This window comes from Paenibacillus sp. GCM10027628 (genome assembly GCF_042676385.1).
In the GTDB taxonomy this organism is placed as follows: domain Bacteria; phylum Bacillota; class Bacilli; order Paenibacillales; family NBRC-103111; genus Paenibacillus_E.
On sequence record NZ_JBHTHA010000002.1, the window covers coordinates 1,211,101 to 1,268,771 of the forward strand.

A 57,671-nucleotide genomic window follows, 5' to 3' on the forward strand; every position below is an offset into this window, starting at 1 on the left:
TACGAAATGGCTTTCTCATGTGGATGATCCTCCCTTATCTTCTTGAGTAAATGATTGTATGAGACCAGGTCGCCCTGCTCTTACCGCGTGCCTTGTTCGGCCTAGCTCTTTACTGCCCCCAGCGTAATGCCCTTCACGAAAAACTTCTGAAGGAACGGATACACGACCAGAATCGGAGCGGTCACCACGATCGTGATCGCCATCTTGATCGATTCCGGGGATACAGTCGCAATGCTTTTGACGGAGTTAATGTTATGTGCGTTGCTGCCGTCTTGCGTAGTTTGCAAAATTTTCTGCAGCTCGAATTGCAGCGTCGTCAGTTCTGGCTTGCCGCTGTTGAACAAATACGTGTCGAACCAGGAGTTCCAGTGGCCGACAGCGATGAACAGCGCGATGGTGGCCAGTACCGGCTTGCAGAGCGGAAGTATAATTCTCGTAAAAATGACAAAGTCGTTGGCTCCGTCCAGCTTGGCCGACTCCTGCAGCGAATAAGGCAGGCCGTCGATATAAGAGCGAATGACATAGACATTCCAGACGCTTAAGATAGCCGGGATGATGTAGATCCAGAATGTCCCGATCAGATGCAGATTCCGCATGAGCATATACCCCGGTATCAACCCTCCGGAGAAATACATCGTCAGCGCGAGATACAGCGAGAACAGGCGTCTTGCCTGAAAATCCGCCCGGCTGAGCACATAAGCGACCATCGCTGCGCTAAACACGCCGATTACCGTGCCGAGCACCGTTCGGAGCACGGAATTGCGAAAGCCCGTGAGCAGCGACTGATAATGGAAAATCGTCGCATAATTCGCCCACGTAAATTCGCGGGGCCAAACGTAGATGCCGCCTCGGACCGTATCGGTCGAATCGTTCAGCGAAATCGCCAGCACATTCAGAAACGGATAAAGCGTGACGATGGCGACGGCGGTCAGAAGCATATACAAAAACAATTGGAAGCCAAACTCGGAGCGGTCACCCACTGCACCGGTCATCTTCCCCCCTCCTTCCTCAAATGACGGTTTCCTTCGTAGCTTTGCGATAGAGTGCGTTCGCTGTGAGCACCAGGACGATGCTGACAACTGAATTGAACATGCCGACGGCCGTACCGAAGGAATAGCGGCTGAGCCCAATCCCGTAATTAAGCGCATACAAATCGAGCACTTGCGAATAGTCCGTTACCAGCTGATTACCAAGCAGGAACTGCTTCTCGAAGCCGATGCTGATCAAATTCCCGATCGACAAGATCAGCAGCACCATGAACGTCGAGCGTATGCCGGGCAGTGTGATGTGCCAAATGCGGCGGAATCTTCCGGCTCCATCAACGGTCGCCGCTTCGTAAAGCTCCTGGTCGATACCCGCAATGGCTGCTAAATAGATGATGGAGTTCCAGCCGGTTTCTTTCCACAGGTCGGAAGCGGTTACGATCCCCCAGAACAAATTGCCCTTGGCCATAAATTGTACAGGCTCCGAGATCAGATGCAGCTTCAGCAGCAGCACGTTCACGATCCCGCCGTCGGTCGACAGCATCTTCGACACCATACCGGCAACGACAACCCACGAAACGAAGTGCGGCAAATAGGAAATCGTCTGCACGGACCGTTTGAACACCCGGTTCTTCACTTCATTGATCAGAATCGCGAACAGAATCGGAACCGTAAAGCCTGCGATTAATCCCATGAAGCTCATCGCCAGTGTGTTGCGCAGCACGACGTAGAACTTGTCGTCCGCAAACAATTGCTGGAAATTTTGCAGGCCTACCCATTTCTGCTCCAAAATCGACTTGCTCGGCTTGTAATTCTGAAACGCCATGAGCCAGCCCCAAAGCGGCATGTAGCTGAACACGAACACCCAGATGACGAACGGGATAGACATCATGTACAGATAACGCTGCTGGAGGAATGTTTTCCAGAAGCCCCTCTTCCTGATCCGGCGGTCCGTCAGGAGGATTTCCCGGGATGTGAGCGATTCCATATCGTCCCTCCTTTTATTTGATACCTTCATGATACCGTTTTCTTTCGGAGGCCGATACCCGGTAAACTGGTTGCGAAATCATATGCAAACTTGCCATTTCTGCAGCGAAATCGATTTGGAACGTGCCGCTCGGTTTATGTCAAAATCAGATATTTAAATCCAAACACAAAAAAGATCGGCGTTGCATTTGTATCATAAAAATACCCTCAATCTCGCCAAACGGCAAGATCGAGGGCATATTTTCGCCTTTTATGAAACTTATTTTGCTACAAACATAGTTGCATTCGATGGTGTTCCGGCTGTTTACTTTTTCAACCCCGTAGCAACCGTTTTTTCGTATTGGTCGGCTTCCCACTTGACAACATCGTCGTAGCCTAAGCCTTTGGCTTTCGAGATCATTTGTTGCTTCAGGCTGTTAAACTCATTGTCGTCCTTCGTGAACATCATCTTCCAGGAGTACTCCTTGATGACTTTGCCCACTTCGCCGTGCTTCTGCTTGATATCGGACGGTTCCGACGCCGGCGGCTGTCCGTTAAAGTACGCCGGTTGCACGAGCGCTTGGTTGTGCTTGACGACGTAGTCTTTCATCGTCAACGAGCCCATTGTATCCCGCCAACTCTTCACGACCGGATCCGGATCGTGGTTCAGGAACGAAGACCACAAGGTGTAATCATACGGTTCTCCGGTTTCCGGATTGATCATGGACAAGGCGATCGTCGTGTTGTTGATAGTGTTCATTCCGTCCTTGTACAGCCCGCCGCCGTATTCATTAGGCATATTGACGGAGTTGGTGATCGCTTTGTATCCGAAATCGGTCAGGGTCGGTTTGCCGTCTTTGATATCCCAAATCAAGCCTTTCGGACCGTAGTTGGATTCTTCGATGCCTTCCGGCGTGTACAGCCAGTTAAGGAATTGCATCACGCGATCCGGATACTTCGTCTTCGCGCCGATTGACCAAATGCGCTGGCCGCCGTAAGGCGAAAATCCGGAGGAGAACATTTGCTCATCGGCGAAAGGTACGAACTGGAAGCCTTTGCCCGCGGACGTATGCTCCGGCGAGTTATAGATATTGCTTACAAAAGGGAATTGCGCGAAGAGAACTTGTCCGTCCTTGTACTTATTGTTCGCGTCGGAGTACTTCTGCGTCAAGGAGTCCGGATCAAGCAGCCCCATCTTGTTAGCTTCAAAAAAGAATTTCAGGCCTTGCATGTAGTAACTGTTGTCGTCGAGCATGCCCTGCCATTTCGCTTCGTTGGCTTTCGTCAGGATCAGGTCGCTGTTGTTGAAGGAGTCTCCTTCTGTATAGCCGAACATTTGAGCCGTGACCTTCGCGTTCATCGAATAGTTGCTGTCCCAATCCGACCACAGCGAGAACCCGTACGTCGGCTTGCCGGAATCGCTCTTCGGACTGAGCTGCTGCATTTGCTTGACGACTTTCAGATAATCGTCAAGCGTCTTGATTTCCGGTTTGCCCAGTTTTTGGTACAAATCCCAACGGAGCATTGGACCGAACGTCATGTCGGCGCCTTCGCTCGGACCGTCGCCGTTGCCTACGTTAAACCCGATACCGTAAATCGCCGTGCCGCTGCCGAATTGCTTGCTATTGGCATCGAGCGCCTTACTTACATATTTCGCGATGTCTTTGCCGTATTTGTCAAGCAAGCCGTCTTTCTTCCAGTCCAGCAACATGCCGGCTTTGATGGCATCTGTGTAGTCTTTTCCGCCAAGTCCTACGACGATATCGCCCAAATCGCCGGACGCCATCATCGTGGCGATTTTTTGCTGACCGCCGGCCAGGTTAGAAGCAATGATGTTCAATTTGATATTGAACTTGTCCTTGATCAGCTTAGCAAACCATCCTGGCTGATCTCCGGCATAGTTAGCCAGCGTCGAGAATACCGTCAGCGTGACTTCCGGCTGCTTCGAAGGATCGGTACTTCCTTTGTCGCCGCTCGTGCTCGTTTGCGACTGCGAACTGTTGTCTGTCGTTGTTTTGCTGCTGTCGCCGCTGCTGCATGCCGACAAGAATACCAGCATCGCACTCAGCGTAGCAGCAATCACTATCCATTTTTTACCCCTAATCATACGTTGGTTAACCTCCTTGTAATGTGCGTGCAAAAAGCTTCTTTTTGTGATGCGGCCAAGAAAAATGCCGTCCTTCTGCAAAAACGCTTACAAAACACGCCTCACCTCCTTCACGTTTCACGGAGTTTTGAAAACGAAAAAGGGATCACCCCTTCACGGCTCCGATCATAATGCCTTTGACGAAAAAACGTTGGAAGAAAGGATATACGAGCAAAATCGGGATGACGACGATCATCGATACAGTCGTCCGGATCGAAGTAGCCGTCTGCATGTTAGCCAATTTAATATTGAGAGCCCCTTGGGTGGATTTCATCAAAGTTGCCAGCGATGTCGCTTCATTCATATACCGATAAAGGATGAATTGCAGCGTGAACAGCTTCTGATTCGTGACTAGGAACAAAGTGTCCTGAAACGAGTTCCATTGTCCGACGGCCGAGAAGATGGCGATGGTCGCCAGAATCGGCGTAATCAAAGGCATGATGATTTTATAGAAGATTGTGAAATATCCGGCTCCGTCGATCTGCGCCGATTCCTGCAAGGCGATAGGCGTCGACTCGACGAAGGTTTTTACAAGAATAATGAAGAACGGCGAGACGATCCCGGGCACGATATAGGCCAGGAAATTGTTGGTCAGGCCGAGATTGCGCATGATCAAGAACCATGGAATCAAGCCGGCGTTAAAATACATCGTGACGATCAGGAACCGATACCAGAATCTACGTCCCCACATTCCGTTCTTCGTGAACAAGTAGCCTAGAAAAGCCGATGCAGCCACGGTCAATACGGTACCGATCACGGTACGGCCTACTGATACGAGCGTGGCAGTAGCCAATCCGGGAATCTTGAATACTTCCGTGTAGTTGCTCAAATGAAACCCTCTCGGGTAGAACATGACAAGTCCTCTGCTGCTCAAGTCATTGTTGCTGATCGTATTGATGAACAAATAATAGAACGGAAAGAAACAAGCCAAAGTGAAAATGGCAAACCACGTATAGTTTAGGACGTCAAAAATCGTAATCTTCTTCATCTTTTCCATTGCGACTCTCCTCTCTTTTCCCGATGACTTAGATGACGCCTTCGCCGCGAACCAGCTTCGACAAAATGTTGGCAAAGAACAACAGGAACAAGCTTACAATCGATTTCAGAATGCTGACCGCCGTCGCGAAACCGAAGTTGGAGTTCGCCATCCCGATGTTGTAAACGTACAGATCGAGAACCTCGATATGGCTCATGTTCATCGCGTTCGAGAACACAAAGTACTGCTCAAGTCCATTGTTGATGAAGTTTGCGATACCCAAAATGAGCAACACGAAGTACGTCGGAAGAATTCCCGGCACCGTTACGTGCCACATCAGACGGAAACGGCCTGCTCCGTCCACTCTCGCCGCTTCATATAATTCCGGATCGATCCCGGTAATCGCGGCAATGTACATGATCGCGCCCCAACCAAGCCCTTTCCATATACCCCACAAGGTCATGACTAACCAAGTATGGCTGTCCGAGGCAAGCAGATTTAGCGGGTGGGCAATCAGATGCAAGCTCATCAGCAAATTATTCAGGAAGCCGTTATCGACGGATAACAACATGAATGCGAACGCGTATACCAGAACCCAGCTGATAAAGTTCGGCAGGGTCGTAAACGTCTGCACCATTTTCTTGAACGTCACGTTCTTGATTTCCGTCAGGAATATGGCGAAGATGACCGGCAGAACCGAAGTCAAAATACCCAGCGAACTGATCGCGAACGTGTTTTGCAGTACTCGGACGATTTCCTGCCGCTGAATCGGATTTGACACCATTGCGGTAAACCAATGGAAGCCCATGAACTCGGTCTTGGACAGCGGAATGCCGGGCCGGTAATCGTAAAAGGCATAGACCCAGCCGTACAGAGGCAAATACGAGAATAAAAATACGAGTACAAGAAAAGGAAAAGCCATGAGGAATAATTTGTACTTATCTTTAAAATGAAAGCGCTTTCCCATTACTGGGGTATAGGCGTGTTCGGACAGGTTCGCGTTCATCTTTCTCCCCCACTATAAAATAATATTTTCTTTCATTTGCTCACTTTTACTTAGATTTTCAACATCGATTGTCTTAAGAGGCCTAGATATTCACCTGATATGACATTTCCACGCCAACTCCCTCCCTTTGTGTTTCGATTATAACGAAAACGCTTTCATGTGGATACCCAATAAATTCCACTTAAAATCCTGTCAAAATTAGTGTTTTCCACGTTGACATTAAACCGTTTGGCCGTCTTCAAAGCTTTGGTACAAAACTACCTTTCCGCTGGTTCCTGGAGCTGGTGGGACGGGTGTCACCGGTGTGGAAGGAAGCGCGACCAATTTTACCTTGAAAGTATCCAGGTAGTAAGACACTGTGGCATCATTGGTGGATTGTACGTACACTTAATATCCGGACGCTCTCGGATCGACTGTCAATTGCCCTTGGATCAGGACCCAGTCCGCTGCTGTTACGAATTTAGAATCAATTTTGGCATATGTTGCTGCATCCGGTCCACGCAAAAACACTGCCTTTGCTTCCTCCCACGCCTTATTTCTATAAAAAGTACTGGTTCCTTCTTTAATTCGTGTAGTGTCAACCGCTTTCTTTTGCATTATTATCGAAATGAAAGTTCCGGAAAGGAGATACGTTTGATGAAATGTAAACGCTTAACTTTTATCACTACACTCAATTAGGGGGAATGCATGGAAAGAAGCGAATGCTTAAGCGAATCTTCGCGAGCGGTCAAGGCATTGCGAAGCAATCCGGCGGCGCGACGTTAAGAACATGTCCAAAAGGATTTTGGCGCTGCTTTGCAGCCTATTGCTGGTCGTTGCGTCGATGCCCTTTGCCGCGTTGACAGCGGCGGCGGCTGACCGTTCCGTCAGTACGGTTGTTTGGTAGTTGGACACGAGCAAGTTGGGCGTTCCGGGCACGACGAGCGACGGTCAGCACCTTATAATCAACTTCCTCAAGGGTCTTAGACAACTTACAGGATGTGTGCAAAATGTGCTCTTCCTCTTGAACGGGACGCTAGCGGATATCCATAAAGCAAAAATTCACAATCTTTAGCGTATGTTATCAAATCCCTTTGTCGTAACAAGTTTGGTGGTACAAGAAAATCCTTGTGCCGCAAGCCTCGGCGAATGCCGAGAGGCTATCTAATATTTTGGGAGGGGAAGTAACACGATGAACAAACGGTTTAAGCAGATTTTGATGTTATTGCTTGCGGTTGCATTGTTTTTGCCGCAATTTGGAATCGCGCAAAAGGCAAGTGCGGCCAGTGCGAATGGAAATTATGCTTTAAAAGTTCAAACCACTGGTGGGCACCAGTGGGATGGTGCGCAAATAGACACAGGGACAAGCGGCTTAAACCTCGTTGCCGGCACAACCTATACCTTCTCATATGACTTATACACCCCTGACCAAGATGTGACAGGCATTGTTCTACAAACTAACGGAAACTACAACTGGATTAAAAATACAGGAGCTTTAAGTGCGGAAAGCCCCGCTTGGACTTCATACACGGCGAATTATACTTATACAGCCGCAAGCGGTTCACAGCTTCAATTTGTTAAAGTCGGCGATAGCGGAGCTACAGACACTAAGAACATAACGTACTACATCGACAACTTTGTTGTTAAAGACTCGAATGGTATTGTTGTTTATAAAGCCGACTTTGAGGACCAAACGGTTGGTGCCTTTAAACAAAGTGGGACGGCTACATTGTCTACGGCAGCACCGCCGGGAGCAGCAAACGATTATTTCTTAAAGATTCAAACTACAGGTGGGCAACAATGGGATGGCGCGCACATAGACACAGGGGCAAGCGGCTTAAACCTCGTTGCCGGCACAACCTACACCTTCTCATATGACTTATACACCCCTGACCAAAATGTGGCGGGCATTGTTCTACAAACCAACGGAACCTACGACTGGATTAAAAATACGGGAGCTTTAAGTGCGGCAAACCCCAATTGGACTTCATACACGGCGAATTATACTTATACAGCCGTAAGCGGTTCACAGATTCAGTTTGTTAAAGTCGGCGATAGCGGAACTACGGATGCAAAGAATATAACTTACTACATCGACAACTTTGTTGTTAAAGACGCAACAAGCGGCAATGTTGTTTACACAGCCAACTTTAACGACCAAGCTACTGATGGTTTTGTATCAAATGGGAGTGCTACACTGTCTACTGTTAATAGTACTAGTGCTGCAACAACACCACCCCTTAACCCGAATGTACTGACCTTGCCAAGCATTAAGAATACGTACCCGAATTATTTGATGGGCAGCATCATCGGCCCATATTACATGCAAAACCCAATCATGTCCGTCCTGAAAGCCCAGTTCGGCGTTGTGACGCCTGAAAACGCGACGAAGCCAGCTTCGTTGATCGGCACCAGCGCCTCTACGCATAATGTCGCAGATCTGAGCTTTAACGAAGCGGACACGGAGCTTCAGAGCGCGGTCGACAATGGTCTGAAAATACATGGGCACACGCTTGTCTGGCAAGGTCAGTCGATTCCGTGGCTGAACAACGATGTGACGTCCAGCACCGACTCAACTCCGTCCAACCCGGGTCTGACCGCGGCTGGGGCGTATGCGAACATGAACGACTATATTAACGCAGTTCTCAAGCATTTTGACGGCAAGTTCAACGCGAGCACGCAGAACATCATCTCGTGGGATGTCGTCAACGAAGCGATGGCAGGTTCCGTCCGTGACAGCTCTCTTAGTCCGACAGACTGGCACAGCTACCTGAAGGCCACCCCGTGGCTGAAAGCGACGGACGCTAACTACGTCGAACAGGCGTTCATCGACGCCCGTGCGGCAGAGCCGAATTACAACGTCCTGTTGTACTACAACGACTATAGCATGGACGACCAGAATAAGGCAGCGGCAGTTCGCGACATGGTGAAAGACATCAATAGCCGTTGGGCTGTGAATCACCCTGGCAAGCAGCTCATTCAGGGCGTCGGCATGCAAGAGCATGACGGCCTCGGCACCAACCCTAACAACGAGAGAAAGTCGATCCAGATGTTCAAGGATATTGGCGTCAAAGTCTCAATCAGCGAGCTGGACATCTCCGCTGGCACGGGCGGAACGCTGACTGCCGATCAGAAAACAGCCCAAGCCGCACAGTACGCGCGGTTGATGCAAGTTTATACCGATCCCACCTTCAAGGACACGGTGCAGCGCATCACATTCTGGGGGCTGACAGACACCAACAGCTGGTTGGCTTCCGGTAGCCCGTTGCTGTTCGACGGCAAGCTGTACCCGAAAGACGCGTTTTACGCCGTGATTGACCCGGCCGGATACCTTGCCAATTACAAAGCACCGGCGAAGCCTGCGGGCAAAGTCGCAACAGCTGCAAAGGGAACGCCGACGATTGACGGCAAGATGGACGACATTTGGAATACGGCAACGCCTATCGATATCAGTGTAACGCAGGCAGGCAACACGAAGACGGGTGCACACATGCCTGCCGCTACCGCTCGCATGTTGTGGGACAACGCGAACCTGTACGTACTCGCGCAGGTGACCAAAGATCCGTCCGAACCGTTGGACAAGGGGAACGCAAACCCTTGGGAGCAGGATTCAGTCGAAGTATTTGTTGACCTGACGAACGGCTCCAGCGCCATGTACTCGAACGCTGCCGGGCATTACCGCGTTCGGTATGACGGCTTTGCGACGGTAGACGCAGGCATGACGGACAATCAGGGCGTTGCAACGACGATGACCTCTGCGACATCGGTCAACGAGGCTAAGTACTCCTACACCGTCGAGATGAAGATTCCGTTTGTCCAGATTACGCCTGCGGTTGGCACTAATATTGGCTTTGACGCTCAGGTGAACGAAGCGATGAACGGTGCGCGGATTGGCGCGTACGCTTGGAACGACGCTATCGGAACGGCTTATCAGGATCTATTCAAGATTGGCACGTTGCAACTTGTCGCAGCGGCCGACACAGTACCTCCTGTAACTACGGATAACGCCCCAACCGGGTGGCAGAACCATCCCGTGAACGTGGTCCTCCAAGCGACCGATGAAGGCAGCGGAGTTGCTTCCACGTCTTACAGCCTGGACGGAGGTTCCTATACCACCGGCAATTCTGTATCGATTACTTCGGAGGGGATTCACACTCTTCGTTATTACAGCGTGGACCGGGCAGGCAACAAAGAAGCGGTCAAGGAGAAAATCATTCAGATCGATCTGACAGCCCCCACGATCACGATGCCGGACATCACAAAGGTTCTGATTAGTGATGCCCTGAACTATCCGATAGTGGTATCCGATGCAACTAGCGGCGTGGATTCGGTGTCCGTCACTTTGGACGGAAAGCCTGTTTCCAACTTGATCCAAACAGCTCCATTGAGTCTATCGCTCGGAGTACATTCCATCGTCGTGACAGCTAGCGATAAAGCAGGGAATTCCGTTACAGTCACACGTCAAATTACCGTTTATATGGATATCGCGCATCTGGACTCGTTGTTCCAATCCGGCAGTGTTAACGGCTTCATTACGAAACCAGGGGTGTTAAACAGCCTGTTGGCGAAGGTGAAGCAGGTACAGGCGGCCGGCAGCGACGCCAAGCAGGTAGGCAATGCCCTGAACGCCCTCAGCAATGAAGTGAGCGCCCAGACAGGGAAAGCACTGGAGGCCGGATACGCGGTATTGGTGCAGAGCATCCTTCAATCCCTAGGTAACAAGTAAGCTAGAGTAGCACAGAAGTGCCCGCATGCGGTTATCGCGTGCGGGCAGTTTTTTGTGCGCCACGCATGGCGATTAACTAGGTGGTGAAAGTCCACTGTGGGGGTTTGTAGTTCGAAGAAAATAAGTCCGTTAGGATTGAATGACGGATCTTCATCCAAGTCCAAAACATTTTCATAAGTATCATCTATAAATTCATACGTTGAGATTTCAAGAAAATTGTTTAAGGAAATCATCCATCTTGATGGTATTCTTTCAAAGGAAATTCACGCCTTTCGTATCCACTTAATCATTAAGCATTATACCTTCTTGTGATGACTCCTTTCCATGCAAACCTGCACGTCCCTCGGAGTGAAGGACTACCACGCGGCAACCCTTTCACTAATCAAAGAACTACCTAGAAATAAAAAAGTGAATGTTCACAAAAGTAAACATTCACTAACGAACTCTATTTTCCACTAACGATCTTTATTTTCCTTGATCATCAAATATCATTCTATAACTTAGGTAATCGGGTTCACATTACTGCTCCGTCTTACTTATTTCCAGAAGCCGGCTAACGGTCACGAGCTCATAGCCTTGCTCCAACAGCTCAGGCACAAGCGTACGAACCGCTTCCATGGTTTGGGACCGATCCCCGATGCCGTCGTGAAAGATCAAGATGCATCCGGGCCTAATCTGCTCCCGGGTCTTGTTCAGAATATGCCCCACCCCGGGCAGGCCCCAGTCCTCGGCCTCTCCGTTCACTGCGCCGATGGCCGTATAGCCGAATTCCTTGACGGTCCGGAACACCTCTTCGTTCATGTCAAAAAATGGGGGACGGAATGTCGCGGGACTCCCGCCCGTAATCTCCGCGATGATCCGGTCAGCTGCCTCCAACTCGGACCGCCTCTGCTGCGGCTCCAGTTGGGTCAGAAAAGGGTGCGTGTATGTATGGTTCCCCAGCTCGTGCCCGTCTTCCGCCAAGGAAAGGGCAATGTCGCGGAATTGGGCCACATTCCGGCCGATGACGTAGAACGTCGCTTTGCCTCCGAATTCTTGAAAAATCTGCTGAATCTGCGGCGTATACTCCGGATTCGGACCATCGTCGAACGTAATGGCCAGTGCTTTATGCCAGGTCTCCACCGCATGGATGACCGAATAGTGCATTGTAACTCCCCCACTCCTTCATTCTCTGCTCGAAGCTTACCCAAACCGAGACTCCGGCATCAGTGGCTCCCTGTCTCCTCCAGCCACAGGATGCTGTAACGCCGTGGGGATAATACTTCGCGGTTAATGACCCCGCCCGATAACGCCCCAAAACGCTGGCTTCGGCATCAGCTTCTCATCAAACAGAAAAGGCCAGTTCTTCCGGCCTCGAACCGGAAAGTCGTCCAACCAGGTATAATTATCCGCCGTTCCCCAAAACGTTACCGCTGTAATTGCATCCTTATACTCCTTAAACAGTCCGAAGATCTCCTCATACCGCTGATGCTGCAGCTCCGCCATCTCTTCGGTAGGAGCCTTCAAGTCGATCCTCCTGTCATCGTGGCGGAACACGGACAGATCCAACTCGGTGACGTGCAGCTGCACGTCCAGAGAAGCGTAAAGCTCGATCGCCTTTCGGATTTCATCCAGAGAGGGACCATGGATGTTCCAATGCCCCTGCATGCCGATTCCGTGGATCGGCACCCCTTCCTCCTTCAAAGAACGGACGAGGTTGTAAATTTTGTCCCGTTTGACCGGTTCCGTTTCGTTGTAATCGTTATAGAACAGAAGCGCTTCCGGATCGACTTCATGCGCCGCCTCGAAGGCGTGGCGGATGTAATCCTCTCCCAGAATCTCCAGCCATTTCGTCCTTCGCATCACAAGGTCAGTCTTGTCTTCGATCGCCTCGTTGACCACGTCCCACGCATACACCTGCCCCTTGTAACGCCCGGCGACCGTGTAGATATGCTGCTTCATCCGCGAGAGAAGCAGCTCTCTTCCGGGAGGACCTCCGGAAGGGCTTTCAAAAACCCAGTCGGAGGTTTGATTATGCCAGACCAGCGTATGTCCCCGGACAGCTATCCCGTTCCGCACGGCAAAATCCATGATTTCGTCGGCAGCCTCAAACGCATATCGGTCTTCCTCGGGATGGATTTCCCCGAACTTCATCTGGTTCTCTGCCGTTATGCTGTTATAATGCCGGGCGATAAAGTCCCCTTCGGACCGTAAGGTTTTCGTACTAACGGCGGCGCCGATTCTGAATATTCCTTTGAAAGCCTCGTGCAAGGCCGGTATTCCCTTGTTCATAGTTTGGCAAGCCTCCTTTGGATGTCCCGTTCTTACAGGCCGTCTCCCTCTTTATGATAAGGTTTTGGAATGCGTTTACCAGTAATAAATTAAAGGTCTCCACCCCCCATTCTTTAGGATTTACCCGTTTGCCTGTACACGATCGGCTTCTCGGAAACCCGCTTCTCGAACTCTCTCAGAAAATGATGATAATGCACGTATCCGACCTCCTCCGCAATGGAACGGATCGTAGCGTCGGATTCCGTTAGCATCTTCTTGGCCTCTTCAATACGCAGGTCATGTATATATTCAGTGATGCCCACGCCGTTTCTCTTCATAAATGCTTGACCCAGGTACACAGGATTCATATAAAACCGTTCCCCAATCTCCTTGATCGTAAGCGGCTTCTTGTAATTCTCCTGAATGTAACGTTCAATCCCATGAAGGGGGTGTCCAGAGTTGAATTCCTTCTGCTTTCTCAACCGGTTCATATATTCGTCCAGATAACCCCGCATGGAGTGTTCCAAGCCCGTCAGCGATTTCGGCCCATTTTGGAGCAGATCGCGGAACCTCAGCCACATGTCAGCTGTCGACGCCCCCAGCTCCCGCAGCACCTCCGTGCTCTTCAAAACCACATCCATGCTGAGCATCCGCACCACTTCCGGCGCAGTCTTATGCCGTTGGAATGAGGCGAACAAACGCTTCATGATGACTGCCGCCTCCTGCTCTTGAAGCCGCTCAGCTGCGGCAAGCAACTCCTCCGCTTTCGTCATGGCCTGAAGATCGTAGCTGACGCTGAAACGAGCGGTCGATTCATAATCGACGGGACCTTCATCATCATTAAAAAAGTGGTAGACGGACACCTCCGCCGCCCCCGAATAGGATGCCGTCAAATCCAGAAGTGAAGGCACGGATGGACCGACCGAAACGCAGACCTCCATTCCTTTCTGCCGCAGCCCGTTATAGACCCTTCGGGCTAAAGCCAAGACATCCAGGGCGCAGTCTGCCACCAATCCTGCCTGGTGGGGCATAAGGTCGATAAACATCACTTGGGGCGGACTGGAGTAAGCCGCACAGCACTCCAGATTCTCTCCCTTACACCCCTCGATCATAATGTATCTCCATGCTTGGGCTTGTCGATCCAGCTCTCCGATTTGTCCGGATACGCTCTCATCCGGCTCCTGCATCTCTCCACGGAGAATGGGGGCAAGCACCGCAGCCAGGAGTCTGTAAGACTCCTGCTCCTGCCTGTTATGCTCCTGTGCGCGATCCGCAAGCTCCTGCATGATATCTTTCAAAATAATTTCCCATTCTTCATCCATGACCGGCTTTAACAAATAATGGCGCACTCCATACCGCAAGGCGGACCTGGCATATTCGAAGTCGCCGTACCCGCTCATGATAATGAAGATCGGGTTGTAGCTTTCCGACAGCCGCTGAATCCGGCCGATCAGCTCCAAACCGTCGATCACCGGCATCCGAATATCCGTAATGATCAGATCGGGCTTACAGTCCACGGCAACCGCCAAAGCTTCTTCCCCGTTGGCGCACATGCCGCATACCTCGAACCCAAGCTCATCCCATTCGGCCATAAGCCGGATGCCCTCCAATGCGATCGGCTCGTCATCGGCAAACAGCACTTTATACATTCGCTTCCAGCTCCTCCTTAGGCAGAATCAGATTCAGAGGAATACGGATCGTAACAGTTGTCCGTTCATTTTCCTTACTGTCTATTGTAAATAAGGATCTATCGTTGTAATAAAGATTCAGCCGTTTGTATACGTTCCGCAGACCTATACTTCTCCCTGCTGTCTCTTCTGCATACAAGTTATGCAAGATTCCATTCAACTTGGCAGTGTCCATACCGATTCCGTTATCCTTGACCGTCATGACCAGATGTCGGTCATCCAACATCGCCGAGATGCGGATTCTCCGGTCCCCTTTCACCGCTTGAAGCCCGTGCTTGCAGGAATTCTCCACCAAAGATTGGATGCTCATCTTGGGAATCCGGCAGGAGAGGACCTTTGGATCGATATCCATTTCATATTCAAAACGGTCTTGAAACCGAAATTTTTCAATCTGCAGGTACATCTCGATAAAGGTTATTTCCTCTTCGATCGTCACCAGATCATCCTTCCAGCTGAGCAGCCTTCTTAAAATTTGGGACAGGCTGCGGATAATCTCCGTCACATGCTCATACCGGTACTTCTTGCATACGACCAGAATGGCGTTGAGCGTATTGAACAGGAAGTGCGGATCCACTTGGCTTTGCAGCAAATTCAGCTCCGCCCGCACCCGTTCCAGCTCCAGATCCTTCTTCTGGATTTCCAGCTTATAGACGTCGTTGATCAGATTCCGAATTTTTTCCGTCATCAAGTTGAAGCTTCGCAGAAGACCTCCGATCTCGTCCCTGCCTTCGTACATGTCGATAGGCTCGAAGCGCTCGTTTTTGACCATCTGCATATGTTTGGAGAGCCGTCTAACCCGCAGGTTGTAGGAATGCAGAATAATAAAAACGAGCACCGTCGGAATCACCGTACTGATCAAGGCTAACGCGATGCCGAACTTCAATACGGCTTTCTGTTCCTGGAGTACCCGGGCTCTTTCCGGAATCCCGATTAATTTCCAGCCGTTCAAGTAGCTGGCTGCTCCTAATGAACTGATGAAGTTGCCCGCCGCTCTGCCGCCCAACAAGTCAAGATGGTCCGCCGTGATGGGAGTCAGAAGGTTGTCCTCGGCTATATAGGAACGGTTCGAATCGAGTACGATCCGGTTATCTGCATCCAACAGCTTGAACTGCAAGTAGCTCCGCTCCTTGTTGAATAGTTCCTGCAACTTGTCGAGCCGCAGATCCATCCTCAAATACTTGGTGTAATTCATTAGATCCGGAAAATTATCCAGCTTGCGGATGATGCTGACATACACCATCTTCTGCTGCGGATTCATCGGATTGATATCCAGATACGAGGTAACGATCACCTTATCCTTCGTAGCGGCCAGCTTCCGGTACCACTCACTTTGTTTATCGCTGTCCTTCAGGACAAAATAGCTCCCTCCGCTTTCAATCGTCGGGTTCGAGGTGTACACGCCCAGCCAGGAGATGTACGGGTACTGGTTCGTATATTGGAGGAGCTTACCGCGTAGGTAGCTATCATATACCTCGTAGTAGGCCGGTAAGTCGGCATAGGGGGTTTCCAACGGTTCGTTGAAGGCCCGGTCGGCAGCTACGGTGTTGCCTATCGAGACGCATTCGTTTACCATTTGCGTCAGCTCGTAGCCGGCACGGTCCAAAGATATTTGCAGGTTCTCTCGCTCACGGGCCTCCGTGTTCCGGCTGTTCTGCATGTAGAACAGCGCATTGATACAAATGATGGGAAGCAGGACGCACAAGAGATAGATGAACAGAAACTTGTATCTTAACGGAATGTCGTTGACGATATGGCTGAAAGGCTTCCATTTCCGGTTCATAGTCGGTCTCCTGTCGTGTATGTCTTAGCCTTTCTTGTATGAGGAAGGGATCATGCCGGTCAGGGCTTTGAATTTCGCAACAAACTGGTCAGAATCCGAATACCCCACCCTCGAGGCGATTTCGGCTATTTTGAATTCAGCCCGGCGAAGCAGTTTTTTGGCCTGTTCGATGCGAACCGTGTGTAGATACTCGTTAAAAGCCATTCCGAAATGCTTTTTGAACCGTTGGCCCAAGTAAGCCGGGTTCACATGAAGTCGCTCGGCCACATGTTGGAGCTGCAGCTTCTCATGATAATGCTGTTTGATAATTCCCGCAGCTGCGGATACAATCCCGTCGACGTTTGCGCCCTTCTTTCTTGCCGCCCATTCGGCCGCATCTAGAAAATCCTTCATCGCCCGGCTTTCCAGCCCTCCCGGATCTTGCTGCGGGGCCGCGAACCATCTCCGGGTCCAACTCTCCGAATCGGCTCCCTGTTGGATCATCGCTTGAAGAATATCCAGTTTCATCGTCAACAGGCTTGCCTCCACCCAAGCTCCCGATGCTTGGCGCGCCGTCAAAGTCGTAAAGAGCTCACGAGCGTGGGTCCGCACGGCATCCGGGTTGCCGCAAACGATGGCCTGAAGCAATGATTCCTTGATTTCCTCCGGGATCCGGATAGACTCCTCCTGCTTGCAATCCTGATAATAATAAACACCTGTCAGATCGGAGGAAAATTTGCACAGCTCCGCTACAAGCGTCTCCCTGTACGCCTTATTCAGGGATGCAGCCCCCCGGACCTCACTGCTGACGGAAAAGGAGTACGGCTCCCCGCATGCATTGCGGATGTGCCGGATGAACCTGTTCATCAGCGGGGGCAGTAGGGCCGGTCCCTTCCGGTCCGAAGCCAAAACAAAACCGAACCGGTCTTTGCCCAGACTAAATGGATGCACGGCAACCTCTTCCACGGCCGCCAATTCAGCCGCTTCGCACAGACGCAGGAACAGGTTGTGCCGCTTCTCTTCTCCGGCTTCCGCTTCTTTGCCGATCAGCCTGATGCACCGGATTCTCGATCCCTCATGAAGCTGAAGAAGGCTCTTCGCCTGTTCCATTCGCTCCTGCTTGCCGTCCCCTAAGAGAAGTTGCAAAATCGTTTCCGACCGAATGCGTTCCATGGCGGATCGGCGCAATTGATGCCGGGCATCCTCCGTCCGGATGCTCTCGGCCGCTGCAAGCAAAGCGTTTTCCAGCTCCACCTCGTTCAAGGGCTTCGTTAAATAATTGGAAACGCCGAATTTCATGGCCTTCTTGGCGTACTCGAAATCCGCATAGCCGCTTAATACGATGAATTTTGTACGAGGGAAGCTTATGTAAGCCCTTTCTATCAGTTCCAGACCGTCAATGACTGGCATTCGGATATCGGTAATCACCAGGTGGGGACGGCATTCTTCCATGAGCTGCAGGGCATCCTCCCCATCCATGGCTTCTCCGCACACTTCAAACCCCAGTTTGTCCCAGTCTATCAGAAAACGCAGCCCCTCCAACATGATCGGCTCATCATCGGCAATTAGCACCTTTAGCATCCGTTTTTCACCCGATTTCCTTCACTAGTATTAGTTATTATAAGATGAGGCCCGCACTCCCGGCAATGGAAAAACCGCCTCAGCCAGATGCTGAAACGGTCATTTCCAGGTAACGTGCGTTCCTTTATTCTTTTACACTGCCTAAGTTCAAACCTACCACAAAGTATCGCTGCAGGAACGGATATACGAACAGGATCGGTACAGCGGTTACAATCGTAATGGCTGCCCGGATCGAAGCTGGGGTAACCATGGCCCTGGCTTGATCCTTTGCGGCGCCGTTAATAAGGGCCGGGTCAGCGTTCGAATTCATGGTGGTACCCAGGAGCTTCATCATTTCGTATTGCAAAGTGCTCAGGTTGATGTCGGAGGAGGCGTACAAGAACGTATCGAACCAAGCGTTCCAGGAGCCCACAGCAATGAACAAGGCGATGGTTGCCAAAACAGGCGTGCAGAGCGGAAAAATGATCTGTATGAAAATCCTGAAATCGCCGGCCCCGTCGATCTTAGCAGATTCAATCAGGCTGCCGGGCAGGGACTTTATATACGTCCTGATGACGATCAGGTTGAAGGCATTGACCATCCCCGGAAGAATGTAAACCCAGAAATTGTTCAGCAGGCCCAGCTGTTTGATCAGGAAGTAGTTCGGGAGCAAGCCTGCATTGAAATACATGGTCAGTACGAAGATCAGACCGATAATTTTACGGAACAGGTACTGGGGTTGGGCCAAGGTGTAAGCCAGCATGGTGGTCAAAAAAACGCCAAGCACCGTGATGGTTACCGTTCTTGCCACCGATATCCATGCGGCATGATAGATCGTTCCCGAGATGAATACGGCCCGGTAATTTTGAAGGCTCCAGATCCTCGGCCATACATACAGGCCGCCTCGCAGCGTATCGTTGCCTTCGTTGAAGGATTCCGTCAGCGTGTGAAGGAAAGGATACAGCGTGACGATGACCAGAAAGAGCATGAAGAGCCCATTCAGCGTGTTGAACACGATCGGTTCCAGGCGGTCTCTCCGGATGCCATTGATTCCCATCTTCAGCCCCCCTTTTTATAGTAACCGCTCTTCGCCGAGGCGTTTTGCGGTATTGTTTGCAATCAGGACAAGGACAACACTGACGATTGTTTTGAAGATACCAGCCGCCGTCCCCAGTGAATAGTTTCCGAGCGAAATCCCGTATTTCAGTGCGAAAATGTCGATCGTTTGGGACCAGTCTACCACCAGACCGTTCCCCAGCAGGTATTGCACTTCGAAGCCTGCATCGAGAATATGGCCGACACTCATAATCAAGAGGATAATGAAGGTGGCTTTAATACCAGGCAGGGTTACGTAACGCATCTTCTGGTACCGGTTAGCTCCGTCCATGGAGGCAGCTTCATATAGCGACGGATCGATGGATGTAATAGCAGCCAAATAAATAATGGTGTTCCAGCCGACTTCTTTCCATACGTTGGCAGCGCCAACGATGCCCCAGAAGTATTTTCCAATACTGAGCCACATAATAGGTTCCTTTATAAGATGAAGCTTCAACAAAAGGATATTGACGATGCCATCGTCTACCGATAGCGAGGTGGCTACAATGCCTGCCGCAATGACCCAAGACAGGAAGTGGGGCAGATAGGAAATGGTCTGAACAGTACGTTTGAACAAACTCACTTTGATTTCATTAAGAAGGAGCGCCAGTACGATCGCCGTCACAAAACCAAGCACCAGGTTGATTAGGCTCATACCGATTGTGTTGCGAAGAACCTGAAGAAAGACGTCATCGCTAAACAGAAATTTGAACTGGGATAAGCCCACCCATTCCTGTTTGGAGAACGGCAAGCCAGGGCGGTAATTTTGAAACGCCATCAACCACCCCCAAATCGGGACATAATTGAATATAATCAGATAGATCAGGATCGGAACCGACATGAAGATCAGTTGCTTCTGGCTCTTTATGTTTTTCCAGCTGAGCTCCAAGCCGATTTCAGGATCCACCTTGCTCTTTTTTTTGGCGACCGTTTTTACTTTTTGAGACAGTATGGTTTCGGCCATTGTCTTTCCCTCCCAAACCGGAAAATTGTTGTCGATAATGAAAGTGTAAAGCGGAGAAGACCTGAGTCGCCTCCGCTTCACGATCAGTTAACTATGATTATTTGCTGCTCCAGTTCTTAATCCGCCATTGAATCTGTTCGTTAATGCGGTCTTCATAGGCTTTGATATTGGCTTTGGAAATTTGGTCGGTGTATTCTTTCCAGACATTCTCGAAATCCCCCGGTTTAGCCAGGATCGCTTTCGGCAGATACTTCACTTGCAGGTCGTTCAGCTTGGTTTGGGCCACTTTAGCCGGGGATCCGTCAATCAAGTCGATGGACCAAGCCGGATAGTAGATCGGGTTCTCTGGAGGCTGCTTTAAGAACTCCGCCCAAGTTTTGTGATTGTAAGCCTTCATCACTTCTTGATCCACCGGCTTCAGGCTGTCGAAGAATTCTTGAGGCTGAGAACCCGCATCAGTTGCGTTGCCGTCGCTGTATGTGCCCTGCATCTTCGGCAGTCCGCCTAAGAATGCTTCAGCTTTGTTGGCCAGCTTCCATGTATTGTCATTCTGCTGATCCCGCTGTTCAGGCGTACGGTAAAATTTACCGTCCTTCACTTGATAATCTTGTCCCTCGATACCCCACTGCAGCTTCTTCTGCCATTCTTCGGTCATCATCTTATCCATAAACTTGATAATGGCAACCGGATCCTTCGCTTTGACGGAAATGCCATAACCGCGGTTGATGTTTATAACAGGACGGTCGCGATAGAACTCAGTCGCACCCGGATAGACCAGCGCGAATGGAACGTAAGTGCTGCCGAACTTACTCTGGGAGATCAGGGAATTCTCGCCGTCTTGGAAGTTCCAGTGCTGGTCGAACATGCCGATGACACGGCCGCTGGCGATCTTGGCCAGGTATTGGTCATAGTTATGCACAAACGATTCCTTGTCCATAAGACCTTTGTCATTGATTTCATTTAGCTTCTTGTAGTAGGTCTTGGCAATATCCTTGTCGGCGAAGATGGAGGCCTTGCCATTCTCTACGATGACGCCGCCGTCGTTAGGATGTCCTGCCAAGTGCTCCGGCGGGTTCTGCAGCGGGAAGACTCTCCAGTCGAAGTTCAGCGTCTCGAAGCCGATCATGTCCGGATGCTGCTGTTTGGCTTTCTCCACAATGGCGAAATAATCATCCAGGGTCTTAGGAGTCGGGTAGCCCTGCTCCTTCAGAATATCCTTCTGCAGCCAGAAGGCCGGGCCTCCATAATAGGTGTCGTTGATGGTGCCAGTGTAAACGCCGTAGGCTGGCAATGCGAAGAGATGGCCGGTTTTCGGATCTTTGATTTGGTTCCAAACGTTAGCATAATGTTTCTTCAGATTCGGCGCGTACTTCTCGATCAGGTCCTCCAAAGGTATGAAGGCGCCTGCAGCAATCAACTTGTCATCGCCTGACATGACGTCCGGATAATCGCCGCCGGCGATCATGACGCCCAGCTTTTGGGTAAGGTCGCCGACCAGGAATTCCATCTTCAAACTTACGCCGGTCTCATCCTTGATCATCTTGTACATCTTGTTGTCTGCAGTAGGCTGCTGGCCGGGACCTCCGATGAACATGGAAATCGTCATGGGCTTGATTGCTTCCGCCCCTTGGGAAGCCGCAGGGCTTCCGGAAGCACCGCTTGGTGCCGCGCTGGAAGTGGCCGAACCGCCGCTCGAGCCGCTGCAGCCTGACAGTAAGACACCGAGTGTCAATACAGGGATGATCACTTGAAAAGCGGATCGTTTGGTTTGAAATGCCATTTTTCTATTCCTCCCTTTTATATCCTGTTGATAGCGCTTACTTGGTGACATCTCTAATTATACTCGTCAAGAATACGCTTCCAATTCACAAAGTAAAGGTCTTACCCCTATAAATTAATGGTGGATGAAGCTGCAAAGTCCGCGTTTCCTATGTTCAGTTAAAATGAATGGAGTGTCAACCTGACAACATATGGCTTTTCATGCTCTTCGCATGCCCGGAAAGACAACCGGATAAAATTAAATGCACCATTGTTCCATACATTAAAATCATGAACACCATTTTTTAGAAGGACCTGGTAATAATCACTGAGCGAATCTCCCGCAGTGTCCATGAGCCCCTCAACCGATTTGACATATTGGTCTACTGCTACTCCATCCATGTCGCCGCAGGTCATATAAAGTAAATGAATCCTGTGGTTGCATGAAGCTATATTGGCGCCCAGAACCTTGCCATCGCTCGATGTGGGAGCATTTGAAAAAGAACCGATATAAGCGAATAGATCCTCCATACCTGGAGCGAGCACAGTCGTATCAAGCCCGTTTTTCCAACTGCTCTTTGTTCCGGTATATTCTACCGCATCACATCTGTAACCTCCGAGGATCATATTCAGAGATTGCATACCACCCATTGAAAGGCCTGCAATTGCCCTGTGCATGCGATTAAATTCGATTCTCTCAGGAGACGCGTTTTTTATAACGGCGAATGTATGGTATTCAGATTCAATAAAGGGGATCAGATCATATCTCAGCTCATAATCGAAATAATAGAACCCAAGCATGTTGGTTCCTAAGGAATTGAACGTACAGTCCATACAGTCGTACGCGCTTCTGCCGTTGGGAAATACGATGATAAGCGGATTGATATCGCCGTTAGCGATAAGATTATCAAAGATATTGCATAGGATATAATTCCCGTCAGCTTTGCCGTTGCTACGTAACCATTCGTAATGATCTCCGCCTACTCCGTGGAGCAGATACAATACATTGTATTTGGTATCCGTATCCTGTTCGTCGTAACCTGCAGGCAAATAGATGTTGCATTTTTTAATGATCTCGCTTCCCTTAACGGTTTCTCTTCCCGCTGCTCTGGCGTCGATGTTCTGATCTGTAACAAGCTGCCGCGACTGGTTAATATAGTTCCTGACCGTGTATGAGACCTCATGAACGGTACCTTGAAGTTCCTTTTTAACTGCCCGTTTATATCCGGCGGGCACAGCCGTCACATCGATGTTTTTCATGGTTCATCCAAACCCTTTCGTTTCAATCAATAAGGATCGATCGTCCGAATCGTCCCATCTTCGTTATAGTGTAACTCCGTATATTTCACGCAACGCTTGTGGTTAACGCCTTCTGACAAAGAACTGTCATGGTAAAATAAGTACCATTTATCTTCGAACTGGACAATGGAGTGATGAGTTGTCCAGCCGATAACCGGAGTTAAGATCGTGCCCTTGAAGGTATACGGTCCCAACGGATTCCGGCTGACGGCGTATACTAATTTATGGGTCGTGCCCGTGGAGTAGGATAAGTAGTACCAGCCGTTATATTTGTGTACCCACGGTCCTTCAAAATAGCGCCTATCCTCGTCTCCAGCGAGAATCGGGCTGCCGTTTTCGTCAACGATCGAAATTTCTAGCGGAGCGGTTTGAAATGACAGCATGTCCTCGCTCAGCAGAGCGACCCGAGGACCTATAGCAGGCGCCTCCGCCGCCGGCCCCACCGCTTCCGGCTCGAAAGTACCGGTCTGCCATTTTTCCAATTGACCGCCCCATAGTCCGCCGAAATATATGTATGCCCGATTGTCGTCATCAACAAGCACGGCCGGGTCGATACTGAAGCTTTCCTCGATATAAGACGGTTGAGGAAGAAAAGGACCGGCCGGTGACGTGCTGGTCACCACACCGATACGAAAAATCCCATCATGATCCCGGGCAGGAAAGTACAAGTAATAGGTGCCGGCCTTAAAAGCAGCATCAGGAGCCCAGAGTTGTTTGGAAGCCCAGGGAATATCTCTCAGATGAAGGACTTGGCCATGATCGATAACGGGGGACTCGAAGCCATCCATGGATAGAACATGATAGTCTTCCATTGCGTATTGATCCCCATTGTCATTATCAGCGCCGTCATGATCGAGATCGTGTGACGGGTAGATAAAAATTTTCCCCTCAAATACGTGCGCCGAAGGATCGGCAGTGAAGATATGGGTGACAAGCGGGTGATGAGGTTTCGGTAGATTGTGCATACTTGCTCTCCTTTATTTTTTGTCTTGTTCCTTTATTATGAGACTTTGTATGCGATTACAAAATAAATAGATTAAAGATCTATCCCCCCTTTAATAAAGATATGGGATAACGGGAACCAAATTGATCGTAATGAGTGTAATGAGCGCGTTGCGCGATATGTTGATGATTTCTACCGCAAAGAGGGCAGACGAATGAATGCATTCGACCTGCCCTTTCCTTTTCATATGCAATTAACCGCTGATAACACCTTTTTTCAAAATTAAATTTGCATACAATGCTCTTTCGCCTGTTGCTACGATCGCGTAGACTTGCTTCGCACGCTCGTAAAAGGCAAAGCGTTCAACTTCTTCAATCGGTTCGCTGGTTTGCGTATGATTCTTCAGAATAGTCCTGTAGGTATCCCAGATCGGCGTTTCTACTGGATCTCCAGGCACGACCTGCATCAGGGCCACAGGCGTTTTCACATAAGGATCTAACGGGAATAATTGCAGCGTTGCTTCCAGTAATTCAGGTATACCGAGACCGTCGCATCTGACCAGTCTTTGAGCATGGCTTGCTGCTGGAAAGTTAGCGTCGGCTAATAAGATTTCATCACCATGGCCCATCTCCATCAAAATCTTTAAAATTTCAGGCGATAGGATGTGAGGTATGCCCTTTAACATTTTCAATACGCTCCTTTAACAGCCAAGATCTGATTATGTTCTAGACTTCTACGATCGCTTTTATTACCTTCGACTCCGGCATCAGCCAAGTTCCGAACGAATCAATCATCTCGTCAAATGCAGCACGATGCGTGATAAATTGGCTGATATCCAGGATGGAGTTCCTCAGAACGTTCATGACGTGATAGAAGTCCGAAACTGTTGCGTTTCGGCTGCCCATGAGCGTCAGCTCACGTTTATGAAACTCAGGATCCGAAAACGTAATGTCGCCTTTGACCAGACCTACAAAAATGAGCTTTCCGCCGTGAGCAACCAATTCGAATGATTTTGCCATCGAAGAGGCGTTGCCTGTGGCGTCAAACACGGCAACAGGAAAATCGCCGTTTGTCATTTCGGAAAGACGCTGCTTCACATCGGATTCAAGCGCGTTAATGGTCTGATCTACCTTTGCCCAAGATCTGCAAAAAGCAAGCCTTTCCTCGTTAATATCCATCGCAATGACTCTTGCTCCTGCGTATTTGGCAAAAGCCATGACGCCTAGGCCAATCGGTCCTGAACCGATAACAAGCACCGTATCCGATTCCGAAACTTCCGCGCGTCGTACCGCGTGCGCGCCGATGGCTAGAGGTTCTACAATTGCCGCCTCATCCAATGTCAGGTCGTTAGCCTTTAAAATATGCGAAATGGGTACGGAAATTCGCTCCCGCATTCCGCCATCCTTGTGCACCCCAAGCACTTGCATATTCGTGCAGCAGTTTGTTTTGCCTCTGCGACAGGCTAGACATTTGCCGCAGTGCATATAGGGAATAATGGCAACTCTATCTCCGATGGCCAGCCCTTCATCGTTTTGGCCGATATGTTCGATTACACCTGACAGTTCATGCCCCAAGATTCGCGGATAATGGAAGAACGGCTGGTTGCCCTTAAACGCATGATAATCCGTTCCGCATATGCCAATTCGCCGAATGCGTATGATCGCATGACCCTCAGTCAGCTCCGGTTCAGGTAAAGCCTCCGACATTCGAAACATTTCAATCTGTTCGCATACGATTCCCTTCATTTGCAAACCTCTTTTCTCTTACAGAAGAATATTTTCGTTATATTGCGGCAATCCGCTGACCCACGTTTTGTTATGAATCGGTTCAAGAACATGTAAAACTTCATGTAACAACTCCAAATCCATGGGCTCATCCGTCCATTTCGCGTTTTTTTGGATATTTACCGGATTTGCCGTGCTTACTAGCGTCGTTGGAATTCGTTCATTGTTCGTCGAGAACTGAACCGCTAACTTCGCAATGTCCTCTCCTCGCTCTGAGACTAACTGTGCAGCCCGAAGGCAGGTTGCTTTTAATTCCGGGCTAGCCAAATGCCAGTCGGGAGTTCCACGAGTGCTTAGCAGTCCCATCGATAGGGGCGACGCATTGACAAGTCCGACTCCGAATGTTTCCAATAGCGGAAGCAGCCGCAATAGGGAAGTATCATTCAGAGAGTAATGACAGTAAGAAATAATGGCATCGACCTGAACTTTCGACAGTAATTGTTCAAACAAAGCCAAAGGCAATCCGCAAATGCCAGTGAATCGGATTTTCCCCTGCTGCTTTAATCGCTCCAATGCAGGTATCGCTTCTTGCAAAATGATGTCCGGTTGAACGAATTCAATGTCATGCAAGAACAAAATATCGACATAATCCGTCTTCAGCCTGCGCAGACTTTCTTCCAAACTGGATTCAATTTTCGAGCTTGAAAAGTCGAATGTATCCACACCATATCTGCCGGCTTTTGTAGATAAATAGAAGTTCTCTCGTGACATTTGACTGATCGCTTTGCCTAATACCGTTTCGGCTTTCGTGGCGCCATAATATGGCGAAACATCTATATAATTAATACCGGCATCAATTGCCACATGTACGGTGCGTATGGCTTCCGCGTCATCTGTTTGGCGAAATACAGACCCAAGGGAGGAAGCACCGAAGCTGAGCTTAGAGACTTCCAATCCTGTATTTCCTAATGGGCGATACTTCATAAAATCACTCCGTCCTTGAAAATAGCAATTTCCTTAAACCCGATTTTCTCGTTATGCGTATGCATCTCGCCAGAAGCGATTGCGATCATCGATTCCCACAATTCATCTATGAGTTCCTCCATGCTTTGGCCTTCCAAGAGTCGGCCTGCATTAAAGTCAATCCAATTTCTTTTGCGCTGAGCGAGCTCCGAGTTTGACGAGATTTTAACGGTGGGTACAGGGCCTCCGAACGGCGTTCCTCTCCCCGTCGTGAAAAGTACGATATGCGCGCCTGCAGCTGTAAGAGCTGTGACAGAAACCAAATCGTTCCCTGGTGCTTCTAGCAGGTTCAGCCCTGTCCTATCGACCCTTTCACCATATGGAATCACATCCGTGACAAGAGAATGGCCTCCCTTTTGGGTGCAGCCCAGCGACTTTTCCTCCAGCGTGCTAATGCCGCCGGATTTATTGCCGGGCGATGGATTCTCATAGATGACTTGGTTGTGCCGTATATAATATTGTTTAAAATCGTTGATCAGGGCGACGATCCTGCCGAATACATCTTCATCCGAAGCCCGCTTCATCAGTATCGTCTCCGCTCCAAACATTTCGGGCACTTCCGTGAGAATGGCGGTTCCTCCTGCACCGATTAGCCGGTCGGAAACCCCTCCGACAAGCGGATTCGCTGTGATCCCGGAAAAACCATCAGACCCCCCGCATTTCAGGCCAATTTTGATTTTCGCTACCGGGAGCGGCTTTCTGGCGAAGGTACGGGCAAAATCAACCAGTTCACCGATTAACGTTATGCCTTCCTCCAGTTCGTCCTCCGAATCCTGCGACTTCAAAAATTTGACCCGATTCGGATCATAGTCTCCGATTGCATCCTTGAACAAATCGATCTGGTTGTTCTCGCACCCCAGCCCAACGACTAGCACGCCAGCGGCATTCGGGTGGTGTACAAGAGAGGCTAGCAGCTTTTGCGTAAATTTGAGGTCGTCACCGAGCTGCGAGCATCCGAACGGATGGGCGAAATGATGGATGCCGTCTACCTGGTCCCCGAACAGTACATTACCCTTCTTGGCCAGAAGCTCGCATGTCTTATTAATACAGCCAACTGTATTAATAATCCAAATTTCATTGCGAATGCCGACTTCTCCGTTTGGTCGCTCATACCCCATAAACGTACGATGCGAATCCGCTAGATTTACAGATGAATTCAATTCGTCTGTCGGCTCGTAGCTGTAGTTCACGATACCTTCCAAACCGGTTCTCAAGTTATGCGTGTGTACCCAAGTACCCGGCTCAATATCGACAGATGCTTTGCCGATAGAATAGCCGAATTTGAGTACGTCATGACCGGCAGTGACAAAGTCTGTTGCGATTTTGTGACCTCGCGAGACATCCTCCATCAAAATCAATGGGGAGCCGTCCTCCAACGTCAGCTTCTGTCCCTCCGAAAACGAAGTAAGTGCTATAACAACTTGATCGTTTGGCGATAATCGTACCCAAGGTTTCATCCTCTGTCCCCTCCTTCCGCTTTTACCCACCAATGACATATCGAATCTGCCAAGCCGATCCAATCTGTAAGGTCTTGGCCCCAAACCGTTGTTAGAGCCAATAGCTCTTTTATGGTACTTTTCAAATCCTCACGATTTTTTTTAGCTTTAGCCCAGATTTCTGCAATCCGCATCAATGACTCAGCGTCGTCTCGAACGATATACGTTCCTCCCTGAAAATCTCGGCCTTCAAAATGACCGTCTACCTGAGCTATACAATAATATCGCAGCAAGCCGGCCATCCCGGCTACGAGTCCTTCCGGAATCTGAAGTCCAAGTTCAGCATAATGGCTAAGCGATGGAAGCAACCTGACTTTAAATTTTGACAAACTGTTCATGCTGATGTCCGAAAGCCTGTGACGGATGAACGGATTATTAAATCTTTCGAACACGGTATCCGCATAAGCATTCATTTCAACTGCTGAATAGGGAAGGGTAGGTATGATTTCGAAACGAACCATCGACTTGACTGCCTGCCCTAAAACTTGATGCTCCATAAGCTCCCGAACATGCTCGACACCATGAAGAATGCCGAGTGGCGCCATCCACGTATGAGCGGCATTGAGGATGCGCACTTTACGTTGCTGATACGGGCGCAAATCTTTTGTCCAGTGCACGTTTAATCCGGCTTTTTGTAACGGCAGCTGCTCATCTAACGTCTCTTCCCCTTGGATGGCCCACAAATGGTACGGTTCTGCCGTCGTCAGCAGCCGATCCGTATACGACCATTCTGAAAACCAGGCTTGCGCCTCTTCTTCCCCTGGATATCCGGTGACAATCCGATCGACCAGCGTGTTCAAGAAACGGTTGCTCGACGCCAGCCATGCCCGAAATTCATCCGGGAACCCCCAATCCAAGCTGTATCGAATGACGATGTCGCGAAGCGAATCCCCATTCCTTTCTAACAGCTCACAAGGGAGGAAGATTAAGCCTTTATCTTCCGCACCGCCAAACGCAAGATACCGGCGATAAAGCAAATACGCCATTTTTCCCGGGAACGAAGCAATGGGGCTCTCTGTCAGTTGTTCCTGCTTGTATGCGATTCCTGCTTCCGTTGTATTGGAGATGACGAATCTTAAATCATCGCTTTCCGCCAAGGCGATAAACCGATTCCATTCCTCGTAAGGATTAATGATTTGGGAAAATATGGATATTGTGTTTTGACGTTCTACCGGCTGACCGTCTTCCAACCCCCGGATGACAAGCGTATAGATCCCATCTTGCGCAGCCAACTCTTCTATTTTAGCTTTGCCGGTAGATCTGGGCTGGGTAACAGCGACGCTTCCATGAAACAACCCTTGCTCCCTGCTTACATGAAGCATCCAGTCTACGAACCCTCTCAGGAAATTTCCTTCTCCAATTTGCAGAACGGTGACAGGAGCAGCAGAGACTGCTTCAAACTGACGTTTCTGCTCCCCCGTCAATAAGTTCGAGTTTAATCGCTCCTTCATCATAGCTTGTAAAACTCCCTTGCATTTTCTCCAAATAATCTTGCTCTCTCTTGTTTTCCCCACGACTTCGGTATGGCGCTTTCGAGAATATCCAGAACTTCGTCATAGGTAGCAGCAAGCAAACAAACCGGCCAATCCGTTCCGAATATGACCCGTTCCGGTCCGAAAACTTCCAAAACATGTTCGATATATCGTTTAAAATGCTGCGGTTTCCATGCTTGATGATCGGCTTCCGTCACCAAGCCGGAAATTTTGCAATATATATTTTGATGTCTAGATGCACGTTCGATTTGCGCGGCCCATGGCTCAAATACCTGCTCCGCGATACGCGGTTTCCCGATATGATCAATGACGCCTCTCAATCCTGGAACGGCGTCGAGCAATTCATTAAGCTCGTTTAACTGATTCGATGTCACGAGCAGATCCACGGGAAAGCCCATTTCCGCATAAACTTGAAGCGCTTCCACAAACTTGGGCTTGAGCAGCTTGCTTGCATCGGACATTTCTTGAATCATAATGCGAAAACCAACGAATTTCGGATGTTTCCGCCAACGTTCAAAATACTCCCGATGAGATGGATCAAATAAATCCAGCCATCCGACAACGCCTAGAATCGAGTCCGAACGATCGGCAAGTGTAAACATATACTCTGTTTCCTGATACGTAGGGGCTGCCTGAACAGTGATGGTGCCGTCTATGCTATGTTTCTTCAAATGAATTTCGAGATCTTCAGGCAGATAGTCTCTATACAACACCGGTAGCTCAGGTGTAATCCATCCATAATCTGTGCGAGACATCGACCAATAATGTTGGTGAGCATCAATACGCATGGGGAAGTCCTCTCCTCTCGTCATAATTATATTTTACGACAATAATAAGAAATTAAAATGTCATTTAATTGCATATTTATATCCGATTTTGATATATTTTAAGCAACCACATTATACAGGAGGTCATCTTCGTGCAACCGATTCGCAAGCCATTTTTACTGGACCCGATCTTTCCGTTCGACATGGTTTATAAAGGTCTTCGATATTCGGAAAGTGAGCTGCCGGACCATTTGCACGACTTGTACGAAGTGGTGTACGTTCACAAGGGGAACGGAATGTTTTTTATCGATGACGCCCTCTACGAAAAAGAACCGGGGGATCTATTCCTCATCCCCGGCAACACTGTTCACCGCGCATTTCCGTCCGCCAACGATCCTATTGTTTCTACGGCCGTATTTTTCGCACCCACGTTATTGCAGACAGACTCGCTTGGTGATGGATACGAATCGCTTAGGTGCTTTGAGATTGCCCGAAAAAAGAAACAGTATAAAATCAAGCTTTCCAAGCCTGTCCGCCTGGCGATTGAAACTGCCATTAATGCGATGAAACGTGAAATGATTGCAAAAAATCTCGGCTACCGTCATGCACTTCGTCTTCACTTGCATCAATTGTTGCTTGTGTTAAGCCGGCATCCGTTTACTAAAGAAACGTCATCTCCGCTGAATGGGATCGGCCCTCAGTGGCTCCGAAATGCTTTACGGGACATTGACAGTGACCCTGTCCGATGCGGAGGACTCTCGGAATTGTCCGAAAAGGCGTGTGTCAATGCCAGCCACTTCGCCCGTGTCTTTAAGCAACTGACAGGAATGAATGTGACCGACTATGTGAATGCTAAACGACTTGTCCGAGCCAAAGAATTGCTTCTATCGACGGATGACAACGTCGAAACTGTAGCACTAGCCTGCGGCTTCCAAGGAATGCGCCATTTTTATCAAACTTTTAAAAAGCTGACGGGATTGACGCCAAGAGCTTACCGTCTTCAAATGAAATAGAGAATGTTTCCTTAGCTTTAAAACCTTGCTCTGAAAGTGACCATAATAAAAAAAGGAGCCGTTTTCACTTACACAGCTCCTTTTCAAAACGAATACTTTATACGTTTATAATTCCGATCGAGAATCAAATCCTCCAAATCAACATCTTGGATGGCTTCTTCTTAACAACGTATTAAAAGAACACGTAGCATTGCCCGGCTTCCGTCGTGAATTCGACCGTTTCGCCGTTCGCGATTCCCTTGAGCCGGCATACCCCGCCCCCCTTTGCCGTTACCTTGGCTTCAACCACCTTGCCGTTCACCCAACGGATGTCCACCGTGTATCCCCCACGGGCCCTGAGGCCCCGGACATATCCGTCTTTCCATTCCCGTGGTAACGCCGGAAGCAGGTGGAGGACGCCCGAATGACTCTGAAGCAGCATCTCAGCGATGCCGGCGGCCCCCCCGAAATTCCCGTCAATCTGGAACGGCGGATGGTTATCGAAAAGATTGGGCAGCGTAGAGTGTCGGAGAAGAGCCCTTACGTTCTCGTACGCCTTGTCCGCATCCTGAAGACGCGCCCAGAAGTTGATAATCCATGCGCGGCTCCATCCGGTATGCCCTCCTCCATTCGCAAGTCTCCGCTCCAGGGTAACCCGTGCCGCGGCAGCGAGCCCCGGCGTTTTCTCGACCGTGAACTGCTCTCCCGGATACAAGCCGAACAGATGGGAGATATGCCGGTGCCCCGGCTCCACTTCTTCGTAATCCTCCATCCATTCCTGGATTTGACCGTGCTTTCCGACCGCCGGCTGCGGCAGCCGCGGCAAGGTCTTCTCGAGCTCTCCTCGGAATTGTTCATCGATCCCGAGGATCCGCATGCTCTCTATACAAGCATCGAATAGCGCACGGATGATCTGGAAGTCCAGCGAAGCCCCGGCACACAGGACACCGGATTCGCCGTTTGGGAGCCTATACGTATTCTCCGGGGAAACCGAAGGACACGTGATCAGTTGCCCGTCCACCCCCTCGATCAGATAGTCCAGCACGAATTCCGCCGCCTCCTTCATGGTCGGATAAACGCGAGCGAGAAATTCCGTATCTTGACCATACACGAAATGTTCCCACAGATGCAGGCACAACCAAGCAGCGCCCATCGGCCAGAAAGAAGCCGGCAAATACGTATCCTGGGGAGACGTATCCGCCCAAATATCGGTATTGTGATGAGCTGTAAAGCCGCGGCAGCCGTACATGGTCTTCGCAGTTATCCTTCCGGGCTCTCTCATTCGTTCAATCAAGTCGAACAAAGGAAGATGGCATTCGGATATATTCCCGACTTCGGCAATCCAATAATTCATCTGCGCATTGATATTGATCGTATATTTGCTGTCCCATGGAGGCAGGAATTGCTCGTTCCAGATCCCCTGCAGATTGGCGGGAAGCGAACCCGGACGGCTCGAGGAGATGAGCAGATAGCGGCCGAATTGGAAATAAAGCGCAACCAGATTCGGATCGTCATGTCCTTGCTTGATCCGTTCCAGCCTTTCCTTCGTCGGAAGGCCATCCGCTTCGCTTGTTCCATTCGAGAGAGTCAGTTCCACACGGTCGAAGAGAGAATGGTAATCGGATACGTGACGTTCAAGCAGAAGTTCCCAGGAATGTTTGATTGCCGATTCGACCTGTTCCTTACAAGCCGCCTCCGGGTCCGCAAATCGAAACGTCGTCCCTGCGGCTAAGAACAGGACGGTTTCGTCCGCATTTTCCACGATCAAATGTTCACCGATGGTCGTATGGGATCCACCCTTGACGGCGGCCTTCAATACCGCGCGGAACTGCCCCCCGCCTTCTCCGCCACAATGGCCGCGCATGATCAGGCCGTCTTGCCGCCATTTTTCCGTCTTTTCGAGATATCTCCACGAACTCCGATTGAAACGTGCCTTGAACGAGAGGCTTCCGGGACGATCGGCTGTCAATCGCACGGCGAGTACCTGATCGGTATAACTGGCAAAGACTTCACGGGTATACCGAACGCCTTGAAGCTCGTATTCCACTTTCGCGACTCCGCAGTTCAGATCCAGCTCCCGAATATAATTCGCAGGTTTCGCTTCATGGCCCGCAAAGGAAAGAATAAGATCGCCGAGCGGCAAATAATGGCGTTGCGCTTCAGGCAAGCCTGGCAATGCCATAGCCGCAAGCTCCTCCGCCTCCTTAAGCCTGCCTTCCAGAATCAACTCCCGGATCTTGGGAAGATTCGGGAACGCGTCGGGATTATTGCGGTCACGCGGCCCGCCATACCATACCGAGTCTTCGTTCAATTGCAGCCTTTCCTTGTCCAATCGGCCAAAAACCATGGCGCCGAGCCGGCCGTTGCCGATGGGAAGCGCTTCGTTCCAATCGGAAGCAGGCTCGCGAAACCACAATCGCTTTGTTTTGAGACTCAAATCTGTCATTTTATGAATTCCCCTTCCGCACAATTGCCTTCATTCGATATTTCCGAGCTATTTCCTGAAGCTCTCCCGATATTCGAGAGGCGTCACGCCGGTTGACTTCTTGAAGAAACGGGTAAAAGAATGGTGCGTTTCGTACCCCAGCCGTGCGCCTACCTCTGCAATCTTCAGCTCCTCCTGTTTGAGCATTTCTTTCGCTCTTTCTATTCGAACTTCATCGATATATTCGGATAAATTGACTCCGCATTCCTGCTTAAACAGACGCGATAAATAAGAAGGGTTGAAATGAATCATGCCGGCTAAGCGTACGAGCGACAGGTCCTCGCCGATATGTTCTTCAATATAGGTGCGGACCTTCTCAATCGTTGCGGCCGCCCTGGTTTTTTCTCCACTCAATCTGAAATCGAATAAAATTTCCGCGGTCTTTTTCAAATGCTCGAAGCTGTCTTGCCAGGAAGCATGCATGTCTCTCTGCATCAGACCGCCTGTTCCGACCTTGTCATGCAGTTCCCACCGGTTGATGTAGGAAAATAACAAAAGCGCGATCGAATAATAGAGTTCCAAGAGAATGGGACCTCCGTTTCGCTTATCGCCGAATGCCGACTCGGTCAGCTCCTCCAGCACCGCGAGAAATCCTTCTCTTCTTCCGCCTTCCAGATGGACGGCCAATGCCTCCGCCTTCTCCCTCAGCGATCGCGAAAGGGCTGCGGTCTCGATCATTTCCACATTGACCGTATGCACCATCTGGGCGCCATCCCCCGCCCGCTTATGCTGCTGGCTCCGGATCCTGTCGTATACGGCTGATAGCTGTTTCCAGTCGCAAGGGTCGGCGCAAAGCGTTACGGCAATAGTCACCCCTAATGAAGCTTTGGAAGCCTGCTGCATGAGCTCGAATTGGCCCTCTAGAAAAGTTACCGTATGGGGATAGGCGCCTCCGGCATCCATCCCATCGCCGGGCTTCGGCTGGATAAGCCAGACCAGGTCGCCGTAACGGTCAATGACTCCCAAGCTTGAGGTTCGTTCCGTCAGAAATGACTCCGCCAAAAATTTTAAAGCAAGCGCAGTTTCCTGGCTTTCGGCGAATGAAGGATGCAAGCCGTTCCCGTTCATGCGCTGCAGGAAGACAAGAGCGACAATCACAGGCATAGAAGGATCAAGCGTAATGCCCAATTGGCGGAAATCGACCTCCAATTGTTCCGCGACTCTCGTCCCCTGCAGCAAATACCGGAAATAATTGCCTTGAGCGAGCGTTTCGAGCGTGGTCAGCTTCTCTCTAGACTGCTGGATAAGATGATGAAATTTCAGACTGTTTTCCAATTCAGCGATGGCATCGGTTATCGCCTTGATAATTTTGTCGTAACCTTCGCTCTTTAAGAGATAACTGACTCCCGGGTGCTGAATCGCCTGATACACATAATCAAAGTCGTTATACCCTGTCAAAAAAACGATTTTACAATGCTGCCATCGTTTCCGGATATTGTTCATCAGCTCGAGGCCGTCCATCTCCGGCATGCGGATATCGGTCAACACGATATCCACTCTCGTTCGATTCATCCAATCAAGCGCTTCCTCTCCGGAATACGCTTTATATAGATCAAGGCCCAACTCCAATTGGTTGAACACTTCAAACAGTCCGTCCGTAATCACTTCCTCATCGTCCACGATCAGCATTCTATACAAGCTCTCCACCCCTCTTCCTCGGTAAACAGATGATTACCTGGAGTCCGCCAAGCTCGCCTCGGGATACGTACAACCCATACGGATCTCCGAAGGTGATTTTCAGGCGGCGGTGAATATTAACCATTCCGGTCGTTTCCATCTGTTCATCGCTCGTCACGAGCGATTCCCCAATATGCTGCAACGTCTCATCCGTCAGACGATTGCCGTTATCTTCGACAAAAATCCGGACTTCGGTTTCACTCCAGTCGAATCGGATGACGATCCGTCCATTTTTCGCCATGTGCTCCAGACTATGTTCGAAAGCGTTTTCGATGATCGGTTGTACGATCAGTCGCGGAACTTGCTGCTTTTCCAGCTCATTCGGGAGGTCTTCAAACTTTACGGCAACCCGACGGGAAAATCGAAGCTTTTGAATCTCCGTGTACACTCTGGCATGTTGAATTTCCTGTTTCAGAGAAACTTCGTCGGAGGCATTCCGAGTCACAAATTGGAAGTACTCCCCAAGCTGGGTTGTAAATAATTCGACCCGCTCAAGATCCCCCGTTTTCGCCATCGTATTAAGAATAAAGAAACTGTTAAACAGAAAATGCGGATTGATTTGCGACTGAAGCTGCTTTAGTTCGGCCCGTTGTGCCATAATTTTCTGTTTATAGACTTGGTCGATCAAAGATCGGAGATTCGCAACCATTTGGTTAAATCGGCCGAACAAATAGCCGAACTCATACTTGGACTCGTGGGCGATGACGAAATCCAGGTCTCCGCCTTCCATGCGCCGAAAACTCTTCACCAGCGTGATCAACGGTTTGTGAATAAATTGGTAGGTGGAAAACGCGTATACGCCGATGATGACAACGGCAGCGAAGAGAAATAACCAAGCCCATACATAAAACTTGTCCAACGGCTTTTTGATGATCTGCTCGGGAATAAACCGATACAGGGCCATATCCAGGTAGTCGGAACGAGAATAAGCCGTATAATAGCGGCTTCCCGAAATCGAATAAGTTCCCGTTTGAGAAACGAAAGTTCCACCCGCTTGCCGGACGAGAGCGATCATATTTTGCTGCAGCTGTGTTGTAGCGCCGCTTACGATCATGTCGCCGGTTTTCTCCGAGAACAACAGGGTACCGCTGCCGGCGTAAGTATTGAGGCGGCTTATCGCCTCACGAATCTTCTGGGTATCCAGCTCGATTTCGATCGCGAACAGGGGCCGATCCCCATAAGTCGCACTTGGTTTGGCTGCGCTTAAGAACAGCCCTCCATCCCACAACATGACCTGGCTATTTCGACCTCCAAGCTCGGCGCGAATCCGGTCATACCGTTTGATATCGAGCTCGCTCGTCCCATTGGCGGACGAAACGGATTTGGAGACCGGATAAATATGTGCAGTCACATTTTTGATATAGACGCTGCTGTTTTGGGTCGTATAGAGCCGCTTCCATAGCGAATTAATTTTTTCCGTGCGCGTATAGGCATCCATGGAATCCCAGGTCAACGTCAGCTCGTTGAGATTCTCATCTTCAATAAGCCCGTACTGCAGCAGCTTCATCCGTTCCACCTCATTCTCCAAGTCGGTCAAATAGAAGGTGATCTGGGAAACCGCCGTTTTGGAAATGTCATCGCTTGCCGTTTGTACGACCCATTGATAAAGGTATACGCCCATCATAATAATAGGCAGAATGATAAGTAGAAACGTTAGCAGCAGCCGAAGGAAAATCGTGTTCCTCAAAGAGAACGGTTGACGGTTGAACAAGTCGCATGCCTCCAGCTTTTTCTTTCATTATCACCCTTTCACGCTGCCGAGAACAATACCTTTGACAACATCCTATTGCATGAACGGGTATGCCGCTACTTCTTGATTGTTGCATACCAGTCATTGATTTCTTTTGTCATTTGTGCCCCGCCCAGCTTCGCCCAGTTTTGAACGAACTTATCAAAGTCATCAATAGGCGCACCCATAATGATTTTGGTAAACGTCTCATTCTGCAGCTTTTCCAAAGTCGATTTGCGCTCGACCATCGTTGGAGTAGGCGCGCCGTAAAACTTATCCTGCAGGAACTGATTGTTTTTATCGTACTGGTCCACGACCCCCTCGGAGCCTTCCGAACCGTAAATCCGCTCCCAGCCCCATAGCGCAAATCCATCCTTCGATCCTGAATGATATGCGTCTATCTTCCCTTGAATCGTTTTGGCTTCCCCCGCCAATGCCGAGAAATTGCCGGACTTACGGGCTGCATCTATCGCCCGGTACGCCTCCACGTTTTTCTTGATCGGACTTGGATTCACCGGGGATAGCTGCCATACGCTTTCCGCTTCCGGCGGCGCATAATATTTGTCAAACTCCGCTGTTTTTCCCCAGTTCTTTTCATAGAACAAATTGAACATCTTGATGACGGCTTCGGGATGCTTGGCACCTTTCTTCACAACAAAGAATTTGACCGTATTGAATTTTAACGGCACTTTCGGCGATTCTCCGGACTCCGAAACAATCGGGAACGCCTGCCATTGTGCGTTCGGGTCTTTATTGCGGTTCAGTTGAAGTGGCCAGATCGAGTTCCACTGTTCGCCGTATTCCATGCCGATCTTCCCGGCGGCGATTTGCTCGGAAACCTTGGTTCCGTCTTTCATCCCGAATTCCTGATCCAACTCACCATTCTGGAACATGGTCTGAAGGACTTGAAGCGCTTTCTTCACTTCCGGCTGGACGCTGCCGTAAACCAGCTTCCCGGAGCTGCCCTCCACCCATTTGTTCGGATAAGCCTTGTACCCGGCCATGAAGCCCTCCAACCCCATGGCTCCGCCCCACAGCGTTTTGGCTACGCCGAGACCGAACGTATCTTTTTTGCCATTGCCTTCCGGATCGCCCTCCGCAAACGCTTTCGAAATCTCTTGAACGTCAGCCATCGTCTTCGGAGGCTTTAAGCCGAGCTTCTGCAGCCAATCTGTACGAATCCAGATCAACATAGCGCTTTCAATGGAGGAATCGACAAGCGGAATCGCCATCAGCTTGCCGTTAAACGTGGCTGCATCGAATGGGGCCGTCCCTTCTTGCGACATCATCCATTTCAGATCGGGCGAAGCGTATTGCGGATATAAAGTAGTCATATCTTCGATTTGGCCGGCGTTGGCCAACTGCTTCAGTTGAGTCGAGTTTACGGACATGAAATCGGGAATATCCCCGGATGCGATCGTCACGTTGAGCTTCTGCAAGTATTGTTCGGAAGTATCGTCGCCTTTTACAACCCAATTATTTTTAATTTTGATGCCGAGTTGATCTTTGAACAAGCGGGTCCAGCGGTTGTCTTCGAACGTTTCGCCTTTTAGCACGCCAAGCACGTTGTTTTCTACGACGTCGCTAAGATTCCGCACGAACGACACTTCGATCGGCGGATCATATTTGCCGAACGGATCTGAAGGTGCTCCCTTCGGTTCGTTACTTGCAGTTTGGCCCGACTCCACATTGGATGATTGGCTCAGGCCGTTATCCGTTGAACCGTTTTGTCCGCTGCAAGCCGATAAGACTGTAGCTGCCGACATGATTGAAATCAGCCATGTTTTTTTTCTATGTTTTTTCACTTCCTTGTTCTTCCCCCGATCGGTTGACTTTTATGGGGCCTATACGACAATGCTTCATATGCATATATTATAGGGTCAGGGGCTACAGCCAAACAATAGCTCCCCCCATATTAACGCTTGTGCGTTTCGTTGCAACACCATGCCTTTGCCGATCAGGCGGAGCAAATGGATCTTCATTCGATTCGCTTTATATCGTTCCCTCAGTCCTTTTCTTCTTGAAATATTGCTGCACTAGAAACTTCATGATCTCACTCGGTTGTTCCTCGGAAAACTCGGCCCGGTCTGCAAACAGCATCCCATACGGCGATTCGGGCGTATAGGACTCCCATCGCGGCAGTTCTTCTCCTGTAGAATCTTGTCCGTTCGGGTCTCCGGAATGGATGAAGTTCGCCCAGTAATTGCACATCTGGCGGGCCAAATCGTAATGTTTGCCGATAAAAGGCCGCCAGCATTTGGCAAGCGTCTCGAAGAAAAACCAGAGATCCACCGAATGGAAGGTGCCCGGGTTATCCCAACCTGGTATTTCCGCGTCGAAGTTATAATAGTACAAGGAGGTATGGGCACCGGTATCGGCATTGGCTTGCGCAGCAATGCGAATCGCATATTCGATGCCGCTCACCGAAGCATTCTTCTTGGTTTCCTCGAACGATTCAGCCCCACAAATCGTAAGAAACGCATCGGCATCGTCGCCGAACATGTCTACGGCCATCCTCTTGAAGTCGTCAAGTGTGTCGACATTCGGAACGCTGAAAAACTCCGAGGATGTATGGCCGAACATCACCGGCACCATCCAACGCTTGTTTTGAAGGAACAATTCAAACGGGTTGCCTACGCTGAATACCTGATCTGCGACAGTGCCCCAGAAGCCCCGGTACTCCACCGCCTTGTCGCGGAGATAGACCGCGTCCAGCTGCCGGGCTTCCGCAAGCGTAGATACGCCGAGATACTCAAAAAACTTCACGCCATCCTGTTCGGCTTCCGCCAATTGACTCCGAAGTCTGGGCATGGGAGTTCCCGGGTAAAGCTTCGTAAAGATCCCACTTTGAATAATCGCCCTCTGAAAGAGCCCTTCGTTCTGAGGTGATGTAAGCTGGCTCATGACGCTTCCACCCCCGGCGGACTGGCCGCCGATAGTAATGTTGTCCGGGTCGCCGCCAAAAGCAGCAATATTGCGCTTGACCCATCTCGTAGCGGCCTGTTGGTCGAGATTGCCGAAATTGGCGGGCGCTTCCGGCGCTTCCGCCGTAATTTCGGGATGGCATAAAAATCCGAAGACATTCAGACGATAGTTGATCGTGACCACTACGATGCCCCGCCTGGCAATGCGTTCTCCGTCGAACTCCATTTCGGCCGTATGGCCGACCTGAAGCCCTCCGCCGAAATACCATACATATACCGGCAGTTTTTCATCGGCGCGCTTGGCCGGCGTCCATACATTCAGGTAGAGGCAGTCCTCATCCATCGCGATGTCCGGTTCCACGGCCCATTCCCGGGTATAGATGTTGTTATCGTCGATCTCTTGTCTCACCTGCATCGAGATCGGCGCGAATTCGTACGCTTTGAACACGCCTTCCCAGTCCTTCGCAGGCTGCGGGGCACGCCAGCGGTTTTCGCCTACGGGCGGAGCGGCGAACGGTATCCCTTTGAAGCTCGTGATCCGGGGGTCGGCTGCTGCCAGCCCCTGAACTGTTCCGTTTTTAATCTTTACTACTCTAAGCATGTTTACTATCTCCCTTCGTTAGGCAAAGACCCGAAAAATCGGAGCTCGATAACAATCTGAGGGATATATATTATTGAAATATATATCCCTCAAATATTAAGCGTTTTTACTTGCTGGCTGATGCATCGGCACGCATTTTAACGATCTTTTGGGCTTTTGCCGTATCCGTTGCAACTACATCATTCCAACCGAGGCCTACCATATCGGTCTTCATCTTTGCCCACAACTGGTCGAATTCCGCTTGATTCTTGGCGAATACCATCTTCCAGGATGTGTTCTTTACATAGTTCGAAATCTGGCTGCGTTTGTTTTTAATGTCTGACGAATCGCTCCCGAGGCTTGTATTGATATTCGGTACGATATCGATCATCTTATTTTTCAAGTAGTAGTCCGTAGCGTTCTTTGCGTTATATGTGTTCTGCCAATCCGTTGTTAGCGCTGTCTTGTTAGCTTCTATTGTTGCGCTCCAGTAATTGTTGTTATAGAATTCCCCCGTGTCCGGATCTTTGACAAAATCGCTCATGATCATACTGTTGATCTTGCTCTGTCCGTCCTGGTATCCGCCGCCGCCGTACTGAGCCGGAACCGGCGTGTTCTTCTGAAAGGCGGTTTGTCCTACTTCGGTCAACTTATACTTGCCATCCGTTGTCTTTTCGTAATTGAAGCCTTCAAATCCATTAGCATAGTAGCGCAATCCTTCAGGAGAAACCATCCAATCCAGGAATTCCATAATCCTATCGGGATCCTTCGCTTTTGAACCGAGGGCGAATACTCTTCCGCTTCCGTAATAAGCATCGCTATTCTGAATGATATGAGTGTCGGCTATCGGCACAGCAACATTCCCGTCGCCGTTCTTACCTCTTTCAATTGAATTGTAGAAACCTCTTTGCCAAGAGTACCACAAGAGAAGAACCTGCTTGTTAGTCAGCTTTTCAGCTACTTTGTTCCAGTCCTGGGATGCCGAGTCGGGATCAACCAAACCCATTTGATTTGCAGTAAAATAGAATTGCAAGATCTTCTTGTACATACTGTTGTCATCTATGAGCGGAACGATGTCGCCTTTTGCATTCAACTGAATGGTCGTAGTGCCATCCGGCTGCTCATAACCGTACCAGTTGCTGAGCCAGCGTACATTTTCCATGCCGCCACCGTCCCAATCCTTCCACAAGGTGATCGGCACAATCGGTTTACCGTCTGGTGTCTTTGGATATTTTCCCTGCATCATCTTCAGTGCATTCAGAAGATCGGTCAGATTGTTCAGCTTGGGCGCCCCTACTCCCTTGTAATAATCCCATGGCATGATCGGGCTTGAGTAAGGTATTTCTTCCGAGAATGTCGTTGGCGAAGTGTCAGCTTCAAAAGTCGGCATCGCATAAATCTTGCTCTTCGGATTTACTTTATCAAATGCCGCATTGAAAGGTTTGAAATGATTATCCACATATTTGGACAAGTACTTCGTATTCTTGACCTTATCCGTGATATCCATAATAAGACCGGCAGGAATTAATTCTTCCAACTGGCTGTTATCGACGATCAAGAGATCTCCCAGATCTCCGGCTGCCGATCTTGTCTTATACAGCTGATCGCCGGCAACCTGCGGAGCAAGAATGTTCAATGTAATATTGAACTTATCTTTCAGAAGCTTTCCATACCACCCTGTCTGTTCACCTTGGTAATTTGCTGCGTTGTCATATACGGTAATGGTCAGCGGCTTACTGTGATCTATCGCATTACCGGCCTTTGATGTAGCTGCAGCATTACTGGAGTCTGATGACCCAGTAGATGTTGCTGTTGACGAAGCCGTATTATTGGGTGCGCTTGTACAGCCTGCCAATACTACCGAAACCATGAAGATGTAAGCAAATAATAACGACATCGATTTTTTTACCACTTTACTCCTCTTACTCATTGGCAATCCCCCTAAACCTGATATTTTATTATAATGGTGCCAATTAGCCTTTGACTGCACCGATCATAATCCCCTTTACAAAAAACCTTTGGAAAATCGGATAAACCAGCAATATGGGTGCAACAACAATAATGGTAACCGTCATACGAATGGAAGTCGTGGTTTGCTTTGTTGCAAGACTTGCCATGGCTGTTGAACCGGCATTTTGCAGGTTTACCATTGTGGATAACGAACTTGCCTGATTGATATAGTTATATAGAATAAACTGCAAAGAATAGAGCTTGCTGTCGGTAACCAGCAGCAACGTATCCTGAAAGGAATTCCACTGATCGACTGCCGCAAATATGGCAACCGTAGCCAATATGGGCTTGCTTATGGGCAACACGATCTTGATAAAGATAGTCATGATCCCGGCCCCATCGATACTTGCCGCCTGCTGCAATTCCTTCGGCATTGATTCCACAAAGGTCTTTACAAGAATGATAAAGAACGGGGCTACGATTGTCGGCAGAACATATGCCAAAAAATTATTGGTTAGATGCAAGGACCTCATGGTCAGATACCATGGAATAATCCCGGCATTAAAATACATGGTTATAATCGTAAAGCGATACCAGAATCTTCTTCTCCACATATCCTCTTGGCTAAACATGAATCCCAAAAAGGCTGAAGCACCTACCGTCAAAGTTGTTCCACTCAATGTTCTTCCCAAAGATACCATGGCAGCATTCCACAGTCCCGGTATCTTAAAGACATCCAGGTAGTTATGGAAATGGAGTTGACGCGGGTAAAATATAACTTCACCCCTGGCACTGATATCGTTTGCACTTATCGTATTAATGATGATGGAGTAAAATGGATATACGCAAATAAAAGCAAACAGGGCATACAAGGCATAGATCACAGCAGAAATCATTTTATCGGTGGTGCTGACCTGATCTTTCATTTTTTTAATGGAATTGTTGTTATGCACGTTTTCAATCGGTACCAGACCAGCTGCTTTGTCACTCATACAATGCTCTCTCCTCTTAACATTTTTGATAGTCCGTTAACAGAAAAGAGAAGCACTACACTGATCAAGCTCTTCAGCATACTGATCGCGACAGAGACGGAATAACTGCCGCCCCCCATTGCAAGGTTGTAGACGTATAGGTCTAAAACCTGTATGGAATCTTTGTTAAACGAATTTTGAAATACGAAATATTGCTCCAAGCCATTATTCAGGAAGCTTGCAATTTGCAGCATCAACAAAACAAAATAGGTAGGCAGCAAGCTTGGCAATGTAACGTGTCTTATAACCTGCATTCTTGTCGCACCGTCTACATGGGCCGCTTCATAAAGTGATTCATCTATCCCCGTAATCGCCGCCATATATAAGATGGCTGACCAGCCCAATGCTTTCCAGGTAGCCCACATCCACATCGTAATCCAAACATGTTGGGAGTTTTGAAGGAATAATATCGGAGAATCGATAAGTCCCAGTTGTTTCAAAAGGCCGTTGGCTATACCTTCGCTGGAGAACATGGAAAATGCCAGCGAATATACCAATACCCAGCTGATAAAGTTCGGAAGGGTGGTAACCGTCTGTACAAACTTCCGGAAACGTACGGCTTTAATCTCATTCAGGAATATGGCAAAAATCATCGGAAGCCAGGAGAATAGCAGAAGCAAGCCACTCATCCCAAACGTATTCTTGATAATCTGAAGCAGTTGATCTACCTTTACTTGGTTTTCGATCAAGGAACGAAACCACTTTAAACCTACAAAAGGCGATTGGGACAGAGGAGTCGGCGGCATATAGTCAAAGAATGCATAAACCCATCCATATAGCGGGTAGTATGAAAAGATAGCAAGTAAAATCATGAAAGGCAGTATATAGAGAAATTTCCTAATAGACATGCTTCTCAAACTGTTTTCTTTTAACCTCACCAGGTTAACCTCCCATTTATTGATATTTTCATTTTCACTTGGCATCGATCTCGTTGAAGGTCGTCTCCGGAGGTTAGAAGCGATCTGAAGCACAATTCGAGTAAACGCTTCCATACTTGCACACAAGAATAGTTCGCTTTGTTCAAATTTACAAACAATGACCTCCTACGCTTCCCAAGTCGGAATTGATAATCATACCATTGAACTCTAAAACTACAGCTGTGTATGCATTTATTTTAAAATTGATGGAGGTAGTGAAACAATGTACATCTTTTTACTTTGCTTACCCGTCGTTGACACAATGAAATCGTTATCCCTTGCACAGATGTCGCTTGTCCATTGATGAAGAATAAGAAAAAGAGGGGTCTCCCCCTCTACACTGCTTCGCTTATAAAATTCATGGTAAAGCTTCATGAGCGCCCTCTTCTCGATCCGCGAAACACTATCGAGTTTCCCTCAGAATCGACTGCCTGGTATAAATACTTCCAGTTCCCTTTGACTTTGATGTAAGTTTCATCGACCCTGTAAGAATCGTTAGTCGGTTTCAAATAGGGACGAATTCGTTTGTCTATTTCAGGTCCGAACTCATGAACCCATCTCATGATCGTTGTATGAGAGATATTCAATCCTCGCTCTTTCATCATTTCTGCCACATCTCGAATTTTATCAATATAAGCATAATCCATACCTTTGTATTGAATCAACTTCGTGCCTACTCCGTTGAAAAAATGGACAAATTGTAAACGCAGGTCAATCCCGATGGCGGCCAAATGCCCATGCGTTCGTCCACGCCTAGCAGACGATTTTCAGCGCTCATTTAACTGATCGGCGATGCAGGGGCAAGGAAAAATAGAAAGTGACTGTCCTTTCTTGCACAGTAAGGCCGTAAGAAGCGCGGTGGTTTTCCAAAACGGTTCGAGCAATGGACAAGCCGAGACCTGTACCACTAAATTTTTTACTGCGAGAGCTCTCCATCACATAGAAAGGCTCCCAAACTTGCTCCCACCGAGCATCACCTTCAATGTCTGTATCATTGGTGATGCTGAAATGAACGGAATCCTCTTTCGTTTCCATCGTAATACTTACTTGCTTGCCGGTCGTATATTTCATTGCATTGGTCATCCAGTTATGCAATACAGACTCCAGCTTTTGCCGATCCGCCGTTACCCATGCTTCTGTGAGCCGATCATGCGTTTTCAATACTAGACCTTGCTGTTGGAACGCAATTCGATAAGCGTCAAGCGTCTCCGTGATCAACTGCCGAAAATCGATAGGTTCAAATTGATAGGTTACAACCTGTAGCCGAGACAGCTCCAATAACCGGTCGATCAAGTCGGCCATCACTTCACTCTGCTGCCGAATCACATCAACATAGGTGCCGTCATCCAAACCATCTTGTAGCCCGGACGCATATACTCGAATTAACGATAAAGGTGTCTTTAGCTCGTGCGAGATATCTGCGATAAACGTTCGCAGGTTCGCATTTTTCGCTTCTAGTGACAGATGCGATTCCTCCAATTTATCGCTCATCCGGTTGATGCTGTGCGCCAAATTTTCGATTTCGTCGCCCGTCCGTATATCCGCATGGGTGAATGACAAGTTAGAGATTGCCTTGGCCGTCTCATTCAGCTTAGCAAGCGGTTTGACAATCCGAGATGTATACAAAGCGGACAATAGAATGAGCAGGAGCAGCATGCCGATCCAGATGTACATATTGAAATGGTTGACGATTTGGATCGTTTCTGCTGAATGGGAGAGAGATTCACCTACTACGAACACAGATCCGTCAACTGCCAGGAAATCGGCTAGAAATCTGGACTTCAGCTTGGCCTGATCATATATTTTATTGACTTTTCCTCCGTTACGCAGTAATGCAATGCTTTCCTCGGTCAACCAAAACTTGCTGAGCGTAATCCCCTTGCGGTTTAGCTGTATTAGCAATTCTTTGTTCAAGTCATCGACAGTATCTGACAAGGAGGCGTGTGCAATCGTGACCTGGTATTGATCCTCTATAGGTTTAATTCGCTCCATTAAGGGATCATACTCCATGGGAGCCAGTTCAGAGACCAGCCCAGCCAGCTTATGCTTTTTCTGGTACAAAAAATAGGGGGGGAGAAAATAGGTGTTCACCGCAAACGAGAGAACAAATACAACACACAGCGCGGCCGTGATTTGAACAATCAGCTTTCGAGTTAGTTTACTCATCAGCAACCTCCAGACAATAACCCATTCCCCGATACGTCTTGATTCGATGTTCTCCGATTTTTTCCCGTAGCCTGCGAATATGGGTGTCAACCGTCCGTTCTTCGCCAAAATAGTCGAATCCCCATACCTGATCCAAAAGCATTTTACGCGTGACGATTTGTCCTTTGTTGATCACTAAATATTTCATCAATTGAAACTCTTTGTGTGTAGCCAGCACATCCTCACCGCCACGATAAACCTTCTGGCCTTCGAGATCAATTGTCACATCGCCGATCGAAATCTTCGAGGCAAGCTGCAGCAATTTTTTTGCACGCAGGATCAGAATACGTGGATCAAACGGCTTGCGAACGTAATCATCTGCTCCTGACTTCAATGCTAGGAACTCGTCTTCGGGATTTCCCTTAGCCGTCAGCAGCAGAACCTTCGTCCGGCTGGTTTTCTTGATTTCTTGGCAAATCTCGATACCGTTCCGCTTCGGCATCATCCAATCCAGAATCGCCAAATCTATATGATTGTTATAGAAGTGATCCAGCGCCTCCTCACCGTCCTGTGCCAGGAGTATTTGGAAACCTTCTTTTAAGAAATAAGCTTTTAAAATTTGCAACATCAGCTGTTCATCGTCTGCCAGCAGCAGGTTCATGTCCGTACCTCCTTTATGAGCGGCGTCGCAAAATGGTGCAAGCCCATCCCATTATAATATCCTTTTGTTACACCAATATGAAAGCAACCGTCTCCGGTCGAATCCTCTATTTTTTAAAAGCACTAGGATATCTCTTCGTTTTGGCACATTCCTGTAACAATACTTCCTTACAATGAGTTTGCGTTTCAATAAATAAATTGGAGGAATACAAATGTACAAACGAATTGCTTGTATTTGCACTGTCAGTCTTATAACCGTCGCCTTAACCGGCTGTCGAGACAGCGCAATGACTCAACCATTGACAACAATGACGCAGCAAACAGAGGCGGCTGTACAAACTGTAGGTGAACCTTTTGATTTCGAAGTAGATCCAGAGACCTTTACCCTCACGATTATCAAAGACGGCATTCGTGTACCGGCTTCAGTTTCGCTGCCTAAGGCGCCAGTAAGCAATTTGATCAAAAACAAGGATTCGGTCCAATGGACATATCCGGGTCAAGTTAGCGTCAAAATTGTTAAGAAGAACAATTATCTCGACATTCGCTTGAATTCTTTAGGTGCCGAGCAGTTCCAATGGCCATCCGTAAAAGCAGACAGCTACATGCTTCCCCTTGGCGAGGGAAAAGTAATTCCGGCTGGAGACACGAATTGGCGAACGTTCTTGAAGGATGAGAACTACACCTGGAGCGAATCGTTCTCCATGGATTTCTTCGCTTTGCATGCCAATCCATTCTCTATCGTCTACGTGGTGACGAACAAGTTCAACGATGAGGTTCATTTCGATACGTCAGAATCTGTGCAGTTTCAATTTACACATGCTTTCCCTTCCATTAATACAGACAAAAGCTACGGTTTCCGTCTGTATGTAACCGGTAATGATCCGGAGGACGTCGTTCAGCCCTACAAAAGTTATGTCAAGGAGAACGGGAACTACGTTACGCTGGAGGAAAAAGCTAAAGACAACCCGAATATCCGAAAGCTGTATGGGGCCCCTCAGATCTATCTGTGGAGTGAGTCTATTCTTACGGACACCGATGTAAATTGGCCCAAACTCCGAACGTTACTGCCGAGCTCGCTCGGCCCTTGGTTGGTTCAGCTTCTCTCTGGCACAGCCGACGGTAGCAGCGAGTTCGCGCAGGTTCTACAGCAAATCTCAAAGCAAAACTATATGGATAAGTATCAGAAAAAGGCCATTCTGAATGCATTGAATCAGGGAATGAAGATGAATGGCTTCTATTCCCCTTCCGTTTTCCCAAATCCGGGCAAAGAGGCGCAGAGGCTTATCGATCAAGGAATCGAAAAGCCAAGCGAGGAAAAACTTTACGACTTGAATAAGCTGTTGCTCAAAAGCGTGCTCCAAGACGCGGTAACTGCACTGCCTGAGTGGGGACAATCAGATTCGACGGACCTAATCAAGGACATGAGCGGCTCCGGTATCAAAAACGCTTGGATTGGCCTTCCCAATTGGGCAGATGGATTGATGAATCCCCAGATGGTAAGCAAAGCAAATCAAGTCGGCTATCTCATCGCCCCATACGATTCTTATCATTCCATACAACAAAAAGCGGACAGCTCTTGGAACACAGCTTTCTTCCCCGACTCTACTCTATATGAAAATGCGACGATCACTCGTAAGGACGGAACTAAAATCGCCGGATTTCTGCAGAGAGCACGTAAACTGAACCCTACCTTGGCGATGCCGAGCGTGGAAGAGCGTGTGGCGGGTATCCTTCAGGATGGAATTGGCTTCAACTCCTGGTTCGTGGATTGTGACGCGACGGGAGACATTTATGATGACTACTCTCCGGCTCATCCTACGACACAGCAACAGGATCTGAAGGCCCGAATGGAACGGCTCAGCTATTTCGCTAAGGAAAAGAAGATGGTGGTAGGTTCGGAAGGAGGCAATGACTACGCCAGCGGCGTGATCGCCTTTGCTCATGGAATTGAGAGCCCGGTCATCGCCTGGGGAGACCCTGATATGCGAAAAAATAAAGATAGCCAATATTACGTGGGCGGCTATTATTCTCCGAACGGTATTCCTGACCGATACAGCAAACCAATGCCCATCAGACCGCTGTATGAAAAGGTCTATAGCGACCCGACGTATTCGCTCCCTTTATACAAACTTGTTTACAACGACTCGATCATTACGACGAATCACTGGGAGTGGGGCACGTATAAAATTAAAGGAGAAGAGGCTGACAGAATGCTTCACGGGCTATTGTACAACGTTCCGCCTCTGTATCACTTGAATCGCGAGACTTGGGAAAGAGACAAAGCAAGTATCGTCGATTACCTGAAGGTGTGGTCACCCTTCCATCAGCAGGCCGTTTCTCGGCAGATGAGCCAATTCACCGTATTGACGGACGACAGGCTCGTCCAAAGAGCAAAGTATGGCGATGATCTAAAAGTCGTTGCCAACTTCTCCGATCATGCAGAGACGGTGGATGGCGAAGTCTTCCCAGCCAAATCAGCAGTCCTATACGAAGGCAAGCAACGCCTGATTTTCGACGCAGCGGCCAACGCCAAGCTCCTTCCTAAGGAATGACATCTCTTTGAGCTATAACAAAATCATCTATGCCTTTCTTTAGCATGGCATAGATGTGATGTGTAACTTGTGGGCGCAAACACTCAAAGCTATTTTATGGGCTTGCTCTCACTTTTTTTCTTGTCATAGTAGTCCCTCAACTTCAGGTTCCCCATCATCCTATAGTCTGACGATATGGACAAAGCAAAAAAATCGCGTCATCCTCGGATCGGTAACGCTAAGATCCTGCTTTTGTTCGAGCTGCTGCTTGAATAAAGGAACAAACGTTTTCGTTAGTTTAGAAGTGACATCGACTCTAATCCTCTGAACAAAATGCTTGGACGCCAATTTGGCTTGTCATCTGCGAGACGTAATTGTGGAAACCGTTCCAGAAGCGCAGACATTGCGATTTCTCCCTCCATGCGTGCAAGCGGCGCGCCAAGACAGAAATGGGAACCTGAAGCAAATGCCAAATGGCGATTCTGCATGCGCCTGATATCGAACCGGTTCGGCTGTTCGAACTGAGCGGGATCACGATTGGCTGCTCCAAGCATCACACTTACAGTCTGACCCTGACGGATCGTCTGACCTCTAATTTCGCAATCGGCAGATGCTATACGTGTTGTCGTCCGGACAGGGCTTTCAAATCGTAAAACTTCTTCGACGGCGGAAGTGATCAATTCTGGGCATTCGATCAGTCGTGCAAGCTGTTCCGGATGGTTTAGCAGCACGAAAACGCTATTACCGATTAAGTTTACGGTCGTTTCATGGCCGGCGACGAGCATCAGCACACATGTTGCTATGAGTTCCTGCTCAGTCAACGCGTCCGCTTGCTCTTGAGCAGTGACCAGTTCACTGACCAAGTCTTCGCGTGGAGTGGACTTTCTTTCCGCAATCAAGCAGCGGAAATAATCGGAAATGTCTTCTGCCGCTCTTTTAGCTTGTTGTGCAAATTCCGCTGGTTGGTCACCGCCTTCAAGCACCCTCGCGAAAGTATGCGACCAATTTTTGAATAGCTCACGATCTTCTGGTGGCACGCCAAGCAGCTCCGCAATGACGATTACTGGCAAAGGAAAAGCGAACGAAGCGATCAAATCGGGCTGAGGATCTTCGTCCATCCGTTCGACAAGATACCCCGCGATAGCTCGGATTTTCGGCTTGAGCCTTTCCAGCGTTTGAGGCAAAAAGGCATGGCTGACTATCCTTCTCAGTCTTGTATGAGTCGGCGCATCGCGAAACAGCATCCAATTGTCCAGCAGCTCATTGACCGGGTTCCATTCTTTAGATGGAGGTGGCAGTTCCAGCTGTTGGTGCTTCGGTACGGCATTCCTGTACTCACGGACGAACAACGGATCCTTCAAGATCCGGTTGACATCTTCGTATCGGGACGCCACCCAAAACCTGGGTTCTTCTAAATAACATAGTGGCTCATGTTCGAGTAAATAAGCATAAAACGGGATCGGATCACTGTGCAAACGATTGGAATAAGTTCTGAACCATGCTTCAATGTCAGATTTTTCGAAGGCTGGCGGTAACTTTTTCAACACGATCACACGCCTTTGCATAGAATTTTATTGTTTTGTTAAACCTTCATTAAATATTAAGACGTCATACATTTCTTCAATCATTTCTGTAACCTCATTAATATCCAATTCTAAGGAATTGGTGTTAATCATCGCGCCAATACCAATCCAATAGATGGTAAGTTTCAAAAACATTTTCTGGAGTCTACTCTCTGCAATCATGTTAAACCGATCATCGAGCCGCAAGAAGGCCGCATACATTTCTTCTTTAAGCTTGTCATTGTCATACTTTCTAAGATCAGAAAGATATATCGTTCTGAATAACTGCTTTTCGTTTTTGGCGAAAAGAAGGCAACCGATCGCCAGGTTCATTACAGGCTCGTTTTTCTCATTCTCATACTTTTTGATGCTGGTAAGAGCAAAATCAACTGCCAAATTATACACATCTTCTTTTACTGCTTCCATATTCCCATATACGCTATAAATGGGTTGAGTGGAGCATTTAAGTTTTTGCGCTATACTCCTGGCTGTTAGACCTTCAAGTCCTTCTTCCCGTACAATTTCAAACGCTGCTTCTAATACCTTTTCCTTAGTTATCTCTGCTTTTGGGGGCATATTTACATCTCCAAATAAAAAATACATTTGTTATATAACGTATGTTATATGCGTTTTATTGGAATGTCAACACATGTTTTTGGTCGAATACACACAAGACGTTACGTTCGTTAGATTCACCATCGCTCTACCATCCCAGTAACCTCAGTACTTAAGTACCCTTTCGTGAAAGTGACACACACAAATACCGCGCTATACAGCGCGGTCCATTTCAAGCATTTTTATCATTCATTTATATAAGTCGTCACTCGGTTTTGAATGAGCTTGGCAACGTCATCGGCGGATTTTTGTCCTGTGAAATAAGCTTTGGCTTCCTCGGCAATGATCGTTTGAACTTTGTTCATTGGCGTGATCAGGAGACTTGCATCGGATATATACAGTGCTGACTTAGTAGAGCTTTGGACATAAATTTGGAGAACTTGTTTTGCAACAAGCTTGAAACTAACAAAATAAGCAAGAACATACCCAATCGATAATATATTCACCGATCGAGTATACTCTTTTAATGATGTTTATCGCTTCGCCTTATAAAACTCATGATAAAGCTTCATGAGCGGCTGATCCCCAGCTCCTTCGCAATCTCCCGCTGCGTTCGCTCTTCTCCGCCAAGCTCCAATCCAAACCTGCCAACAACTACCTCTTTTTCCCGCTCACCCAATATATCTAAATTCTTATAGATCTTCGACTTCTCAATCTTCAGCTGCACTTTATCCACGACATCATCGGCTTCCGTGCCGAGTATGTCGATCAAGGTAATCTCGTTCCCCTCTTTATCCGTGCCGATGGGATCGTGCAAGGACACATCCTTGCGCGTTTTCTTCAGCGAACGCAGGTGCATGAGGATCTCGTTCTCGATACAACGAGCCGCAAATGTCGCCAATTTCGTCCCTTTGTTCGGCGAGAACGATTCGATCGCTTTAATCAGTCCAATGGTTCCAATACTAATCAAATCCTCCAGATCTTCACCTGTATTGTCGAATTTTTTGAGGTTGTGAACAAGAACCGATGTAACCAGTGGTTATCTTACTCTAAAATTAGAACATTCTTTGCTGCTCTTCGCGTCTCATTCGGGACATGCTCAGAATCGGAGAAAATCGAATGCACCACTAAAAACCGCAAGCTACCAAGGCAACCTGCGGTTTTTGTATATGTTATTTAACCGATGCAGGATTTTTCATCAACCACTCGTGATTAGGGTCGTTTTGGAATTTCCATGTTCTCACAGGCCCTGCCATGACATTCAAGTAATAAACGTCATAGCCGGGAGGAGCTGAAACAGGATGATACCCACGCGGAACAAGCACAACCTCCCCGTTCTTCACAACCAGCGTCTCGTTTATCGAAAGGTCGTCGGTATATACCCTTTGCACCGCGAAGCCGTGCTCTGGTTGTATCTTGTAATAATACGTCTCCTCAAGAAGAGATTCATCAGGAAGCGCGTCCCGGTCGTGTTTATGCGGCGGATAACTCGACCAATGGCCACCCGGAGTAAACACCTCGACGACGAGCAAGCTATCCGCCGGTTCCGTATCCGGTAAAATATTGTGGATTTTTCTTTCCATGTTGCCGTACCCTCGAGTTTCTACACCCACCTGCTCCGGAGCAATGAGCCGGGCAGCATGATTGCCTTGACCCGGTGCCGCACAAATCGCGACTTCAAGCTCAGTCAGTGCCCGAATTTCATAAAAATTATCATTGGGCACATAGACCGAATATGGCGGCGTCCGGTCGAATACATTCATTCTTTCCCCAATATTGATCCAGCTTCCAGAGGTAGTGTTCACAGACGCCTTACCGCTTATAAGTACCAGGCACACTTCATTGTCGTCCGTTTCCCTGTGAATAACTTGCCCTTCGTTCAAACGAACCGTTTCGAAGCCGATATACCTCCAACCCGCGGATTCAGGCGTGACTGCAAGCATCCTGCCTTCCTTGTCCGGCTGCACATCCGGACTTACTATCAGTTTCGACAAGCTCATCCCTCCTTTGTTTCCAGATTTTTGCCCGAGCAACCGAATAATCGCATTTTCGCTTTTACCGACTCTATAATTGCTTCTTTAGCCGGATTTAGGTAATTTCTGGGGTCATAATCTTCTGGATGATCGGTTAAATATGCCCGTATTGCTTTCGTGCAGGCCATTTGATTGTCCGTGTTGACATTGATTTTGGATGTCCCGAGCGATATGGCGCGTAATATTTCGTCGTCCGGCAAGCCGCTGCCACCGTGAAGCACGAGCGGCAGCCCCGTCAGCTTCTGAATTTCGCCCATTCGCTCGAAGCCCAGTTTCGGTTGGCCCCGGTATGGGCCGTGAACCGAACCGAGTGCAGGAGCCAGACAGTCAATCCCCGTCTCGCGCACGAGTCTGACGCATTCATCCGGAACAGCGTACATTCCTTCCGCTTCGTCGACAACCAAATCGTCTTCCCTGCCGGTAATCCGGCCGAGCTCCGCTTCGACCGAGGCACCAAGCACATGCGCAGCTTCCGTCACCCTTGCCGTCACCTCGATGTTATGTTCCAGATCGTGGTGCGAGGCGTCAATCATCACCGACGTAAATCCGGCATGTAGCGCCCGCATGCACACTTCGTACGAAGAGCCGTGGTCGAGATGAAGCGCGACTGGAACGGTAATCCCGTAATGCTCAATCAGCGACCTGACCATTCCGGCAATGAGGGGCAAGCCCCCCATGTATGGAATATAAGCTTCGCTGACTCCGAGGATGACAGGAGCCTGCTGCGCTTCCGCCGCCTGCAGAATCGCCTGCGTGAACTCCAAGTTATTCAAGTTAAACTGCCCGACGGCATATCGGCCTTCCAGCGCCTTCTGCAGCATCGAGGTCATGGATACAAGCGTCATACGAATGCCTCCGAGTGTAGTCGCAATCCCGCTTCACCAGCGGGTTGTGACCATTTTTTTACGAGTATAGAACTCCACACCGTCCGTACCGTTCGCATGAAGATCGCCATAGAACGATTTTTTCCAGCCGGAGAAAGGGAAGAACGCCATCGGCGCCGGAACGCCCAGGTTAACGCCCAACATGCCTGCATCGATCGTCTCGCGGAATTGGCGCATGCTTGCTCCGCTTCTCGTAAACAGACAAGCGCCGTTTGCGAATTCCGAACGGTTGGCAAGCTCGATCGCTTCCTCCAGTGTAGCTACACGCACGATCGATAATACCGGAGCGAAAATTTCATCTTCCCAAATTTTCATTTCGGACTGCACATGATCGAATAACGTTGGCCCGACAAAATAGCCTTGGCTGCTGGAATCCGCGTCCTTGCGTCCGTCACGGATAAGCAGCGCCCCTTCCTTCTCGCCGGTCTCGATGTAGGTCAGCGTCCGCTCCTTATGGGGTCCGCGGATGACAGGTCCAAGGAAAACACCCTGCTCCATACCATTGCCGATCGTAATTTTGTCGGCGGCCTCCATTAATTTGTTCACGAGTTTATCGCCGATATCCCCTACCGCTACAACGACGGAGCAGGCCATGCAGCGCTCGCCGGCAGAGCCGAACGCTGCGCTCGTAATTTCCTTCACGGTCAAATCAAGGTCGGCATCCGGCATGACGATCGAGTGGTTCTTCGCCCCTGCGAGCGCCTGCACGCGCTTGCCGTTAGCGGATGCGGTCTTGTACACATATTCGGCCACCGGCTGGGATCCGACAAAGGAAACAGCGATGATGGACGGATGCTCCAGAATGCCGTTGACCACGTCGTGCGCGCCATGAACGATGTTGAACACACCGTCAGGCAAACCGGCTTCTTTGAACAGCTCCGCCAGGCGGTTCGCCAGCAGGGGAGTGCGTTCCGAAGGCTTCAGGACGAACGTGTTGCCGCAAGCGATTGCAAGCGGGAACATCCAGCACGGCACCATCATCGGGAAGTTGAACGGCGTAATCCCGCCGACCACGCCTACCGGATAGCGGAACATGCCGGACTCCAGATTCGTCGCGATTTCCGGCAGCTGCTTGCCCATCATCAGAGTTGGTGCGCCCGCCGCAAACTCGACGCATTCGATTCCGCGCAGCACTTCGCCGTAAGCTTCGTTATAGCTTTTACCGTTTTCCAGCGTGACTAGCTTGGCGAGTTCCTCCCAATGCTCCACCAGCAGCTGCTGGTACTTAAACATAACGCGCGCCCGGCGCGGGACTGGTGTGTGGCTCCACATTTTGAACGCTTCTTGGGCGGATTGAACGGCTTGCCCGACATCTTCTTTCGTTGAAAGCGGAACGTAAGCGAGAACTTCTTCGGTAGCCGGATTATATACAGGATCATTCCGTTCGGTTTGCGCTTCCACCCATTGACCGCCGATCCAATTTTTCAATACTTGTGTCATGTGAACTGACCCCTCTCTTATACGGTAAACTCGCCGCGATTGCAGCGATCGATATAGTCGCTAACTTGATTTGCTGTAGGCATGGCATCAGAACAGCTATGGCTGGAGATGACAATGCAGGCAGCCGCGCTGCCGTGCTCCATACTGCGCTCCAGCGTCCACCCCTGCATAATGCCGTAAATAAATCCTGCGGCGTATGAATCGCCGGCCCCGAACGTCTTGATGACTTTAGCCGGGAACGACTTGGCGCGGTGGCTTGCGCCGTCGTTCGTATAGGCGATCGAGCCTTCCTTGCCGTGCTTGATGATGACGATCTTGGCGGAATGATCGAACCATTTGGTCGCCGTCACTTTGTCGTTGTGCTCCGGATTATGGTCGAACCGCTCCATCATATCGAACTCTTCTCGGGTGCCGATGATGACGTCGCATTTTTCCGCAGCCAGATTGTAATAAACGGCTGTTTCCTCCGGCGATATCCAGGTATAAGGGCGATAATCGATATCGAAAATGATCACGGCACCGTGCTTCTTGGCGTAATGCAAAGCCTGAAACACCGCTTCCCGAGACGGACTCTGCGCCAGTGCGGTACCTGAGATAAGCAGCGTCTTAGAACGGGAGATCAGCTCCTCGCTCACTTCGCCGGGCTCCAGCTTCAAGTCTGCGACGTTATCGCGGTACATCAAAATGCTGCAATCCGTCGGGCTCTTGATTTCGGTAAAAGCAAGCCCAGTCACGGCGCCGGTCCGATCGGTAATCAAGTTGCTCGTTTCGATGCCGTTGCGCTCCAAATAACTATGAATGAAACGTCCCATTTGATCGTCGGCGATTTTGCCGATAAAGGCGGTTTTCAGCCCGAAACGGGACATGCCGATCGTGATGTTGGCCGGCGAGCCTCCGACATATTTCGTAAACGTATTCGTTTCCTCCATCGGGCGGTTGATTTCATTGGCGTTCAAGTCGATACAAAGTCTGCCG

General features: G+C 49.1%; 44 protein-coding genes and 2 pseudogenes (2 of these 46 only partly in view). 3 read left to right on the plus strand and 43 right to left on the minus strand.

All coding sequences use genetic code 11. The features are described from left to right. The 7 genes from ACFQZT_RS06110 to ACFQZT_RS06140 form a co-directional block, all read right to left on the minus strand. A protein-coding gene (locus tag ACFQZT_RS06110) for an ABC transporter substrate-binding protein (protein WP_379297573.1) crosses the window boundary here: on the minus strand, positions 1 to 19 show its 5' end (the start). Its footprint begins 1,691 nt before the window's first position; 19 of the gene's 1,710 nt are visible here — the first part of the coding sequence; its start codon is at positions 17 to 19; the stop codon falls past the left edge of the window. Between the two features lie 82 nt (positions 20 to 101). Then, positions 102 to 992, minus strand: a complete 891-nt coding sequence (locus tag ACFQZT_RS06115) for a carbohydrate ABC transporter permease (RefSeq protein ID WP_379297575.1) — start codon at positions 990 to 992, stop codon at positions 102 to 104. Between the two features lie 16 nt (positions 993 to 1,008). Beyond that, entirely contained in the window at positions 1,009 to 1,971 is a 963-nt protein-coding gene (locus ACFQZT_RS06120) for an ABC transporter permease (RefSeq protein ID WP_379297577.1), read from the minus strand. A 303-nt stretch (positions 1,972 to 2,274) separates the two neighbouring features. Continuing rightward, positions 2,275 to 4,056, minus strand: coding sequence for a type 2 periplasmic-binding domain-containing protein (locus ACFQZT_RS06125; protein WP_379297579.1), 1,782 nt, complete (start codon positions 4,054 to 4,056; stop codon positions 2,275 to 2,277). Between the two features lie 145 nt (positions 4,057 to 4,201). Continuing rightward, positions 4,202 to 5,092 carry a carbohydrate ABC transporter permease gene (locus ACFQZT_RS06130; RefSeq protein WP_379297581.1) on the minus strand — a complete coding sequence of 297 codons (891 nt, stop codon included), beginning with the start codon at positions 5,090 to 5,092 and terminating at the stop codon, positions 4,202 to 4,204. A 28-nt stretch (positions 5,093 to 5,120) separates the two neighbouring features. Continuing rightward, positions 5,121 to 6,077 (minus strand): ABC transporter permease, encoded by a 957-nt coding sequence (locus ACFQZT_RS06135; protein WP_379297583.1) that lies wholly within the window; start codon positions 6,075 to 6,077, stop codon positions 5,121 to 5,123. Between the two features lie 387 nt (positions 6,078 to 6,464). Then, on the minus strand, positions 6,465 to 6,587 hold the full coding sequence (locus tag ACFQZT_RS06140; protein ID WP_379297585.1) for a hypothetical protein: 123 nt from the start codon (positions 6,585 to 6,587) through the stop codon (positions 6,465 to 6,467). Positions 6,588 to 7,248: 661 nt separating this feature from the next. Here ACFQZT_RS06140 and ACFQZT_RS06145 point away from each other — a divergent pair. Further along, entirely contained in the window at positions 7,249 to 10,782 is a 3,534-nt protein-coding gene (locus ACFQZT_RS06145; RefSeq protein WP_379297587.1) for an endo-1,4-beta-xylanase, read from the plus strand. A 519-nt stretch (positions 10,783 to 11,301) separates the two neighbouring features. Here ACFQZT_RS06145 and ACFQZT_RS06150 read toward each other — a convergent pair. From ACFQZT_RS06150 to ACFQZT_RS06225, 16 genes are all read right to left on the minus strand, one after another. Further along, positions 11,302 to 11,928 carry a polysaccharide deacetylase family protein gene (locus ACFQZT_RS06150; protein WP_379297589.1) on the minus strand — a complete coding sequence of 209 codons (627 nt, stop codon included), beginning with the start codon at positions 11,926 to 11,928 and terminating at the stop codon, positions 11,302 to 11,304. A 123-nt stretch (positions 11,929 to 12,051) separates the two neighbouring features. Further along, positions 12,052 to 13,053 carry an endo-1,4-beta-xylanase gene (locus ACFQZT_RS06155; RefSeq protein ID WP_379297591.1) on the minus strand — a complete coding sequence of 334 codons (1,002 nt, stop codon included), beginning with the start codon at positions 13,051 to 13,053 and terminating at the stop codon, positions 12,052 to 12,054. Between the two features lie 113 nt (positions 13,054 to 13,166). Next, positions 13,167 to 14,681 carry a response regulator transcription factor gene (locus tag ACFQZT_RS06160; RefSeq protein WP_379297593.1) on the minus strand — a complete coding sequence of 505 codons (1,515 nt, stop codon included), beginning with the start codon at positions 14,679 to 14,681 and terminating at the stop codon, positions 13,167 to 13,169. Continuing rightward, positions 14,674 to 16,500, minus strand: a complete 1,827-nt coding sequence (locus ACFQZT_RS06165) for a sensor histidine kinase (RefSeq protein WP_379297595.1) — start codon at positions 16,498 to 16,500, stop codon at positions 14,674 to 14,676. Before ACFQZT_RS06165 ends, ACFQZT_RS06160 begins: the two co-directional genes overlap by 8 nt. A 24-nt stretch (positions 16,501 to 16,524) precedes the next feature. Further along, a complete protein-coding gene (locus tag ACFQZT_RS06170; RefSeq protein WP_379297597.1) occupies positions 16,525 to 18,060 on the minus strand; it encodes a response regulator transcription factor in 1,536 nt (511 codons plus the stop codon). A 124-nt stretch (positions 18,061 to 18,184) separates the two neighbouring features. Further along, entirely contained in the window at positions 18,185 to 19,096 is a 912-nt protein-coding gene (locus tag ACFQZT_RS06175; RefSeq protein WP_379297599.1) for a carbohydrate ABC transporter permease, read from the minus strand. 15 nt (positions 19,097 to 19,111) lie between these two features. Next, the gene (locus ACFQZT_RS06180) at positions 19,112 to 20,098 is read right to left on the minus strand and encodes an ABC transporter permease (protein WP_379297601.1); all 987 of its coding nucleotides are present in this window, start codon (positions 20,096 to 20,098) and stop codon (positions 19,112 to 19,114) included. 97 nt (positions 20,099 to 20,195) lie between these two features. Continuing rightward, the gene (locus ACFQZT_RS06185) at positions 20,196 to 21,878 is read right to left on the minus strand and encodes a type 2 periplasmic-binding domain-containing protein (protein WP_379297603.1); all 1,683 of its coding nucleotides are present in this window, start codon (positions 21,876 to 21,878) and stop codon (positions 20,196 to 20,198) included. A 158-nt stretch (positions 21,879 to 22,036) separates the two neighbouring features. Further along, positions 22,037 to 23,116: an alpha/beta hydrolase gene (locus tag ACFQZT_RS06190; RefSeq protein ID WP_379297605.1), complete on the minus strand. Its 1,080-nt coding sequence runs from the start codon at positions 23,114 to 23,116 to the stop codon at positions 22,037 to 22,039. A gap of 26 nt (positions 23,117 to 23,142) precedes the next feature. After that, a complete protein-coding gene (locus tag ACFQZT_RS06195) occupies positions 23,143 to 24,120 on the minus strand; it encodes a glycoside hydrolase family 43 protein (protein WP_379297607.1) in 978 nt (325 codons plus the stop codon). 231 nt (positions 24,121 to 24,351) lie between these two features. Continuing rightward, positions 24,352 to 24,783 (minus strand): L-fucose mutarotase, encoded by a 432-nt coding sequence (fucU, locus tag ACFQZT_RS06200; RefSeq protein ID WP_379297609.1) that lies wholly within the window; start codon positions 24,781 to 24,783, stop codon positions 24,352 to 24,354. Positions 24,784 to 24,823: 40 nt separating this feature from the next. Next, positions 24,824 to 25,843, minus strand: coding sequence for a zinc-binding alcohol dehydrogenase family protein (locus tag ACFQZT_RS06205; RefSeq protein WP_379297611.1), 1,020 nt, complete (start codon positions 25,841 to 25,843; stop codon positions 24,824 to 24,826). Positions 25,844 to 25,861: 18 nt separating this feature from the next. After that, positions 25,862 to 26,806, minus strand: coding sequence for an aldo/keto reductase (locus tag ACFQZT_RS06210; protein WP_379297613.1), 945 nt, complete (start codon positions 26,804 to 26,806; stop codon positions 25,862 to 25,864). Next, positions 26,803 to 28,302, minus strand: coding sequence for a UxaA family hydrolase (locus ACFQZT_RS06215; protein WP_379297615.1), 1,500 nt, complete (start codon positions 28,300 to 28,302; stop codon positions 26,803 to 26,805). The genes ACFQZT_RS06210 and ACFQZT_RS06215 overlap by 4 nt, the downstream gene beginning before the upstream one ends. Then, on the minus strand, positions 28,299 to 29,795 hold the full coding sequence (locus tag ACFQZT_RS06220; protein ID WP_379297617.1) for a tagaturonate reductase: 1,497 nt from the start codon (positions 29,793 to 29,795) through the stop codon (positions 28,299 to 28,301). The genes ACFQZT_RS06215 and ACFQZT_RS06220 overlap by 4 nt, the downstream gene beginning before the upstream one ends. Then, the gene (locus tag ACFQZT_RS06225) at positions 29,792 to 30,622 is read right to left on the minus strand and encodes an amidohydrolase family protein (protein WP_379297619.1); all 831 of its coding nucleotides are present in this window, start codon (positions 30,620 to 30,622) and stop codon (positions 29,792 to 29,794) included. The genes ACFQZT_RS06220 and ACFQZT_RS06225 overlap by 4 nt, the downstream gene beginning before the upstream one ends. A gap of 131 nt (positions 30,623 to 30,753) precedes the next feature. Between ACFQZT_RS06225 and ACFQZT_RS06230 the strand changes: the two genes are divergently transcribed. Continuing rightward, positions 30,754 to 31,614 carry an AraC family transcriptional regulator gene (locus ACFQZT_RS06230; protein WP_379297621.1) on the plus strand — a complete coding sequence of 287 codons (861 nt, stop codon included), beginning with the start codon at positions 30,754 to 30,756 and terminating at the stop codon, positions 31,612 to 31,614. 172 nt (positions 31,615 to 31,786) lie between these two features. Here ACFQZT_RS06230 and ACFQZT_RS06235 read toward each other — a convergent pair whose 3' ends face one another. The 11 genes and pseudogenes from ACFQZT_RS06235 to ACFQZT_RS06285 all read right to left on the minus strand — a co-directional run bounded on the left by ACFQZT_RS06235 (position 31,787) and on the right by ACFQZT_RS06285 (position 47,692). After that, on the minus strand, positions 31,787 to 34,039 hold the full coding sequence (locus ACFQZT_RS06235) for a glycoside hydrolase family 95 protein (protein WP_379297623.1): 2,253 nt from the start codon (positions 34,037 to 34,039) through the stop codon (positions 31,787 to 31,789). Positions 34,040 to 34,087: 48 nt separating this feature from the next. After that, on the minus strand, positions 34,088 to 35,707 hold the full coding sequence (locus tag ACFQZT_RS06240; RefSeq protein WP_379297987.1) for a response regulator transcription factor: 1,620 nt from the start codon (positions 35,705 to 35,707) through the stop codon (positions 34,088 to 34,090). Between the two features lies 1 nt (position 35,708). Beyond that, a complete protein-coding gene (locus ACFQZT_RS06245; protein WP_379297625.1) occupies positions 35,709 to 37,466 on the minus strand; it encodes a sensor histidine kinase in 1,758 nt (585 codons plus the stop codon). A 95-nt stretch (positions 37,467 to 37,561) separates the two neighbouring features. Continuing rightward, positions 37,562 to 39,250 (minus strand): extracellular solute-binding protein, encoded by a 1,689-nt coding sequence (locus ACFQZT_RS06250; protein WP_379297989.1) that lies wholly within the window; start codon positions 39,248 to 39,250, stop codon positions 37,562 to 37,564. A 226-nt stretch (positions 39,251 to 39,476) separates the two neighbouring features. Further along, positions 39,477 to 41,009 (minus strand): carboxylesterase/lipase family protein, encoded by a 1,533-nt coding sequence (locus ACFQZT_RS06255; protein ID WP_379297627.1) that lies wholly within the window; start codon positions 41,007 to 41,009, stop codon positions 39,477 to 39,479. Between the two features lie 106 nt (positions 41,010 to 41,115). Next, the gene (locus ACFQZT_RS06260) at positions 41,116 to 42,918 is read right to left on the minus strand and encodes a type 2 periplasmic-binding domain-containing protein (protein WP_379297629.1); all 1,803 of its coding nucleotides are present in this window, start codon (positions 42,916 to 42,918) and stop codon (positions 41,116 to 41,118) included. Positions 42,919 to 42,961: 43 nt separating this feature from the next. Next, positions 42,962 to 43,930, minus strand: coding sequence for a carbohydrate ABC transporter permease (locus ACFQZT_RS06265; RefSeq protein WP_379297631.1), 969 nt, complete (start codon positions 43,928 to 43,930; stop codon positions 42,962 to 42,964). Beyond that, on the minus strand, positions 43,927 to 44,847 hold the full coding sequence (locus ACFQZT_RS06270; RefSeq protein WP_379297634.1) for an ABC transporter permease subunit: 921 nt from the start codon (positions 44,845 to 44,847) through the stop codon (positions 43,927 to 43,929). Before ACFQZT_RS06270 ends, ACFQZT_RS06265 begins: the two co-directional genes overlap by 4 nt. Before the next feature lie 437 nt (positions 44,848 to 45,284). Further along, positions 45,285 to 45,506, minus strand: a pseudogene (locus ACFQZT_RS06275) (DDE-type integrase/transposase/recombinase); the annotation flags it as partial. Between the two features lie 154 nt (positions 45,507 to 45,660). After that, on the minus strand, positions 45,661 to 47,052 hold the full coding sequence (locus ACFQZT_RS06280) for a sensor histidine kinase (protein ID WP_379297636.1): 1,392 nt from the start codon (positions 47,050 to 47,052) through the stop codon (positions 45,661 to 45,663). Continuing rightward, complete coding sequence (locus ACFQZT_RS06285; RefSeq protein ID WP_379297638.1) at positions 47,045 to 47,692, minus strand: response regulator transcription factor; 648 nt, start codon at positions 47,690 to 47,692, stop codon at positions 47,045 to 47,047. Before ACFQZT_RS06285 ends, ACFQZT_RS06280 begins: the two co-directional genes overlap by 8 nt. A 211-nt stretch (positions 47,693 to 47,903) precedes the next feature. Here ACFQZT_RS06285 and ACFQZT_RS06290 point away from each other — a divergent pair, with 211 nt between their 5' ends. Beyond that, positions 47,904 to 50,243, plus strand: coding sequence for a glycoside hydrolase (locus ACFQZT_RS06290; protein WP_379297640.1), 2,340 nt, complete (start codon positions 47,904 to 47,906; stop codon positions 50,241 to 50,243). Positions 50,244 to 50,402: 159 nt separating this feature from the next. On the opposite strand, the gene ACFQZT_RS06295 is transcribed toward ACFQZT_RS06290, so the two are convergent. From ACFQZT_RS06295 to iolC, 9 genes and pseudogenes are all read right to left on the minus strand, one after another. Next, positions 50,403 to 50,570, minus strand: coding sequence for a polysaccharide biosynthesis protein (locus ACFQZT_RS06295; protein WP_379297642.1), 168 nt, complete (start codon positions 50,568 to 50,570; stop codon positions 50,403 to 50,405). After that, positions 50,516 to 51,769, minus strand: a complete 1,254-nt coding sequence (locus ACFQZT_RS06300) for a cytochrome P450 (protein ID WP_379297644.1) — start codon at positions 51,767 to 51,769, stop codon at positions 50,516 to 50,518. Before ACFQZT_RS06300 ends, ACFQZT_RS06295 begins: the two co-directional genes overlap by 55 nt. A 24-nt stretch (positions 51,770 to 51,793) precedes the next feature. Further along, the gene (locus tag ACFQZT_RS06305) at positions 51,794 to 52,360 is read right to left on the minus strand and encodes a TetR/AcrR family transcriptional regulator (protein ID WP_379297646.1); all 567 of its coding nucleotides are present in this window, start codon (positions 52,358 to 52,360) and stop codon (positions 51,794 to 51,796) included. Positions 52,361 to 52,584: 224 nt separating this feature from the next. Then, entirely contained in the window at positions 52,585 to 52,845 is a 261-nt protein-coding gene (locus ACFQZT_RS06310; protein WP_379298000.1) for a hypothetical protein, read from the minus strand. A 27-nt stretch (positions 52,846 to 52,872) separates the two neighbouring features. Continuing rightward, positions 52,873 to 53,354 (minus strand): annotated as a pseudogene (locus tag ACFQZT_RS06315) (sigma-70 family RNA polymerase sigma factor); the annotation flags it as partial. Between the two features lie 157 nt (positions 53,355 to 53,511). Beyond that, positions 53,512 to 54,333, minus strand: a complete 822-nt coding sequence (gene iolB, locus ACFQZT_RS06320) for a 5-deoxy-glucuronate isomerase (RefSeq protein WP_379297648.1) — start codon at positions 54,331 to 54,333, stop codon at positions 53,512 to 53,514. A 2-nt stretch (positions 54,334 to 54,335) separates the two neighbouring features. Beyond that, positions 54,336 to 55,217 carry a class II fructose-1,6-bisphosphate aldolase gene (fba, locus tag ACFQZT_RS06325; protein WP_379297650.1) on the minus strand — a complete coding sequence of 294 codons (882 nt, stop codon included), beginning with the start codon at positions 55,215 to 55,217 and terminating at the stop codon, positions 54,336 to 54,338. 33 nt (positions 55,218 to 55,250) lie between these two features. Beyond that, positions 55,251 to 56,696 carry a CoA-acylating methylmalonate-semialdehyde dehydrogenase gene (locus ACFQZT_RS06330; RefSeq protein ID WP_379297652.1) on the minus strand — a complete coding sequence of 482 codons (1,446 nt, stop codon included), beginning with the start codon at positions 56,694 to 56,696 and terminating at the stop codon, positions 55,251 to 55,253. Between the two features lie 17 nt (positions 56,697 to 56,713). Continuing rightward, positions 56,714 to 57,671, minus strand: the 3' portion of a protein-coding gene (gene iolC / locus ACFQZT_RS06335; protein ID WP_379297654.1) for a 5-dehydro-2-deoxygluconokinase. 50 nt of this gene lie beyond the right edge of the window; only the last 958 of its 1,008 coding nucleotides appear in the window; its start codon lies beyond the right edge, outside the window; its stop codon occupies positions 56,714 to 56,716.

Bases quoted from the DNA above. Each gene is read 5' to 3' on its own strand.
- ACFQZT_RS06115 (WP_379297575.1), bottom strand. From the start codon at position 992: ATGACCGGTGCAGTGGGTGACCGCTCCGAGTTTGGCTTCCAATTGTTT.
- ACFQZT_RS06120 (WP_379297577.1), bottom strand. From the start codon at position 1,971: ATGGAATCGCTCACATCCCGGGAAATCCTCCTGACGGACCGCCGGATC.
- ACFQZT_RS06125 (WP_379297579.1), bottom strand. From the start codon at position 4,056: ATGATTAGGGGTAAAAAATGGATAGTGATTGCTGCTACGCTGAGTGCG.
- ACFQZT_RS06130 (WP_379297581.1), bottom strand. From the start codon at position 5,092: ATGGAAAAGATGAAGAAGATTACGATTTTTGACGTCCTAAACTATACG.
- ACFQZT_RS06135 (WP_379297583.1), bottom strand. From the start codon at position 6,077: ATGAACGCGAACCTGTCCGAACACGCCTATACCCCAGTAATGGGAAAG.
- ACFQZT_RS06145 (WP_379297587.1), top strand. From the start codon at position 7,249: ATGAACAAACGGTTTAAGCAGATTTTGATGTTATTGCTTGCGGTTGCA.
- ACFQZT_RS06150 (WP_379297589.1), bottom strand. From the start codon at position 11,928: ATGCACTATTCGGTCATCCATGCGGTGGAGACCTGGCATAAAGCACTG.
- ACFQZT_RS06155 (WP_379297591.1), bottom strand. From the start codon at position 13,053: ATGAACAAGGGAATACCGGCCTTGCACGAGGCTTTCAAAGGAATATTC.
- ACFQZT_RS06160 (WP_379297593.1), bottom strand. From the start codon at position 14,681: ATGTATAAAGTGCTGTTTGCCGATGACGAGCCGATCGCATTGGAGGGC.
- ACFQZT_RS06165 (WP_379297595.1), bottom strand. From the start codon at position 16,500: ATGAACCGGAAATGGAAGCCTTTCAGCCATATCGTCAACGACATTCCG.
- ACFQZT_RS06170 (WP_379297597.1), bottom strand. From the start codon at position 18,060: ATGCTAAAGGTGCTAATTGCCGATGATGAGCCGATCATGTTGGAGGGG.
- ACFQZT_RS06175 (WP_379297599.1), bottom strand. From the start codon at position 19,096: ATGGGAATCAATGGCATCCGGAGAGACCGCCTGGAACCGATCGTGTTC.
- ACFQZT_RS06180 (WP_379297601.1), bottom strand. From the start codon at position 20,098: ATGGCCGAAACCATACTGTCTCAAAAAGTAAAAACGGTCGCCAAAAAA.
- ACFQZT_RS06185 (WP_379297603.1), bottom strand. From the start codon at position 21,878: ATGGCATTTCAAACCAAACGATCCGCTTTTCAAGTGATCATCCCTGTA.
- ACFQZT_RS06190 (WP_379297605.1), bottom strand. From the start codon at position 23,116: ATGAAAAACATCGATGTGACGGCTGTGCCCGCCGGATATAAACGGGCA.
- ACFQZT_RS06195 (WP_379297607.1), bottom strand. From the start codon at position 24,120: ATGCACAATCTACCGAAACCTCATCACCCGCTTGTCACCCATATCTTC.
- fucU (WP_379297609.1), bottom strand. From the start codon at position 24,783: ATGTTAAAGGGCATACCTCACATCCTATCGCCTGAAATTTTAAAGATT.
- ACFQZT_RS06205 (WP_379297611.1), bottom strand. From the start codon at position 25,843: ATGAAGGGAATCGTATGCGAACAGATTGAAATGTTTCGAATGTCGGAG.
- ACFQZT_RS06210 (WP_379297613.1), bottom strand. From the start codon at position 26,806: ATGAAGTATCGCCCATTAGGAAATACAGGATTGGAAGTCTCTAAGCTC.
- ACFQZT_RS06215 (WP_379297615.1), bottom strand. From the start codon at position 28,302: ATGAAACCTTGGGTACGATTATCGCCAAACGATCAAGTTGTTATAGCA.
- ACFQZT_RS06220 (WP_379297617.1), bottom strand. From the start codon at position 29,795: ATGATGAAGGAGCGATTAAACTCGAACTTATTGACGGGGGAGCAGAAA.
- ACFQZT_RS06225 (WP_379297619.1), bottom strand. From the start codon at position 30,622: ATGCGTATTGATGCTCACCAACATTATTGGTCGATGTCTCGCACAGAT.
- ACFQZT_RS06235 (WP_379297623.1), bottom strand. From the start codon at position 34,039: ATGACAGATTTGAGTCTCAAAACAAAGCGATTGTGGTTTCGCGAGCCT.
- ACFQZT_RS06240 (WP_379297987.1), bottom strand. From the start codon at position 35,707: ATGCTGATCGTGGACGATGAGGAAGTGATTACGGACGGACTGTTTGAA.
- ACFQZT_RS06250 (WP_379297989.1), bottom strand. From the start codon at position 39,250: ATGTCGGCAGCTACAGTCTTATCGGCTTGCAGCGGACAAAACGGTTCA.
- ACFQZT_RS06255 (WP_379297627.1), bottom strand. From the start codon at position 41,009: ATGCTTAGAGTAGTAAAGATTAAAAACGGAACAGTTCAGGGGCTGGCA.
- ACFQZT_RS06260 (WP_379297629.1), bottom strand. From the start codon at position 42,918: ATGAGTAAGAGGAGTAAAGTGGTAAAAAAATCGATGTCGTTATTATTT.
- ACFQZT_RS06265 (WP_379297631.1), bottom strand. From the start codon at position 43,930: ATGAGTGACAAAGCAGCTGGTCTGGTACCGATTGAAAACGTGCATAAC.
- ACFQZT_RS06280 (WP_379297636.1), bottom strand. From the start codon at position 47,052: ATGAGTAAACTAACTCGAAAGCTGATTGTTCAAATCACGGCCGCGCTG.
- ACFQZT_RS06285 (WP_379297638.1), bottom strand. From the start codon at position 47,692: ATGAACCTGCTGCTGGCAGACGATGAACAGCTGATGTTGCAAATTTTA.
- ACFQZT_RS06290 (WP_379297640.1), top strand. From the start codon at position 47,904: ATGTACAAACGAATTGCTTGTATTTGCACTGTCAGTCTTATAACCGTC.
- ACFQZT_RS06305 (WP_379297646.1), bottom strand. From the start codon at position 52,360: ATGCCCCCAAAAGCAGAGATAACTAAGGAAAAGGTATTAGAAGCAGCG.
- fba (WP_379297650.1), bottom strand. From the start codon at position 55,217: ATGACGCTTGTATCCATGACCTCGATGCTGCAGAAGGCGCTGGAAGGC.
- ACFQZT_RS06330 (WP_379297652.1), bottom strand. From the start codon at position 56,696: ATGACACAAGTATTGAAAAATTGGATCGGCGGTCAATGGGTGGAAGCG.